Annotated in this window: 48 protein-coding genes and 1 tRNA gene (1 of these 49 running past the window's edge); 13 read left to right on the top strand and 36 right to left on the bottom strand. The window is 63.0% G+C overall.

Annotated elements, in window-relative coordinates; genetic code table 11:
• The 4 genes from C7I85_RS16780 to C7I85_RS16765 form a co-directional block, all read left to right on the top strand.
• Positions 1-1832, top strand: the 3' portion of a protein-coding gene (locus C7I85_RS16780) for a xanthine dehydrogenase family protein molybdopterin-binding subunit (protein ID WP_106725158.1). Its footprint begins 436 nt before the window's first position; the window shows 1832 of its 2268 coding nt (coding positions 437-2268); its start codon lies beyond the left edge, outside the window; the stop codon is at positions 1830-1832.
• A 359-nt stretch (positions 1833-2191) separates the two neighbouring features.
• Positions 2192-3328: an efflux RND transporter periplasmic adaptor subunit gene (locus C7I85_RS16775; protein WP_106725349.1), complete on the top strand. Its 1137-nt coding sequence runs from the start codon at positions 2192-2194 to the stop codon at positions 3326-3328.
• Between the two features lie 39 nt (positions 3329-3367).
• Entirely contained in the window at positions 3368-6529 is a 3162-nt protein-coding gene (locus tag C7I85_RS16770; protein ID WP_106725157.1) for an efflux RND transporter permease subunit, read from the top strand.
• Positions 6530-6692: 163 nt separating this feature from the next.
• Positions 6693-6851 (top strand): DUF3309 family protein, encoded by a 159-nt coding sequence (locus tag C7I85_RS16765; RefSeq protein WP_106725156.1) that lies wholly within the window; start codon positions 6693-6695, stop codon positions 6849-6851.
• 69 nt (positions 6852-6920) lie between these two features.
• Here the strand turns inward: C7I85_RS16765 and C7I85_RS16760 are convergent, their stop codons facing one another.
• Positions 6921-7877: an SDR family oxidoreductase gene (locus C7I85_RS16760; RefSeq protein ID WP_106725155.1), complete on the bottom strand. Its 957-nt coding sequence runs from the start codon at positions 7875-7877 to the stop codon at positions 6921-6923.
• Between the two features lie 97 nt (positions 7878-7974).
• On the opposite strand from C7I85_RS16760, the gene C7I85_RS16755 reads away from it, so the two are divergent.
• Entirely contained in the window at positions 7975-8862 is an 888-nt protein-coding gene (locus tag C7I85_RS16755; RefSeq protein WP_106725154.1) for a LysR family transcriptional regulator, read from the top strand.
• Here the strand turns inward: C7I85_RS16755 and C7I85_RS16750 are convergent.
• The 9 genes from C7I85_RS16750 to C7I85_RS32030 all read right to left on the bottom strand — a co-directional run bounded on the left by C7I85_RS16750 (position 8847) and on the right by C7I85_RS32030 (position 20296).
• Positions 8847-10028 carry an MFS transporter gene (locus tag C7I85_RS16750; protein WP_106725153.1) on the bottom strand — a complete coding sequence of 394 codons (1182 nt, stop codon included), beginning with the start codon at positions 10026-10028 and terminating at the stop codon, positions 8847-8849. The two genes, C7I85_RS16755 and C7I85_RS16750, sit on opposite strands and share 16 nt — an antisense overlap.
• A 221-nt stretch (positions 10029-10249) precedes the next feature.
• Positions 10250-13708, bottom strand: coding sequence for a pyruvate carboxylase (pyc, locus tag C7I85_RS16745; protein ID WP_106725152.1), 3459 nt, complete (start codon positions 13706-13708; stop codon positions 10250-10252).
• Positions 13709-13889: 181 nt separating this feature from the next.
• Positions 13890-15008 carry a branched-chain amino acid ABC transporter substrate-binding protein gene (locus tag C7I85_RS16740; protein WP_106725151.1) on the bottom strand — a complete coding sequence of 373 codons (1119 nt, stop codon included), beginning with the start codon at positions 15006-15008 and terminating at the stop codon, positions 13890-13892.
• 137 nt (positions 15009-15145) lie between these two features.
• On the bottom strand, positions 15146-15493 hold the full coding sequence (locus tag C7I85_RS16735) for a DUF6867 family protein (RefSeq protein ID WP_106725150.1): 348 nt from the start codon (positions 15491-15493) through the stop codon (positions 15146-15148).
• 88 nt (positions 15494-15581) lie between these two features.
• The gene (locus C7I85_RS16730; RefSeq protein ID WP_106725149.1) at positions 15582-16310 is read right to left on the bottom strand and encodes an ABC transporter ATP-binding protein; all 729 of its coding nucleotides are present in this window, start codon (positions 16308-16310) and stop codon (positions 15582-15584) included.
• Entirely contained in the window at positions 16310-17425 is a 1116-nt protein-coding gene (locus tag C7I85_RS16725; RefSeq protein ID WP_106725148.1) for an ABC transporter ATP-binding protein, read from the bottom strand. Before C7I85_RS16725 ends, C7I85_RS16730 begins: the two co-directional genes overlap by 1 nt.
• On the bottom strand, positions 17425-18819 hold the full coding sequence (gene livM / locus C7I85_RS16720; protein ID WP_106725147.1) for a high-affinity branched-chain amino acid ABC transporter permease LivM: 1395 nt from the start codon (positions 18817-18819) through the stop codon (positions 17425-17427). Before livM ends, C7I85_RS16725 begins: the two co-directional genes overlap by 1 nt.
• Positions 18820-18823: 4 nt before the next feature.
• Positions 18824-19726, bottom strand: coding sequence for a branched-chain amino acid ABC transporter permease (locus C7I85_RS16715; protein WP_106725146.1), 903 nt, complete (start codon positions 19724-19726; stop codon positions 18824-18826).
• Positions 19727-20173: 447 nt separating this feature from the next.
• The gene (locus C7I85_RS32030; protein ID WP_280954383.1) at positions 20174-20296 is read right to left on the bottom strand and encodes a hypothetical protein; all 123 of its coding nucleotides are present in this window, start codon (positions 20294-20296) and stop codon (positions 20174-20176) included.
• 324 nt (positions 20297-20620) lie between these two features.
• On the opposite strand from C7I85_RS32030, the gene C7I85_RS16705 reads away from it, so the two are divergent.
• A complete protein-coding gene (locus tag C7I85_RS16705) occupies positions 20621-21292 on the top strand; it encodes a GntR family transcriptional regulator (RefSeq protein ID WP_106725348.1) in 672 nt (223 codons plus the stop codon).
• A 99-nt stretch (positions 21293-21391) separates the two neighbouring features.
• On the opposite strand, the gene C7I85_RS16700 is transcribed toward C7I85_RS16705, so the two are convergent.
• Entirely contained in the window at positions 21392-22888 is a 1497-nt protein-coding gene (locus C7I85_RS16700) for a CoA-acylating methylmalonate-semialdehyde dehydrogenase (RefSeq protein ID WP_106725144.1), read from the bottom strand.
• Between the two features lie 142 nt (positions 22889-23030).
• Between C7I85_RS16700 and C7I85_RS16695 the strand changes: the two genes are divergently transcribed.
• Positions 23031-23912 (top strand): LysR family transcriptional regulator, encoded by an 882-nt coding sequence (locus tag C7I85_RS16695; RefSeq protein ID WP_106725143.1) that lies wholly within the window; start codon positions 23031-23033, stop codon positions 23910-23912.
• Between the two features lie 74 nt (positions 23913-23986).
• Here the strand turns inward: C7I85_RS16695 and C7I85_RS16690 are convergent, their stop codons facing one another.
• The 13 genes from C7I85_RS16690 to obgE all read right to left on the bottom strand — a co-directional run bounded on the left by C7I85_RS16690 (position 23987) and on the right by obgE (position 38165).
• A complete protein-coding gene (locus C7I85_RS16690) occupies positions 23987-25240 on the bottom strand; it encodes a D-amino acid dehydrogenase (protein WP_106725142.1) in 1254 nt (417 codons plus the stop codon).
• 45 nt (positions 25241-25285) lie between these two features.
• Complete coding sequence (gene alr, locus C7I85_RS16685; protein WP_106725141.1) at positions 25286-26419, bottom strand: alanine racemase; 1134 nt, start codon at positions 26417-26419, stop codon at positions 25286-25288.
• 427 nt (positions 26420-26846) lie between these two features.
• Complete coding sequence (locus C7I85_RS16680) at positions 26847-27362, bottom strand: RNA pyrophosphohydrolase (protein ID WP_106725140.1); 516 nt, start codon at positions 27360-27362, stop codon at positions 26847-26849.
• 9 nt (positions 27363-27371) lie between these two features.
• Positions 27372-28547, bottom strand: coding sequence for a divergent polysaccharide deacetylase family protein (locus C7I85_RS16675; RefSeq protein ID WP_106725139.1), 1176 nt, complete (start codon positions 28545-28547; stop codon positions 27372-27374).
• 111 nt (positions 28548-28658) lie between these two features.
• On the bottom strand, positions 28659-29987 hold the full coding sequence (locus C7I85_RS16670) for a S41 family peptidase (protein WP_106725138.1): 1329 nt from the start codon (positions 29985-29987) through the stop codon (positions 28659-28661).
• Positions 29977-31335 carry a murein hydrolase activator EnvC family protein gene (locus C7I85_RS16665; RefSeq protein WP_106725137.1) on the bottom strand — a complete coding sequence of 453 codons (1359 nt, stop codon included), beginning with the start codon at positions 31333-31335 and terminating at the stop codon, positions 29977-29979. The genes C7I85_RS16670 and C7I85_RS16665 overlap by 11 nt, the downstream gene beginning before the upstream one ends.
• 123 nt (positions 31336-31458) lie before the next feature.
• Positions 31459-31941 (bottom strand): 23S rRNA (pseudouridine(1915)-N(3))-methyltransferase RlmH, encoded by a 483-nt coding sequence (gene rlmH / locus C7I85_RS16660; protein WP_106725136.1) that lies wholly within the window; start codon positions 31939-31941, stop codon positions 31459-31461.
• A 27-nt stretch (positions 31942-31968) separates the two neighbouring features.
• Positions 31969-32346 (bottom strand): ribosome silencing factor, encoded by a 378-nt coding sequence (gene rsfS, locus C7I85_RS16655; protein WP_106725135.1) that lies wholly within the window; start codon positions 32344-32346, stop codon positions 31969-31971.
• A 245-nt stretch (positions 32347-32591) separates the two neighbouring features.
• Complete coding sequence (locus tag C7I85_RS16650) at positions 32592-33881, bottom strand: MFS transporter (protein WP_106725134.1); 1290 nt, start codon at positions 33879-33881, stop codon at positions 32592-32594.
• Positions 33882-33987: 106 nt separating this feature from the next.
• Positions 33988-34578, bottom strand: a complete 591-nt coding sequence (locus C7I85_RS16645) for a nicotinate-nucleotide adenylyltransferase (RefSeq protein WP_106725347.1) — start codon at positions 34576-34578, stop codon at positions 33988-33990.
• A gap of 110 nt (positions 34579-34688) precedes the next feature.
• Positions 34689-35975: a glutamate-5-semialdehyde dehydrogenase gene (locus C7I85_RS16640; protein ID WP_106725133.1), complete on the bottom strand. Its 1287-nt coding sequence runs from the start codon at positions 35973-35975 to the stop codon at positions 34689-34691.
• A gap of 3 nt (positions 35976-35978) precedes the next feature.
• Entirely contained in the window at positions 35979-37115 is a 1137-nt protein-coding gene (gene proB / locus C7I85_RS16635; protein ID WP_106725346.1) for a glutamate 5-kinase, read from the bottom strand.
• A gap of 15 nt (positions 37116-37130) precedes the next feature.
• A complete protein-coding gene (gene obgE, locus C7I85_RS16630) occupies positions 37131-38165 on the bottom strand; it encodes a GTPase ObgE (RefSeq protein WP_106725132.1) in 1035 nt (344 codons plus the stop codon).
• Between the two features lie 116 nt (positions 38166-38281).
• Between obgE and C7I85_RS16625 the strand changes: the two genes are divergently transcribed.
• On the top strand, positions 38282-39142 hold the full coding sequence (locus C7I85_RS16625; RefSeq protein WP_106725131.1) for an endonuclease/exonuclease/phosphatase family protein: 861 nt from the start codon (positions 38282-38284) through the stop codon (positions 39140-39142).
• Positions 39143-39223: 81 nt separating this feature from the next.
• Here the strand turns inward: C7I85_RS16625 and C7I85_RS16620 are convergent, their stop codons facing one another.
• The 3 genes from C7I85_RS16620 to rplU form a co-directional block, all read right to left on the bottom strand.
• The gene (locus tag C7I85_RS16620) at positions 39224-39814 is read right to left on the bottom strand and encodes a GNAT family N-acetyltransferase (protein ID WP_106725130.1); all 591 of its coding nucleotides are present in this window, start codon (positions 39812-39814) and stop codon (positions 39224-39226) included.
• Positions 39815-39937: 123 nt separating this feature from the next.
• The gene (gene rpmA, locus C7I85_RS16615; RefSeq protein WP_106725129.1) at positions 39938-40207 is read right to left on the bottom strand and encodes a 50S ribosomal protein L27; all 270 of its coding nucleotides are present in this window, start codon (positions 40205-40207) and stop codon (positions 39938-39940) included.
• 25 nt (positions 40208-40232) lie between these two features.
• Positions 40233-40646 (bottom strand): 50S ribosomal protein L21, encoded by a 414-nt coding sequence (gene rplU / locus C7I85_RS16610; RefSeq protein WP_106725128.1) that lies wholly within the window; start codon positions 40644-40646, stop codon positions 40233-40235.
• Between the two features lie 245 nt (positions 40647-40891).
• Between rplU and C7I85_RS16605 the strand changes: the two genes are divergently transcribed.
• Positions 40892-40981: transfer RNA gene (locus tag C7I85_RS16605), tRNA-Ser, on the top strand.
• Between the two features lie 92 nt (positions 40982-41073).
• On the opposite strand, the gene C7I85_RS16600 is transcribed toward C7I85_RS16605, so the two are convergent.
• From C7I85_RS16600 to C7I85_RS16575, 5 genes are all read right to left on the bottom strand, one after another.
• Positions 41074-41457 (bottom strand): HEPN domain-containing protein, encoded by a 384-nt coding sequence (locus C7I85_RS16600; RefSeq protein ID WP_106725127.1) that lies wholly within the window; start codon positions 41455-41457, stop codon positions 41074-41076.
• Between the two features lie 672 nt (positions 41458-42129).
• Complete coding sequence (locus tag C7I85_RS16590) at positions 42130-42702, bottom strand: recombinase family protein (protein ID WP_106725125.1); 573 nt, start codon at positions 42700-42702, stop codon at positions 42130-42132.
• A 30-nt stretch (positions 42703-42732) separates the two neighbouring features.
• Positions 42733-42954 (bottom strand): hypothetical protein, encoded by a 222-nt coding sequence (locus tag C7I85_RS16585; protein WP_106725124.1) that lies wholly within the window; start codon positions 42952-42954, stop codon positions 42733-42735.
• Positions 42955-42956: 2 nt separating this feature from the next.
• Complete coding sequence (locus tag C7I85_RS16580; RefSeq protein ID WP_106725123.1) at positions 42957-43355, bottom strand: hypothetical protein; 399 nt, start codon at positions 43353-43355, stop codon at positions 42957-42959.
• 185 nt (positions 43356-43540) lie between these two features.
• The gene (locus C7I85_RS16575) at positions 43541-44413 is read right to left on the bottom strand and encodes a hypothetical protein (RefSeq protein ID WP_106725122.1); all 873 of its coding nucleotides are present in this window, start codon (positions 44411-44413) and stop codon (positions 43541-43543) included.
• 459 nt (positions 44414-44872) lie between these two features.
• On the opposite strand from C7I85_RS16575, the gene C7I85_RS16570 reads away from it, so the two are divergent.
• Positions 44873-45229, top strand: coding sequence for a hypothetical protein (locus C7I85_RS16570; protein ID WP_106725121.1), 357 nt, complete (start codon positions 44873-44875; stop codon positions 45227-45229).
• 11 nt (positions 45230-45240) lie between these two features.
• Complete coding sequence (locus C7I85_RS16565; protein WP_146148891.1) at positions 45241-45813, top strand: DUF6680 family protein; 573 nt, start codon at positions 45241-45243, stop codon at positions 45811-45813.
• An 857-nt stretch (positions 45814-46670) separates the two neighbouring features.
• On the opposite strand, the gene C7I85_RS16555 is transcribed toward C7I85_RS16565, so the two are convergent.
• From C7I85_RS16555 to C7I85_RS16540, 4 genes are all read right to left on the bottom strand, one after another.
• Positions 46671-50447 (bottom strand): hypothetical protein, encoded by a 3777-nt coding sequence (locus tag C7I85_RS16555; protein ID WP_106725118.1) that lies wholly within the window; start codon positions 50445-50447, stop codon positions 46671-46673.
• Positions 50448-50449: 2 nt separating this feature from the next.
• On the bottom strand, positions 50450-51133 hold the full coding sequence (locus C7I85_RS16550) for a hypothetical protein (RefSeq protein WP_106725117.1): 684 nt from the start codon (positions 51131-51133) through the stop codon (positions 50450-50452).
• 212 nt (positions 51134-51345) lie between these two features.
• Positions 51346-52668: a DUF6538 domain-containing protein gene (locus C7I85_RS16545; RefSeq protein ID WP_106725116.1), complete on the bottom strand. Its 1323-nt coding sequence runs from the start codon at positions 52666-52668 to the stop codon at positions 51346-51348.
• Positions 52669-52926: 258 nt separating this feature from the next.
• Positions 52927-53766 (bottom strand): Crp/Fnr family transcriptional regulator, encoded by an 840-nt coding sequence (locus tag C7I85_RS16540; protein ID WP_245444976.1) that lies wholly within the window; start codon positions 53764-53766, stop codon positions 52927-52929.
• A gap of 299 nt (positions 53767-54065) precedes the next feature.
• Here C7I85_RS16540 and C7I85_RS16535 point away from each other — a divergent pair, with 299 nt between their 5' ends.
• On the top strand, positions 54066-56216 hold the full coding sequence (locus C7I85_RS16535; protein ID WP_181257205.1) for a putative bifunctional diguanylate cyclase/phosphodiesterase: 2151 nt from the start codon (positions 54066-54068) through the stop codon (positions 56214-56216).
• Between the two features lie 185 nt (positions 56217-56401).
• The coding region (locus tag C7I85_RS16530) for a HAMP domain-containing protein (RefSeq protein ID WP_146148889.1) at positions 56402-57671 on the top strand (1270 nt) is incomplete at its 3' end.

Below are 57671 nucleotides of genomic sequence, written 5' to 3'. Positions count from 1 at the left end.
CGACCACGGTCGACGCCTTCGACAAGATGCGCCATGCCGGCGCCGCCGCCCGCGAGATGCTGAAGGCCGCCGCGGCCAAGGAATTCGGCGTTGCGGCTGCGACCTTGACCACGCGGGACGGCAAGGTCACCGATCCTGCCTCGGGCAGGAGCCTGACCTATGGCGAGCTCGCTGCCGCCGCAGCAAAGCTTGCTCCGCCCACCGAGATCGCGCTCCGCGAACGGTCCGAGTGGCGCGTGCTCGGCAAGCCGCAGATGCGCACCGACATGCACGCCAAAGTCACCGGCCAGCCGATCTTCGGCATCGATGTCGACTTGCCCGACATGGTCTTCGGCACCGTGCGCATGAACCCGCATCTCGGCGGCGCTGTGGTCTCGCTCGACGCCTCGGAAGCCGAGAAGATGCCCGGCGTCATCAAGATCGTGCCAATAAGCACACATCTCGGCAACGGTTATGGCGTGCTCGCCAAATCCACCTGGCATGCATTCCAGGCGGCCGATGCGGTGAAGGTCGAATGGGGCACGGCCCCGTACCCAGCCGACAGCGCCGGCATGTGGCAGGTGCTGGCGGATGCCGCGGCCCAAAACGGCTCGGTGATGCGCAACGAAGGCGATGTCGAGGTCCAATTCGCCGACGCGCCGCGCGAGCGGCTGATCGAGGCTGAATACCGCGTGCCTTTCCTGGCCCATGCCGCGATGGAGCCGATGAATGCCACCGCTTGGCTCAAGGACGGCGTGCTCGACATCTGGGCGCCCAACCAAGCGCCGTCGCTCCTTCGAACGCTCTGTGCTCGCGAGGCCGGTGTAGGCGAAGCCCAGTGCAACGTCCACGTCACCTATCTCGGCGGCGGCTTCGGGCGGCGGCTGGAGGCGGATTACGCGCTCTATGCCACCAAGCTCGCGCAAGCGGCAGATGGGCGGCCGGTGAAGGTGACCTGGACGCGCGAGGAAGACATCACGCACGATACCTATAGGCCCGCCGCCCTCGGCCGCTTCCGCGCCCGGCTCGACGAGACCGGCATGCCGCTGGCGGTCGACCTCAAGGTGATCGCGCCGTCGATCATGGCAAGCGTGCTGCCGCGCTTCTATCCGATGCTCTCGGCGCTTGGCCCCGACAAGACGCTGACCGACGGCCTGTTCAACCAGCCATACACGATCGCGAACTACCGCGTCGCTGGCGTGAAAGCCGAGTTGGCCGTGCCCGTCGGCTTCTGGCGCTCGGTCGGCAATTCGGTCAACGGCTTCCTCCACGAGGCCTTCATGGACGAAATCGCGACTGCCGGCGGCATCGATCCGGTCGAGCTGCGCAAGCGGCTGATGGCGAACTACCCCACGGCCGTTAAGGTGGTCGAGAAGGTCGCCGCCATGTCGAACTGGGGCGAGAAGCTACCGGCTGGAAAGGCCAAGGGCTTTGCCTTCACGCTGAGCTTCGGCAGCTGGGTCGCGGAGGTTGTGCAGGTCGCCGAGACACCAAAAGGCATACGCATCGAAAAGGTCTGGATCGCCGCCGATGTCGGCACCGCGCTCGACCCCGGCATCATCGAGGCGCAGCTGACCTCCGGCGCCATCTTTGGGCTTTCCGCCGCCATGGGCCAGGAGATCACCTTCGCCGACGGTATGGTCGAACAGACGAACTTTCATGATTTCGACGCAATGCGCATGTCTCAATGCCCCGCATTCGAGGTCGCGGTTCTGGAGAACGCGCCGAAGATGGGAGGGGTAGGGGAAATCGGCACGCCGCCATCGCTTCCTGCGCTTGCCAATGCAGTCTTCGCGCTCACCGGCAAACGTATTCGAGCATTGCCCTTGAATAAGGAAGTGACGTTCGCCTGACCTCATCATCGAATTCCTGGAGGGGTCACATGATGCAAGGTTTACGTAACATTCGCATGCGAAGAGCTCGGCCGAGCTCTTCAGCCGGAAAATATTCGGCCGACATGTCGGCAATGCCGAAGGATAAGCGTCTTTAAACGACTCTTGTGTGAAGCATGCTTCCTGACAACCCATTGTCAGGATTTGTCGACGGATGAATTTTTCTGACTGTTTCGGGGTTCGACTTTGATGTAGATACCGCCGCTCGTTGGTTATCGTGGGATATAACCGATTGAATCCGGCCGGGGACGCACCCATATCGAGCGGCACGCCTGCAAATGACCGTGGTCTCGCCGGGGACCCAAGTATTGGAATTGATCATGGCCAAGGTTAGGTTTCACAAGCTTGCCGCTATAGGTGTGCTTATTGGTTTCGCCGCCTGGATGGGCACGGGCGAATTCTCTTCCGTCGGCAGCGCGGCCGCCGAGGCTGAAAAGAAGCCGACCGCAGCCGAACAGCCCAAGGCGCCGACCCGCACGGTCGCGGTGATCACGCCGCCGCGCGTCCAGCACGCCCGCGCCATCCGCATGTCGGGCCAGACCGAGGCCGACAAGCGCGCCGTGCTCGCCACGCGCGTGGGCGGCATCATCGCCAAGCTGCCGGTCAAGCAGGGCCAGCACGTCAAGGCGGGCGACCTGGTGCTGATGCTCGATGCGGAGGAGAAGACCGCCGCCGTCGAGACCGCGCGCCAGCTGGTTGCACAGCGCCAGGCCGAGGCCGACGCCCAGGAACGCCTGGTCAAGTCGGGCAACTCGCCCAAGCTGCAATCCGACATCGTCCGCTCCGCACTTGCCGCTGCCAGGTCGCAGCTCGAGGCCGCGCAGGCGGAACTTGCCCGCACCGAGGTGAAGGCGCCGTTCGACGGCGTCATCGATCGCGTCCCGGTCGAACTCGGCAGCTCGATCATGGCGGGTGGCGAAGTGGCCACCATCCTCAGCCTCGATCCGATCGTGGGCAAGGGCGAGATCAGCGAACGCGACCTGAGTTACGTCAAGATCGGCGACGATGCCGAGGTCAAGCTGGTCAACGGCGACACGGCCAAGGGCACGGTGCGCTACATCAGCCGCGACGCCTCGACATCTACCCGCACGTTCCGCATCGAAATCGCGGTCCCCAATCCCGAAGGCTCGATACCGGCCGGCATGACGGCTGAGATCACGGTGAGCGCCCAGCCGGCCGAAGCGGTCATCCTGCCGCGTTCGGTGGTGACGCTGAGCAGCAACGGCGACCTCGGGATCCGCGCCGTCGACAAGGACCAGAAGGTCTCCTTCCACCCGATCGACCTCGTCGACGACACCCCGTCCGGGCTGGTGCTCGGCGGCATTCCGTCGGATGCGCGCATCATCGTGGCCGGTCAGGACCTGGTCTCCGAGGGAGACACGGTGGATGCAGTCGATGCCGACGCCGAAATGATCAAGAAGCTTGCCGGCGCCCCTAGCGGCGGCCTCCCGCAATAAAGCGCCTCGCGGCGCCTGCCATACGACAAAGGTCGAAAAATGGGTATCGTCGGCTACGCAATCCGCAATGCGCGGCTTACGCTTTCCTTCATGGTGTTTTTCCTGATCGCCGGTGCGCTGGCGTATCAGTCGATCCCCAAGGAAGCCGAACCGGACGTCAAGATTCCGATCATCTATGTGAGTCTTGCCTATAACGGCATCTCGCCGGAGGACTCCGAGCGGCTGCTGCTGCGGCCGGTCGAAACGCGCATGAAGAGCCTCTCCAACGTCAAGGAGATGCGCTCGGCCGCTTATCAGGGCGGCGGCTACGTGCTGATCGAGTACAATGCCGGAGCGAACCTTTCGACGGCACTCGAGGACGTTCGCGCCAAGGTGCAGGACGCCAAGCGCGACCTGCCGCAAGGCGCCGAGGAACCGACCGTCAACGAGGTCAACCTCTCCGAATTCCCGGTGCTGGTGGTGACGCTGGCCGGCAACGTGCCCGAAAGGGCGCTGACCGCCGCCGCGCGCGAACTGCGCGACCGCATCGAAGAGGTGCCGGGCGTTCTGCAGGCTGACCTGCGCGGCGCCCGCGACGACCTCGTCGAGGTCATCATCGACCCGGTCAAGCTCACCTCCTACGGCCTGCGCCTCGACCAGCTCATCGTGGGCGTCGGCGCCTCGAACAGCCTGGTTGCCGCCGGCAATATCGAAGGCGCCGAGGGCCGCTATGCCGTCAAGGTGCCCTCGCTGATCGAGTCGCCGGAGGATATCGCGAACCTGCCGATCGTCGCCGGCCAGAATGCCGTTGTTCGCGCGAAGGACATCGCCGCCGTCCGCTCGACCTACAAGGACGCCGAGACCATCACCCGTCTCGACGGCAAGCCCGCCATCGCCATCGAGGTGAAGAAGCGCACCGGCGCGAACCTCGTCGAGACCGTCGACGCGGTGAAGGCGGTGGCCGATGGCTTCGCCAAGAAGCTGCCGGAGGGCAGCGTCGTCTCCTACAGCCAGGACAAGTCGACCTCGATCCGCCAGCTGCTGGGCGACCTGCAGAACCACGTGATGATCGCCGTCATCCTGGTGTTCATCATCATCCTCTACGCGCTGTCCGGCCGGGCTTCGATGCTGATCGGCCTGGCGATCCCGACCTCGTTCCTGCTCGGCATACTGCTCTTGTCGCTGGGCGGCTTCACGGTCAACATCGTGGTGCTGTTCAGCCTGATCCTGGCGGTGGGCATGCTGGTGGACGATGCCATCATCGTCACCGAATTCGCCGAGCGGCGCATGGCCGAGGGCATGGACAAGAAGGAAGCCTATGCAATGGCGGCAAGCCGCATGGCCGGTCCGGTCATCGCCGCCACCATGACGCGTATCGCCGCCTTCTCGCCGCTGCTGTTCTGGCCGGGCATCGTCGGCGAGTTCATGAAGTACATGCCGATCACGCTGATCGTGACGCTGTCGGCCTCAATGCTCTACGCGCTGGTGTTCACGCCGACGCTTGGCGCCATTTTCGGCAAGGCCCATCACGAGCCCGAGCACAAGGACGGGCTCTATATGGGCACCGTCAAGCTTGCCACGCGCCACCCCATCATCACGATGCTCCTGGCGGTTGCCCTGCTGGTCGCGGTGCCGTGGGTCTATGCCCACAAGGGCAAGGGCGTCGAGTTCTTCCCCAGTGTCGAGCCGGAATACGGCCTGCTCTACGTGCATGCCCGCGGCAACCTTTCGCTTGCCGAAATGGACGCGGCGGTCGCGCAGGCCGAAAAGCGCATTCTCGGTTGGCCGGGCGTGAAATCGGTCTACACCCGCGCCGGCAAGACCACCGGCGGCGGCAACGACGTCGACGAGGATGTGGTCGGCGTGATCCAGTACGAGTTCGTCGACTGGCGCCAGCGCAAGCCCGCACATGAGGTGCTGAACGAACTGCGCGAGGCCATGGCCGGTATTCCGGGGGCGCATGTCGAAGTGCGCGTGCCCGAGGCCGGTCCGCCCACCGGCAAGGCCATTCAGGTGCGCCTGTCGGCGGCGGACCCCGCCGGCCTCAACGACAAGGCCAAGGAAGTCGCGGCAATGCTGAAGACGATCCCGGGCGTCATCGACGTTTCCGACGGCCTGCCGCCGCCGGGCATCGACTGGGCGCTCAAGATCGACCGCAGCAAGGCGGCGCAGTATGGCGCAAGCCCGGTCGCGGTGGGCTCTGTGGTGCAGCTCGTCACCAACGGCCTAAAACTCTCCGACTATCGCCCGGCCGGTGCCGACGACGCCGTCGACATCCGCCTGCGCCTGCCGGAGGATCGCCGCACGCTTTCGACGCTCGACCAGTTGCGCGTCGAAACCGCCCACGGGTCGGTGCCGATCTCCAACTTCGTCACCCGCGAACCTCAGCAGAAGGTGGGCATCCTCAACCGCATCGACGGCCAGCGCACCATCGTGGTGCAGGCCAACGTTGCCAGCGGCGTGCAGCCGGCGGCGGCGCAGGCTGCGGTAACCGAGGCGATGAAGAAGATCGACCTGCCCGGCATCCGCTGGAAGCTGGCGGGCCAGGACGAGGAGAGCAAGGCTGCCGGCGAGTTCCTGAGCAAGGCCTTCGGCGCGGCGCTGTTCCTGATCTTCATCGTGCTGCTCGCGCAGTTCAACAAGTTCAGCAGCGTGCTGATGGTGCTGTCCTGCGTGATCATGTCGACCATCGGCGTGTTCCTTGGCCTGCTCATCACCGGCCAGCCCTTCGGCATCGTCATGTCGGGCATCGGCGTCATCGCGCTCGCCGGCGTGGTGGTGAACAACAACATCGTGCTGATCGACACCTACGACCGGCTGCGCCATGAAGGCTGGGACAAGTTGGAAGCGGTGCTGCAGACCTGCCGCGAACGCGCCCGCCCGGTGGTGCTGACCGCACTGTCGGCCATCTTCGGCGTGCTGCCGATCGCGTTTGGCCTCGGGCTGGAAATCTTCCACCACGAGACGACCATCAACGCGCCTTCGACGCAGTGGTGGATCTCGCTGTCGAGCGCCATCGTCTTCGGCCTGTCCTTCGCCACGGTGCTGACGCTGATCGTCACGCCGGCGATGCTGATGGTGTTCACCCGCAGCAAGGACAGCCGCGTCAGCCGCTTCCTCAACCGCCTGTTCCGCCGCAAGCGGAAAGCCGATGCGGCGGCCGAGGAAAAGGAACCTGCCCTCGGCTCCGACAACGTCGCCTACCCCAAGGCGGCCGAATAACGAGACTGCGCCGCACGCCGCCTGAACGGCGTGCGGCGCATCTTTCCGGGCATCCCCGCGTCGCCCGCACATTCCTGGCGAGGAAGAGCCTCTCGGCATGAGAGGAACCACAGTATAGGCCCGGCATTGTCCTCCCGTTGAAACGCTTCAATGGAGGGACACCATGACGCTGAGCACTCTTCTCGTCATCATCCTCATTCTGATTCTGATCGGCGCCGTACCGGCGTGGCCGCATTCGCGCGGCTGGGGCTATGGCCCGTCCGGCATCGTCGGCATCATCCTGATCGTGCTGCTGATCCTGCTGCTGATGGGCCGGATCTGACCGGACTACCACCGACAGGCAAACGCCCGCAGCAAAACCCGCTATGGGCGTCCTAGCTTCTCGCTTCTGTCAGGCTGCCTTTTCGCCAAGGGCGCCCACAATGCCGAGGTCGGCGAGCGCCTGCGCCACGGCCTCATCCAGCGGCGTATGCGGGATCGTGCCGATAATGCCTTCCAGACGCGACGACACCAGCCGGTGCTCTTCGAAGCGCAGATAGGACATCGACAGGATCGCCTTCCACATCGGCACGAACGGGCTGCCCGCGCGCAGCACCCACCAGGGCATCGAGGCAAGCCTCAGCTTGCGCCCCAGGGCCTTCTCGGCCGCTGCCTTTATCTCGAGGTCGGTCACCGCATGGCCGGGAAGGTTCAGGTTCTCAAAGGCTCCGAGCGTGTCGCGCTTGTCGGCGAGGGCGACGAAGGCCGCCGCGAAATCCGGCAGATATGCCCACTCATGCACCAGATGGACCGGCCCCGGCGCCGTGTAGACGCCCTTGGCGAGCTTGGAGGCGACCACGAGGTCGAACCACGAGCCCGTGCCCTTGCCGCCGAAGAAATCTCCGGCCCTGAGAAGTATGGTGCGAACCCGGCCGGCAGCCGCCTCGCGGCGGAACAGTTCTTCCATGGCAACGCGGATGCGGCCCTTTTCGGTGGTCGGGCGCTCCGGAGTTTCCTCGGTGATGACCGCCGGAATGGGCGACCCGAAATTGTAGACCGTGCCCGGAAAGAGATGGAGCGCGTGGTTGGCATGGCAGGCGGCCATCACGTTCTCCGCCATGGGCAGGCAGGTGCTCCAGTCGGAATAGATGGGGTTGAGCCCGTTGAAGACGATGTCCGCGCCTTGCATGGCCCGGATCAGCGACTGCCTGTCGAGCGCGTTGGCGGCGACGGCTTCCGCCCCGGACAATTCCGCCGGCAACTTGCCGTCGCGGGTCACTGCCCGCACCTCGTATCCGGCATCGAGAAAGGCCTTTGCGACGACCTGGCCAAGCCGGCCACGGGCACCCAGAACTACGATCTTGGTCATTTCGGTCACTCCTGTTTGTGTGAGTAACCTTCATATGATTCATGCATGTTCGAAAGGAAATTGACAGAAATCGGCACTTCGTTATTCAATTTCGAATATGACCGAAATCGATTGGAACCTGATCAGAAGTTTCGTGGCAGTGGCCGAAACCGGCAGCCTGTCGGCCGCCGCACGCCAGCTGTCGGCCAGCCAGCCCACGCTTGGCCGCCACATCGCAGAACTCGAGCAGGCGCTTGGCGTGACGCTTTTCCGGCGCGGGCGACAAGGCTATGTGCTGACCGAGGCAGGAAGCCTGTTGTTCGAGCGCGGCCTGGCCGTGCATGAAAAGGCAACCGCCTTTTCGCGGCTGGCGCTGGGCTCGGTGGAGGCCATCGAGGGCACGGTCCGCATAGCCGCAAGCGAAGTCGTTGCCGCCTGCGTGCTGCCCGAGATGCTCGCCCGCCTCGGCGTCGAGGAGCCGGCCATCGAGGTCGAGATCGTCGCCTCCAACCAGGTCGAGAACCTTCTGCGCCGCGACGCCGACATCGCCATCCGCATGGTGCGGCCGGCGCAGAACGAACTGGTGGCACGCAAGGTCACCGCCATTCCGCTCCGCGCCTGCGCGGCGACAAGCTATCTCGACCGGCGCGGCCGGCCCGAAAAACTTGAGGATCTGCGCGGGCACGACCTCATCGGCTTCGACCGCAGCGACGAGATGATCCGTGGCCTTGAGCCTTACTTGCCGGGGTTGACGCGGCATACCTTCCGCCTGCGCAGCGACAATCACATCGTGCTCTGGGAAGCTGTCCGAACCGGCAACGGTATCGGCATTGCGCAGGAACCGCTCGTTCGGCGCGCGCCCGGCGTCGAGATCGTGCTGCCCGACCTGCCCCTGCCCGCGCTCCCGGTATGGCTCGCCATGCACCGCGACGTGCGGGCAAGCGTCCGCATCCGCCGCGTGGCGGATTTCCTGCAGGAAGAGTTGAAGCGTTACTCGGCCGGCTGAGCCGCCGGCGCGAAGTCGGCGTGGCGGGCCATGCCCGACATCAGGAACACGACGATCAGCAGCGCCGACACCGAGATGAAGACCGGCGCAAAGCCCGTGTGCTGGCCGACGAAGCCGATGGCCGAAGGCGCCATCAGGATTCCGGAATAGCCCATGGTGGTGACCACGCTCATGCCCGCGCCAGCCGACAGGCCCGGCTGGTTGCCGGCCGCCGAAAAGACGATCGGCACCATGTTGGCAATGCCTAGCCCGCAGAAGGCAAAGGCCGCAATGGCCACCCAGGGCGTCGGCGCAAAGCCGGCGACAAGCATGCCCGTGGCCGCAATCAGGCTGGAGACGCGAAGCGTGGTTACGGCACCGAAACGGTTGCGCACGGCATCACCCATGAAGCGCACCGTCGCCATCGTGCCGGCAAAGAAGGCAAAGGCGAGGCCGGCGGTGGCGATGTCGGCGCCGAGCTCCTGCTTGAGATAGAGCGCCGCCCAGTCGAGCACCGAGCCTTCGGGAATCATGCACAACAGTGCCATCAGGCCCACGAGATAGATCGCGGGGTTCTTCGGCAGCGAGAATTTTCTGTGCTCGGCAACGATGTGCCGCTCTTCGACGATGAGATGGCGAAGCGACATGGCCAGCAGGACGGCTGCGACGACCGTCACCAGCACGGCGTGGACGAGATGGCCGTAGTTCTGGATGGCAAAGCCGCCGAGGCCGCCGCCGACAAAGCCGCCCAGGCTCCAGAAGCCGTGCGAGGACGACATGATGGCGCGCGAGAGCCGCTTTTCCACGGCCACCGCATTGGCGTTCATGGCCACGTCCATGCCGCCGGTGACGCCGCCGAACAGGAACATGGCCACCGCCGCCGTAATCACGTTGGGTGCCAACGCGACGATCAGCAGGCCGAAGGTGGCGGCAGCGCCAAACCAGCGCACCACGCTGCGCGAGCCATGGCGCGCTATCAAATAGCCGCACCACGACATGAAGACCACGGCGCCGGCGCCGAACAGCAGGATGAGCAGGCCGAGCGTGAACTCGCTGATGCCAAGCCGGGTGAGGAACACCGGGATCTGCGGCGCCCAACTGCCGGTCATGAAGCCGTTGACGAAGAACGCCGTGGCAACGGCCCAGCGCCCGCGTTTTGCGGTTTCGATCATGTTCGTGGCGTGCATTATGGCGTTCCGCGTCCAGTGGTTGTGCGAGGCGCGAATTTAAATCGGTTTAACCGACAGTCAACACGTTAAATTCGGCGAAATATTGGACCAGACGGCGGAGGCCGTCCGTCATGGCCGCGAACGTAACTAGCGGAAACCTGCCAAGCTGTCCCCCTGGCAAAGTGTAGCGCCTCTCCGAACCGGCCTCGAAACGGCCGGCCCGGATTTCGATGACATCGCTATGCGAACACCACCAGAAGGTCCTTGGCGTCGATCTGGTCGCCGGCCCTGACCAGCACCTCGGCAATGATGCCGTCGCGCTCGGCGTGCAGCGCCGTCTCCATTTTCATCGCTTCGATGGACAACAGCACGTCGCCGGCCTTCACCGCCTGGCCGGCGGCGACGGCAAGCGTGGAAACCACGCCCGGCATCGGCGCGCCGACATGCGCGTCGTTGCCCGGCTCGGCCTTGCGGCGCGCCTTCGCGGCCGAGGCGCCATGCGCGCGGTCCGGCACCTTGACGCGGCGCGGCTGGCCGTTGAGCTCGAAGAACACGGTCACCATGCCCTTGTCGTCGACATCGCCGACGGCCAGGCAGCGGATCACCAGCGTCTTGCCCTTCTCGATGTCGACGAAAACCTCATCCTCCGGCTCCATGCCGTAGAAGTAAGTCAGCGTCGGCAGCACGCTGACCGGGCCATAGGTTTCCTGCGCGGCGGCAAAGTCCGAAAACACCTTCGGATACATGAGCCAGGAGGCGAATTCGAATTCGCTCAGCGCGCGGCCGAGTTTGTCCTCGATCTCCTTGCGGTTTGCCTTGAGGTCGGCGGGCTTCAAGAGCGAGCCGGGGCGGACGGTGATCGGCTTTTCGCCCTTCAGCGCCTTCTTCTGCAGCGCCGCCGGCCAGCCGCCCGGCGACTGACCGAGATCGCCGCGCAGCATCGACACCACCGAATCGGGGAAGGCGATGTCCTTGTCCGGGTTCTCGACATCGGCGACGGTGAGATCCTGGCTCACCATCATCAGCGCCATGTCGCCGACCACCTTGGACGACGGCGTGACTTTGACGATGTCGCCGAACATCAGGTTCACGTCGTGATAGGCCTGCGCAACTTCATGCCAGCGGGTCTCGAGGCCGAGCGAACGCGCCTGCTCCTTGAGATTGGTGAACTGGCCGCCCGGCATCTCGTGCAGATAGACCTCCGAGGCCGGACCCTTGAGGTCGCTTTCGAAGGCCGCATACTGGTTGCGCACCGCCTCCCAGTAGAACGAGATGCGGCGGATCCATTCCGTGTCGAGGCCCGGGTCGCGCGCATCGCCCTTCAGCGCCTCGACGATGGAACCGAGACAGGGCTGCGAGGTGTTGCCGGAAAACGCGTCCATCGCCGCATCGACCGCGTCGACGCCGCTTTCCACCGCGGCCAGCACGGTGGCGGCCGACAGGCCCGACGTGTCGTGGGTGTGGAAATGGATCGGCAGGTCGGTCGCCTCGCGCAGCGCCTTGAACAGCACGCGCGCCGCACCCGGCTTCAGCAGGCCGGCCATGTCCTTGACCGCGATGATATGCGCGCCGGCCGCCTCCAGTTCCTTGGCGAGACCGACATAGTATTTCAGGTCGTACTTGGCCCGCGCCGGATCGAGGATGTCGCCGGTGTAGCAGATCGCCGCTTCGCAGAGCTTGCCCTCGGCCACCACCGCGTCCATGGCGACGCGCATGTTCTCGACCCAGTTCAGGCAGTCGAAGACGCGGAACAGGTCGATGCCGCCGGCGGCTGCCTGCTTGACGAAATGCTTCACGACATTGTCGGGATAGTTGGTGTAGCCGACGCCATTGGCGCCGCGCAGCAGCATCTGCAGCAGGATGTTGGGCGCGGCCTCCCGCACGCGCGACAGGCGCTCCCACGGATCTTCGGTCAGGAAGCGCATGGCCACGTCAAAGGTCGCCCCGCCCCAGCATTCGAGTGACAGAAGCTGCGGCAAGGCCCGCGCATAGGTGCCGGCGATGCGGGCGATGTCATAGGTGCGCACGCGCGTCGCCAAGAGCGACTGGTGCGCGTCGCGCATCGTGGTGTCGGTGACGAGCACCTCTTTCTGCTCGCGCATCCAGGCGGCGAATTTCTGCGGGCCCAGCGCATCGAAACGCTGCTTGCTGCCATTCGGCACAGGCCCGGTGAACCAAGGAATGACCGGCGCGGCTGCCTCCGGATCGGGCTGCGCGCGGCCGCGCGTTTCGGGATGGCCGTTGACCGTCACGTCGGCGAGATAATTGAGCAGCTTGGTGGCGCGGTCCTGCCGCTTCACCTGGGCAAACAGCTCCGGCGTCGTGTCGATGAACTTCGTCGTGTACGCGTTCGCCTGGAAGGCCGGGTGCGTGATGATGGCTTCGAGGAAGGTGAGATTGGTCGCAACGCCACGAATGCGGAACTCACGCAAGGCGCGGTGCATGCGCGCGATCGCCTCGCCGGGCGTCGGCGCCCAGGCGGTCACCTTCTCGAGCAGCGGATCATAGAAGCGCGTGATCACCGCGCCGGAATAGGCGGTGCCGCCGTCGAGCCGAATGCCGAAGCCGGTCGCGCCGCGATAGGCGGTGATGCGGCCATAGTCGGGGATGAAATTGTGCTCCGGGTCTTCCGTGGTGATGCGGCACTGCAGGGCATGGCCGTTCAGCCGGATGTCGGCCTGTGCCGGCACGCCCGACTCCGGCGTGCCGATGGCAAAGCCGTCGAGGATGTGGATCTGCGCCTTGACGATGTCGATGCCGGTCACCTCCTCGGTGACGGTGTGCTCGACCTGGATGCGCGGATTGACCTCGATGAAGTAGAACTTGCCGGTGTCGGCATCCTGCAGGAACTCGACCGTGCCGGCGCCGATATAGCTGGTCTCCCTGGCGAGCTGCAGCGCATAACCGCACAGTTCCTGGCGCAGCGCGTCGCCGAGATACGGCGCTGGCGCGCGCTCGACCACCTTCTGGTTGCGGCGCTGGATGGAGCAGTCGCGCTCGAACAGGTGCACGGCATTGCCGTGCGTATCACCCAGCACCTGCACCTCGACATGGCGGGCGCGCTCGATCAGCTTTTCGAGATAGACCTCGTCCTTGCCGAAGGCGGCCTTGGCCTCGCGCTTGCCTTCCATCACCTCGCGGGCAAGCTCGGCCTCGGAGCGGATGGCGCGCATGCCGCGTCCGCCGCCGCCCCACGACGCCTTGAGCATGACCGGATAGCCGATCCCTGCCGCCAGCTTCTTGACCTCTTCGATGTCGTCCGGCAGCGGTTCGGTGGCGGGCACCACCGGCACGCCGACCTCGATGGCGAGATTGCGGGCGGCCACCTTGTTGCCCAGCCGCCGCATGGTCTCGGGCTTGGGGCCGATGAAGGTGATGCCGGCCGCGGCGCAGGCTTCGGCGAATTCGGGGCTTTCGGACAACAGCCCGTAGCCCGGATGGATGGCATCGGCGCCCGAGAGCCTGGCAACGCGCAGCACCTCGTCGATCGACAGGTAGCTTTCGATCGGCCCGAGGTCGCGGGTCAGATGCGGGCCGCGGCCGACCTGGTAGGATTCGTCGGCTTTGAACCGATGCAGCGAATATTTGTCCTCCTCGGCCCAGATCGCCACGGTTTTGAGCCCCAGCTCATTGGCGGCGCGAAACACGCGGATAGCGATTTCGGAACGGTTGGCGACGAGGATTTTGCTGATGGGCAAGGACGGTCTCGCTTACGTTAGGAGAGGAAGGTCGCCCGTCGTCATTAACCCTGGAAATGCTGCAGTGCAAACACAAATCGCGACAGTGTTTTATCGGTCCGAGACATCGTTGCCGACAAACAAAAATGCCCGGCGCAAGCGCGCCGGGCATTTCCTTGAGCCAAGAACTTCCGGTCGACCGTTAGTTGATCTGGAAGTAGTTGTACTTGCCGTCGTCGCCCTTCTTCCACTGGTAGACGACATAGTCGGCGTCCGTACGGTCGCCCTTGTCGTTGAAGGACAGCTCGCCCAGAACCGTCTTGAACGGGCCCTTCGCCTTGATCGCCTTGGCGACTTCCTGCGGGTCGTTGGAGCCGGCAGCAGCCGCAGCCTGCGCAATCACCTGCGTGGCAGCGTAGGAGTAGAGCGTGTAGGCTTCCGGCTCGAAGCCAGAGGCACGGAACTTCTCCACCACGTCCTTCGCGTTCGGGTTGTTGCGCGGATCCGGACCGAAGGTGTTGTAGGTGCCGGCAACGGCGTCACCCGCGATCGAGGCGAGTTCGTTCGACACGATGCCATCGCCCGAGAACAGCGGAGCCTTCAGGCCCTGGTCAGCCGACTGGCGGATGATCAGACCGGCTTCGGTGTGCAAGCCGCCCCAGTAGATCATGGTAACGCCGGCTTCCTTCATCTTGGCGATCAGAGCCGAGAAGTCCTTGTCGCCGACATTGATGCCTTCGTACATGACTTCCTTCTTGCCGGCCGCGTTCAGAGCCTTCTTGGTCTCGTCGGCAAGGCCCTGACCATAAGGCGTCTTGTCGTGGATGACGGCGACCTTTGCGTCGGGGAAGTGGTTGGCGATGTAGGCGCCGGCAACCTGGCCCTGCTGGTCGTCGCGGCCGCAGGTGCGGAAGGTGTTCCACAGACCGCGTTCGGTGAAGACCGGGTTGGTCGCAGCCGGCGTCACTTCGAGAATGCCGTTTTCGGCATAGACTTCCGAAGCCGGGATCGAAACGCCCGAGTTGAAGTGGCCGACGACGAACTTGACGCCATCAGCGACGAACTTGTTGGCGACCGAGATGCCCTGCTTCGGGTCGGAGACGTCGTCGCCGACGGAGATCTTGATCTTTTCGCCATTGATGCCGCCAGCAGCGTTGATGTCGGCAGCGGCCTGCTCGGCACCCTTCTGGAGCTGGGCACCAAAAGCGGCGTTCGGACCGGTGATCGGGCCGGCGACACCCATCATAACATCCGCCCACGCGCTGCCGCTAAAGGCCATCATCGCAGTCAGCGCAACTGCGGACAACAGTGATTTTTTCATTGAGACACTCCCATTAGATGGGCAGGCGAGGATGATGCTTTCATGCGATGCCCACCCCTATCGCAGAAAGATAGTTTGCCGATTTTCCGGCTATTGTCACGCCGATTCGAAGTTGAAGCGGCGCTATTCATTTGGGCTTACGCCTTTGGCTTCCAGCTCAACAAGGAAGCTCTTTCGTAGAGCCAGTTGTATTGTGTCACCATCTGGTTGGTGCGCGTGTATCGGAACCCGAGCGACCCCAGAATGACGAGGACGGCGGTGTCGATGACATAGTAGTGCAGCGAGAACATCGTGCCCTCGAAAAGAGCATGATGAATAAAGCGCACGCCTACACCGAGCAGCAGCAAATAGAGCACCAGGCTTGGGTAACTGCGCCAGGTCTGCGCGCAGGCCTTGCCCGTCATCCAGGCCGCCCAGCCGCCGAGCAGGCAGGTCACCAACAAGAACTGCCAGATCGAGGCTTCCTCATACAGAACGCCTTGCATTTCATTTCCTCCGGGCGGGCCTTTGCGACCCTGTTCCTTCCTCTTCGGCCATGTGCCTCGGCACATGGCCCGGCTTGGCGTCGGCAGGTTAGTGCCGGCCGCCTTCGAGATAAGCCGCACGCACTTCCGGATCGGCAAGCAGCTGCTTACCCGATCCGCTCATCGTCACGCTGCCGTTGACCATCACATAGCCGCGGTCGGCGAGACGGAGCGCGCCGAAAGCGTTCTGCTCGACCAGGAAGACCGTCAGCCCTTGCGTCTTGTTGAGCGTGCGGATGGCGTCGAAGATCTGCTTGACGATCAGCGGCGCCAAGCCTAGCGACGGCTCGTCGAGCAACAGGAGCTTGGGCCGCGCCATCAGCGCACGCGCGATCGACAGCATCTGTTGCTCGCCGCCCGACAGCGTGCCGCCGCGCTGGGTGATGCGTTCTTTAAGGCGCGGGAAGAGCTCAAAGACCTTTTCCACGTCCTCGTCGAAATACTTCAGATTGTCGAGGCTGGCGCCCATCTGAAGGTTTTCCAGCACCGTCATGCGCGGGAATATACGCCGCCCTTCCGGCGACTGCGCGATGCGCAGCCGGGCGATCTCATGGGTCGGCAGGTTCGTGATGTCCGTGCCGCCGAAGGTGATCTTGCCGGTGCGGGCGCGCGGATTTCCGAAGATGGTCATCATCAGCGTGGACTTGCCGGCGCCGTTGGCGCCGATGAGGGCGACGATCTCGCCTTCATTGACCGAGACGTTGACGCCCGCCAGCGCGCGGATGTTGCCGTAATAGGTCTCGACGCCTTCGACCTGGAGCAGAGATTTACCCACCATCATTTCCTCCCGCCCTTCGGCTTACCTGCCGGCTTGGCTCGCGCCTTGCCGGCGGCAGGCTTTGCCGCGGGCTTGGCGGTCCGCGTGCTCAAGGCCTGCACTTCGTCATATTCGAGCGCTTTGGAGGCACCGGGAGATACTTTGACGATCTCGTCTTCATCGGCGTGGGCAATCGTATCGCTGATAGGCCCGGCCATCATCGAAGACGATGCCGACGGCCCATGTTCCGGATCCGGCTCGGCATCGAGTTCCTCGATCACCTGTTCGTCTCCGACCGCCGTGAGCACGTCGACCACCTCCTCGTCGTCGACGCCGAGATAGGCGGCGATGACGCGTGGATCGTGCTTGACCAAGTCCGGGCTCCCGTCGGAGATCTTGCGGCCATATTCCAGCACCACAACATGGTCGGAGATCTTCATCACCACCGACATGTCGTGCTCGATCAGCAGGATCGAGGTGCCGGTGTTCTCCTTGATGTCGTTGAGCAGCTGGTTGAGATGCAGCGACTCCTTCGGATTGAGGCCGGCGGCCGGTTCATCGAGGCACAAAAGCTCGGGGTCGGTGCACATGGCCCGCGCGATCTCGAGACGCCGCTGCGCACCATAGGGCAGGTCGCCGGCCGGGTCGTCCGCCCGGTGGATGAGATCGATCTTCTCCAGCCAGTGCTTGGCCAGGTCGATCGACTCCGCGGAGGCCTTGCGGTATCCGCCGATGCCCAGCAGGCCGAGCACGGTGAAGCCGGATGCGTGCATCAGCTTGTTGTGCTGCGCCACCAGCAGGTTCTCGAGCAGGGTCATGCCCGAGAAAAGGCGGATGTTCTGGAAGGTACGCGCCACCTTGGCGTGCGCCGTGATGCGGAAGTCGGGCATGCGCTCGAGCAGGAATTCCTGGCCGCCACGCCCGTTCATTTTGATCATGCCTTCAGACGGCTTGTAGAAGCCGGTAATGCAGTTGAAGACGGTGGTCTTGCCTGCGCCGTTCGGGCCGATGAGCGCGGTGATCTCGCCGCGCCTGGCCTGGAAGGACAGGTCGCCAATGGCGACCAGGCCGCCGAACTTCATCGAAAGATGCTCTACCGAAAGGATCGGCTTGTCCATGTTGGGTCCTGTAAGCATCAGCCGTGCCCTTCCTTGGTGAAGGAGGCCGAGACGGCTTTTCGTTTATGCAGGAATGCGGTGGGTTCTCGACTGCCGACGAAGCCGCGTGGCTTCCACAGCATCACGAGCACCATCGCCAGGCCGAACAGCAGCATGCGGTAGAGCTCAGGCGTGAAATCGGGTCCGAAAATGTATTTCAGGAACTCCATTTCGCGCAGCATCTCGGTGCCGCCGATCATCACCACGGCCGCAACCGCGATGCCAGGGAGCGAGCCCATGCCGCCGAGCACCACGATGGCCAGGATCATAGCCGATTCCAGGAAGACGAAGGATTCGGGGCTGACGAAGCCTTGCCGCGCCGCGAAGAAGGAGCCGGCGAAGCCGCCGAACATGGCGCCCGTGGCAAAGGCGGTGAGCTTGGTGGTGGTGGTGTTGATGCCGAGCGAGCGGCAGGCGATCTCGTCCTCGCGCAGTGCTTCCCACGCGCGACCGAGCGGCATGCGGCGCAGCCGGATGGTGACGAATGCGGTGAGCAGCGCGAGCAGCAGGATCAGGTAGTAGAGGAAGATCTTATAGTAGGCGCCCGACTGAGCGATGTTCAGCACCTTGGCGATGTAGTTCGGGTCGCTGACGTTGAACGATATCAAGCCGAAGAAGCTGACCTTGGGAATGCCGGAGACGCCGGCCGAGCCGTTGGTCACGTCGCGCCAGTTGATCAGCACCAGGCGGATGATCTCACCGAAGGCAAGCGTGACGATCGCCAGATAGTCGCCGCGCAGGCGCAGCACCGGGAAACCGAGGATGACGCCCCAAAAGGCCGACATGATGCCGGCCACCGGCAGCAGGATCCAGAACGACCAGCCGAAATGCGTGCCAAGCAGCGCGTAGGCATAGGCGCCCACCGCGTAGAAGGCGACGTAACCGAGGTCGAGCAGGCCGGCGAGGCCGACGACGATGTTCAACCCCCAGGCCAGCATAACGTAGATCAGGATCTGGATGCCGAAATTGTCGACCCACTTGAGCGAGCCCTGGAAACCGAAGGCCAGGACCATCACCACCGGATAGATGAACAGTAGCGCGATGGCGATGGAATTGAAGTTGCGGCGGACAAAACCCTTCTCGACCTCGACGTGCGCCGTGCGGCTCTTTTCGGCCTTGCGCCGTGCAAGCGCCGGCTGCGCGAAGGCCACGAAAAGGAAGCGGCCGGCCATGGTGATGCCCACCACGATCGCAAGCAGCCCCCAACGCTGGACCAGGATCAGCTCATTGTGAATGTTCTGGTCGGTCCTGAGACCGATCAGCAAGACGAAGAGACCGAAGGACACCAGGCCGGCATAGATGGCCTGACGAATGGCATTCGGGAACGGGCTCTCGATTTTCTCGGCCCGGCTCGCGGAAACAGCTTCAGCCATGATCCTAGACCTTTTCCACTTCAGGCCGGCCCAGGATGCCGGAGGGCAGGAAGATCAGCACGATCGCCAAGATGGAGAACGCGGCAACGTCCTTGTAGTCGATGGAGAAATAGGCCGACCACATCGACTCGATGAAGCCGATCAGCAGGCCGCCGATCACAGCACCCGGGAGCGAGCCGATGCCGCCCAGGACTGCCGCCGTGAACGCCTTGACGCCCGGCACGAAGCCATCGGAGAAGACCACGACGCCGTAATACATCAGGAACAGCGTGCCGGCGACGGCGGCAAGGCTGGCGCCCATGATGAAGGTGATGGAAATGGTGCGGTCGACATCGATGCCGAGCAGCGCGGCCATCTTGCGGTCCTGCTCACAGGCGCGCTGCGCGCGGCCGAGCGAGGTCTTGTTGACCAGATACCAGAAGATGACCAGCAGCGCGCTTGTGACCACCACGATGATGATCTGCTTCAGCGATATGCTGATGCCGTCGATCGTGTAGACCTGGCTGACCATTGGCGGGATCGGCTTGTTGCGCGGGCCCTGGGTGACCTGCACGAAGTTGGACAGCGCAATCGACATGCCGATGGCGGTAATCAACGGGGCAAGCCGGAAGGAGCCGCGCAAGGGCCGATAGGCGACCTTTTCGATGGTCCAGTTGTAGAGGCTGGTGAGCAGCATCGCCACGATCATCATGATCAGCAGGGCGACGACCACCGGCACCGAGTAGAACAGGCCTACCAGGATGAGGAACACTATCAGCGCGGTGAAAGCACCGACCATGAAGATATCGCCATGGGCGAAGTTGATCATGCCGATAATGCCGTAGACCATCGTATAGCCGATAGCAATCAGGCCATAGATCGATCCCAGCGTCAGCCCGTTGATAAGCTGCTGGATGAAATATTCCATGTATAAGCGGCTCCCCTGGAATGTCGCCTTATGGACGCATTCCGTTTGTTGGTATTTCCCCTAGTGGTATCGTCTCGAGTCCGGATTGTAACGTCAATTCTTTTGACCGGACGGGAGACTTCAACCACGCGCCCACGCTGCCATTTCTTCGAACGAGCTCGCTGGACTATCGCGGAAGCTAGCATTGGCCTAACGCAATGTCCTTGCAGAATTTTGAGTCAGTTTTTCATTATATCGCAAAATCGTGCGCAGCAAACTCATTTCGCGACAGCTTATTGCGCAAAATGCGACAGCTCGTTTCCGCAATGCTGCAGCCCCTTCTCCTCCGTTAGGCCACCACGAATCCGTAGGCAGACACCGTCGTTCGTGCCCGGACGCCGATCCGCGGAACGATAGCCGGCTTGGCCGCTCGCCCCCGGTCTCTGCCTTATGCTGGCGAGGATTTGTTCAGCCATGTTTTTGTTCTCCCCAGAAACGCTGCACCGAAGTTGACGAAAGGTCGATCGCCGAAGCCCACCCGATCGTCGGCAGGAGGGCATCGTCGCCGCCCGCAGCATCGAGCTTCGGCACGAACTACCGCGCTTCCTTAGCATCGCCCCGGAGCGTGAAATATTAGGCGGACGTCTAATATCCTAAGCTCGGCCACGCTGCGGACGCACAGGCCGACCCCAGCGGCATGGCGGCAGAACAGTGCGTTGGGAACGAGAGCTAGCGCGTCACCAGGGCAACCTGAAGCGTGGGCTGGACGGGCTCGGTCGCCAGCGGAGCCGTCCTGGCTAAGCAACCCACTAGGCGCGACCTGATATATCACGGATATATCTAGCTGAAATTCCTGCTTTTTATCGGGTACGCCAGTTGATATATCAACCGGCCATCAACCGGAACGCGCATATCTTGAACACTGCTGAGATCGAAACCGACCGCAGGGACACAGCTGAATCGGTCAGCGCGAAGGCCCATCGCGCGCTCGAAAAAATGATCGTCACGCTGGAGCTGGCTCCCGGCAGTGTCACCACCGAGCGCGCGCTGATCGAGAAGCTGCGCCTCGGCCGCACGCCGGTGCGGGAAGCGATCCAGCGGCTGGCCTGGGAAGGGCTAATCCTGGTGCGCGCGCGCACGGGTCTTGAGATCACGCCGCTGCATGCCGCCGACTGGCTGCGCGTGCTCGATGCGCGGCGCGGCGTGGAGGTGATTTTGGCCCGCTCGGCCGCGCGCTTCGTCACGCCCGATCTCGCCCCGCGCTTCCAGGCCACCGCCATCGCCATGCACGATGCGGTGCTGAGCAACGATGTGCTGGGCTATCTGGATGCCGACAAGTCGCTGGACGAAGTGATGGCGCTGGCTGCCGACAACCAGTTCGCCGCACGGCTGGTGGCGCCGCTGCAGACCCACGGCCGCCGCTTCTGGTTCCGCTTCCGGAGCGGCACGGGGCTGGCAGAGGCGGCCGGCAACCATGTCGCCCTCATCCGCGCCATTCTCGCGCGCGACGAGGACGCTGCCGCCACCGAGGCCGACCGGCTGGTGGCACTTTTACGCCTGCATGCGCAGGCGGCGGCGATGCGGTAACCGCGTCGCGCCTTGCCGTCCCTCCTGCCCGTGTCCGAGGCGGAAATGTGAAACGGGCGCCCATTGGGCGCCCGTTTTGTTTCACCGATTGATGTCGGCTCAGTTCATCGTCGGGATGATGAACTCCGCGCCATCCTTGATGCCCGACGGCCAGCGCGAGGTGACCGTCTTGGTCTTGGTGTAGAAGCGGAACGCGTCCGCGCCATGCTGGTTGAGGTCGCCGAAGGACGAAGCCTTCCAGCCGCCGAAGGTGTAGTAAGCGATCGGCACCGGGATCGGCACGTTCACGCCGACCATGCCGACCTGCACGCGGGATGCGAAATCGCGGGCCGCGTCGCCGTCACGGGTGAAGATGGCCGTGCCGTTGCCCATCTCGTGGTCGTTGACGAGCTTGAGCGCGTTCTCATAGGTCGGCGCGCGAACGACGGAGAGGACGGGACCAAAGATCTCTTCCTTGTAGATGCGCATTTCCGGCGTCACATGGTCGAACAGGCAGCCGCCCATGTAGAAGCCGTCTTCGTAGCCCTGCATCTTGAAGCCGCGGCCATCGACGACGAGCTTGGCGCCTTCCTGCACGCCGGTGTCGACATAGCCCTTGATGCGCTCCAGCGCCTCGCGGGTGACGACCGGGCCGAAGTCGGCGGAGGAATCGGTCGAGGGGCCGACCTTCAGGCTCTCGACGCGCGGGATGAGCTTTTCCATCAGACGGTCGGCGGTCTCGTGACCGACCGGAATCGCAACCGAGATCGCCATGCAGCGCTCGCCGGCCGAGCCGTAGCCGGCGCCGATCAGCGCGTCGACGGTCTGGTCCATGTCCGCGTCGGGCATGATGATCATGTGGTTCTTGGCGCCGCCGAAGCACTGCACGCGCTTGCCGTTGGCGCAGCCGCGCGCATAGATGTACTGCGCGATCGGCGTCGAGCCGACGAAGCCCACGGCCTTGATGTCGTGATCGTCGAGGATGGCGTCGACCACATCCTTGTCGCCGTTGACGACGTTGAGCACGCCCGCCGGCAGGCCGGCTTCGATGAACAGCTCGGCGATGCGCAGCGGCACGCCCGGATCGCGCTCCGACGGCTTCAGGATGAAGGCGTTGCCGGCGGCAATCGCCGGGGCGATCTTCCACAGCGGGATCATGGCCGGGAAGTTGAACGGGGTGATGCCGGCGACGACGCCGAGTGGCTGACGCATCGAATAGGTGTCGATGCCGGGGCCGGCATTGTCGGTAAACTCGCCCTTCATCATGTGCGGGGCGCCGATGCAGACCTCGACCACTTCCAGGCCGCGCTGGATGTCGCCCTTGGCGTCGGCGATGGTCTTGCCGTGCTCGCGCGCCAGGATGTCGGCCAGCTCGTCATATTCCTTGTGCACCAGCTCGAGGAACTTCATCAGCACGCGCACGCGGCGCTGCGGGTTGGTGGCGGCCCAGGCCGGCTGCGCGGCCTTGGCGTTTTCCACGGCAAGGCGCAGCTCCGCCGGCGAGGCGAGCGCCACGGTGCCACGCACCGAGCCGTCCATCGGCTGCATCACGTTCTGCTTGCGCCCGCTGGTTCCGGCGACGCGCTTGCCGCCAATGAAATGACCGTATTCGATCATCCTGTTTCTCCCTAGATTTCGGTGAGTACATTGTCCCGCTTTGTGCACCGCTTTGCAACGCGAGCCGGAAAGCAACCGTTGTGCAAAAAATAAAGCACGCTGCGCGCTTGAATATCGTTTTGTGCATAGTACGCTTGCCCGCATGAACTGGGACGACGTGCGCATCTTTCTCGCCGTGGCCCGTGCCGGACAGATCCTCGGCGCGGCGCGCCGGCTCGAGCTGAACCACGCCACCGTCTCGCGCCGCATCGCGGCGCTGGAAGAGGCGCTGAAGACAAAACTGTTCCGGCGGCTCACCACCGGCAGCGAGCTGACGCCGGCCGGCGAACGCTTCCTCAACATCGCCGAGCGCATGGAAGCGGACATGATAGCGGCCCGGGCGGAAATCGCCGGCGATGGCGACGATATTTCGGGCACCGTGCGCATCGGCGCGCCGGATGGCATCGGCGTGAATTTCCTGGCGCCGCGGCTGGGCGAACTCACCGCGCAGCATCGCGAATTGAAGATCCAGCTGGTGCCGGTGCCGCGCTCCTTCTCGCTGTCGCGGCGCGAGGCCGATATCGCGATTACCGTGGAACGGCCGACCGAAGGCCGGCTCGTCGCCAGCAAGCTGGTCGACTACACGCTCGGCCTTTTTGCCTCGCGCGCCTATGTCGCCGAGGCCGGCATGCCGAAGACAATCGCCGAACTCTCCACGCATAGGCTGGTCGGTTACGTGCCCGACCTCGTCGTCAGCCCCTCGCTCGACTATGCCGCCGAATTCAGCCCCAGCTGGGACGCTGCCTTTGCCATCTCCTCCAGCCTGGGCCAGGTGGAGGCGGTGCGGGCCGGCGCCGGCATCGGCATGCTGCACAGCTTCATCGCCCGCTCGGTGCCCGAACTGATTGAAGTTCCGGCGGCAAAGCCGATCCGCCGCGCCTACTGGATGGTCTACCACGAATCCATGCGCCCGCTTCGTCGCATCCAGACCGTCACCAGCTTCATCACGCGTGCGGTCGAACGCGAAAGATCGCTGTTCGTATAGGAAACCTCAAAAGCAAAGAGGCCGCACCCCGAAGGACGCGGCCTCTTTAGAATTGGCGTCGCAGCGACTGCTCGTCAGCCGTAGCGGCTGAGGTTGAGCGGGGCGGCGTCGATCTCGGGCTTGCGGCCGGAGATGAGGTCAGCCAGCACGCGGCCCGAGCCGCAGGACATGGTCCAGCCCAGCGTGCCGTGGCCGGTGTTGAGATAGAGGTTGCTGTAGCGGGTCTTGCCGATGATCGGCGGACCATCCGGCGTCATCGGGCGCAGGCCGCACCAGAAGGTGGCGTCCTTCACCGAACCTGCCTTCGGGAACAGGTTGGAGACGGAATATTCCAGCGTGTCGCGGCGGTTCTGGTGCAGGCGGAGGTCGAAGCCCGAGATCTCGGCCGTGCCGCCGACGCGGATGCGATCGCCGAGGCGGGTGATGGCAACCTTGTAGCTGTCGTCCATGACCGTCGAGACCGGCGCGACATCCGCATTGGTGATCGGCACCGTGATCGAATAGCCCTTGACCGGATAGACCGGCACCGACAGGCCGAGGGGCCGCAGCAGGAAGGGCGAATAGCTGCCCAGCGCCACCACATAGGCATCCGCCTTCAGCACACCGGCGCTGGTCGCAACGCCAGCGATGCGTCCGCCCTCGACCAGGATCTTGTCGATCTTGGTGTCGAAGCGGAATTTCACGCCACGCTCGGTGACATGTGCCGCCAGCTTTTCGGTGAATATCTTGCAGTCGCCGGTCTCGTCGTTCGGCAGACGCAGGCCGCCAGCGAAGGAGCCATCGGCCGTTGCCAGGCCCGGCTCGGCGCGAATGCAGCCCTGGCGATCCAGAACCTCGTAAGGCACGCCGAACTGCTTCAGGACCTCGATGTCGCCACCGACGCCGTCGAGATGCTTCTGCTCGCGGAAGAGCTGCAGCGTGCCCTGGGCGCGGTCGTCATAGGTGATGCCCATGGTCTGGCGCATCTCCTTGAGGAGGTCGCGGCTGTATTCGGCCACCGGCACCATGCGAGCCTTGTTGATGGCGTAGCGCGAGGAGGTGCAGTTGCCCAGCATCTTGAACAGCCACGACCACATATACGGATCGAGCTTGGGGCGCACCACCAGCGGGCCGTGCTTCATCAGCAGCCACTTGATCGCCTTGGTCGGAATGCCGGGGCCGGCCCATGGCGAAGCATAGCCGGGCGACACCTCGCCGGCATTGCCGAAGCTGGTCTCGAGCGCCGGACCGGGCTGACGATCGACCACCTCGACCTCATGGCCGGCCTCGGCCAGGTAGTGGGCGGAGGTGACACCGACCACCCCGCTCCCCAACACCAGAACTTTCATGTCTGCAACTCTCCCCTGGGATAATGTGCGACGGCGGCGAACCGCTCAGCCGCCTTCGTAAATGCGATGGAAACGATGGCCGAGGCCGGTCAGCACCTCGTAGCCGATGGTGCCGGCGTGACCGGCGACATCGTCCACGGTCTGATGACTGCCGATCAGCTCGACCAGGTCGCCGGCCTTGACCGCGCCTTCGGGCAGCGCCGAAATGTCGATGATGATGCTGTCCATCGACACGCGGCCGATGAACGGAAGCCTGACGCCGTTGAAATAAGCGCCGGCTGCGGCGCGGCGGTGCCAGCCATCGGCATAGCCGAGCGAAATGGTGGCGGCGCGCAGCTGCCCGGTGGTGCGGAAAGTGTGGCCGTAGCCGATGCCGATATCCTTATCGAGCGTGCGGGTCTGGATGACCTTGGCCTCGAGGCGGATGACCTCGCGCATCGGATTGGCGTGGCCCGGCGTCGGATTGATGCCGTAGATCGCGGCGCCCGGCCGGGCGAGATCATAGTGATAGTCCGGGCCGAGGAAGATGCCCGACGAATTGGCCAGCGAGGCGGGTGCCGCCGGCAGTTTGGCACGCAGCTGGTCGAAAGCCTGCTTTTGGGCGGCATTGGCCGGATTCTCCGGCTCGTCGGCGCAGGCCAGATGGCTCATCACCAGCACAACGTCCAGGCCGTCGAGCAAGCTGGCATCAGCCGCCAGCGTCTCGACTTCGGACGGCATCATGCCGAGCCGCGACATGCCGCTGTCGACCTGCAGCGCCACCGGCAGCTTGCGCCCCGCAGCGCGGGCCGCCTCACGCCATGCGGCCAGCTGTTCGAGGCTGTTGGCCACCGTCGTCAGCCCGGCGGCTGCCGTCTCGGCTTCGGCGCCGGGCGGGGTACCGTTCAGGATGTAGATCGCCGGGCCCTGGCCGAGCGCGGCGCGCAGCGTCAGCCCCTCGCCCGCATGGGCGACGAAAAAGGTGTCGCAACCTTCCTTGGCCAGCACCTTCGCCACCTGCACGGCGCCGAGCCCGTAGGAATCGGCCTTCACCACGCCGGCGCAACGCGTGCTGCCAAGACGGCTCTGGAGCTGACGGTAATTTTCACGGACGGCGGAAAGGTCGATGCGCAGAACGGCACCCGCCTCGGCGGCGCTCGTCTGCCTGAAATCGCGATTATTTGCGTTACACTGGTCCATTCCGCCGAAAATTCCCTGATGCTGGCGCAAAATCCCGTCAAAACGACGGAAATTTGCTTCAAGCCCACTTCTGAAGCGTGATTATTCCCCAAAATCCGGAAATGTTCGGGGATCATGCCTCAGCGGCACCAATAGTTCGGGAATGATTGCGCTGCAATATGCGAGAAGGAGACAGTTGGCACAGTTGATTGGCTCAGCCGGCGACGAAACGTCGCGGCTCATCGTGCCGATGAGAAGTTTTGCAGGGCAAAGTAGGAGAAAACCGCAGCGCAACCAACGGGTTACCCAAAGCTTCAGGCAAGCGCCCAGCTAGGGTGATGGCTGCCAAGAAGGCATACGCAGCCGACCACCGCGCCGCTGGCGGCCGCGCTATGCCGATATTCGGTCGGAAAAGGCAGCTCACCGAGCCGCCGCGGTAGAAAAAAGACTACGGCGCCAGGTGCCGGAACGCCGCCACCAGCTGCTCGTAGACCTTGCGCTTGAACGGCACGATCAGCTCCGGCATTTCGGCCATGGGCTTCCAGTCCCAGCGGTCGAACTCGGCACTGTGCCCGCCCGGCGGCGGGTTGATGGCGATCTCGCTCTCATCGCCCTCGAAGCGGAAGGCGAACCATTTTTGGGTCTGGCCGCGATACTTGCCCTTGAGCGCGATGCCGATCTTGTCGGCCGGCAGGTCATAGTTGATCCAGCCCGGCGCCTCGGCCAGCAGCGAAACGCTGCGCATGCCGGTCTCCTCATAGAGCTCGCGCAGCGCTGCCGGCAGCGGCTCCTCGCCCTTGTCGATGCCGCCCTGCGGCATCTGCCACAGCCGGTCGGTGCCGGCCATTTCGCTGTCGGGTTCGGCGATGCGGTGGCCGGCCCACACCAGCCCGTCGCGGTTCAGCACCATGATGCCGACGCAAGGCCGGTAGGGAAGCGTCTGCGGGTCGATTTTCTTTGTCATAATTTGTCTTCAGCCTTTTTCGGGGTCGGTGACGACCGCCGAGATCGGAACGATCTCTATACCGCGCCGCTTGGCCTCGCCCACCCATTCGGTAACCGCATCCACAGTGACGCCGAATGCCGAGCCGGTGCCGATGGCAATGCCTTTTGCGCGTGCGATGCTTTCGAGCTGGTCTAGCTTTTTCAGGATTTCCGCGCGGTCGCGCACCGTGTCGATGGTCGAATCCGCGACGGCGAAGGGCACGCGGTCCTTGAGCGCCAGCTCGGGCGCGACGCTGCGGGCCGAGGAGCCGTCGTCGAGATAGAGCAGCCCGCGCTTGCCGAGCTCAGCCATCACCGGCTCCATGGCCGCCTGATCGGCAACGAAGCGCGCGCCCATATAGTTCATGACGCCGGTATAGTTGGTGGTGCGCGACAGCGCCCAGCGCAGGTTCTGCAGGTTTTCCGCCTGCGATGCGGCAACCGTCAGCGTGTTGCGGCCGGGATTGACGTTCGGAAAATCGAACGGCTCCAGCGGCACCTGCATGATGATCTCGTGGCCCTCGCGGCGGCTTTCCTGCATCCAGCGGCTGATGCTGTTGCCGGCTGATGCAAAGGCCAGCGTCACCTCCGAGGGCAGCTTGCCGATGGCTTCCTGCGTGCCGGTCTGTGACAGACCGAGCCCGCCGATGACGATTGCCACCCGCGCCCCACGCGCGCCCGACCATGGCCGCGCATAGACGTCGATCGGTCGCCTTCCATCCGCGGCACGCACCGGCAGCGGGCCGCTGTCGCTCTGTTCGACCAGCGCCTTGTCGGGCAGATGCGCCACACGCAGGTTCTGGCCCATGGCCGAGGGGTCGCGGATGACCACGACATTGTTCGACGCGCCGTCCTCGGGCGGGGTGACATGGATAATCGACGGGCCGCTGTTCGACGGCGCTTGCGGGCTTGGGGTCTGGGTCAGCGGCGCCCTGGCGACGGTCTCGACCTTGGCCGGCTGCGTCACCTCCGGCGTTGATACCACCACGGCCGCCGGCTTTCGAAAGGGTCTTTCACGGAAGGCAATGGCGCTTGAGGCGCCGACGATCGCCACCACGGCGAGAGCAAAGACGACGGAACCGCTGCTAACGGAAAAGCCGCGCTTGCCGCGGCTCGAGACGTCCTGGCCCAGCGGGCGATCGATATCCTTCTGCACGGGCGACAAGCCGCATCCTCATCGGGGTCAAGGCTGTTCGTCCGGCAATTTCCGCCGGAACCTTTCCGGCGGAAGCCCAGGGTGTTGCAGGCAGCCCCCGCGCCTGCCTGCAATCAACCGTTACTGCTGGTTGAGCACGGCCTTTTCCGGATTCGGCGGATAGGACGGATCGGTCTTGACGCCGCGCATCAGGTCGAGCGCATAGTTCAGCTGGATGTCGTCCTTGGCTTCCGGCGGCACATAGGCCGAGGAACCCGAACCCTTGTCGCTTTCGTCGACACCCTTGATGTGACCCTTGAGGTCGGATTCACCACGGGTGACGTCGCGGCCCTTCAGCTCGTCCGGCAGCGGCTGATCGACCTTGATGTCGGGCGTGATGCCCTTGCCCTGGATCGACTTGCCCGACGGCGTGTAATAGAGCGCCGTCGTCAGCCGGAGCGCGCCGTTCTCGGCGAGCGGGATGATCGTCTGCACCGAGCCCTTGCCGAAGGACTGCGTACCCACAACGGTGGCGCGGCGATGATCCTGCAGGGCACCGGCAACGATTTCCGACGCACTGGCCGAACCGCCATTGATCAGCACGATCAGCGGCTTGCCGCCGGTCATGTCGCCCGGGCGGGCGTCAAAGCGGGTCACGTCCTTCGGATCGCGGCCACGGGTCGAAACGATCTCGCCCTTGTCCAGGAAGGTGTCGGACACGCTGACCGCCTGGTCGAGCAGGCCGCCCGGATTGAGGCGCAGGTCAAGGATGAAGCCCTTGAGCTTGTCGTCCGGGATCTGCTTCTTGATCTGCTCGATCGCGTTCTGCAGGTCGTCGAAGGTTTTTTCGGTGAACGAGGTGATCTTGATGTAGCCGACATCGGTCTCGGCGCGGAACTTCACCGCCTTGACCTTGATGACATCGCGCATGATCGTCAGCTCGATCGGCTTGTCCGCGCCCTGGCGCAGGATGGTCAGCTTGATCGGCGTGTTGACGAGGCCGCGCATCTTGTCGACGGCATCGTTCAGCGTCATGCCGCGCACTTCTTCGCCGTCGATCTTGGAAATGTAATCGCCGGCCAGCACGCCGGCCTTGGCGGCGGGCGTGTCGTCGATCGGGGTGATCACCTTGACGAGGTCGTTCTCCATGGTGACCTCGATGCCGAGGCCGCCGAACTCGCCCTTGGTCTGAACGCGCATGTCCTTGGCGGCTTCGGCGTTCATGTAGGAGGAATGCGGGTCAAGCGAGGTGAGCATGCCATTGATGGCGCTCTCGACGAGGGCCTTTTCGTCCGGCGGCGTCACATACTGGGCGCGTACGCGTTCGAAAATATCCCCGAAGATCGCCAGCTGGCGATAGGTCTCGGAGCTCGCCGCATTCGCCGTCGAGCCGGGAACGCCATAGACCAGCGTCATGGCGGAGGCGCCCATGAGCGCACCGGCAAGCAGAAGCGACAACTTACGTACCATTTCCTGTCCTTCCAGAAAGCCGCTCCGCCCACCACGGGGTCGGATCGACGGGTTTTCCATCTTTGCGGAACTCAATATAGAGTTCCGGACCAGTGTTTCCATTCGGAGCCGCAGAGGTGCTAGCCACCCTGGCTTCCCCCATCGCGCCGATCGGTTCGCCTGCAAGGACGGACTGACCCAGCGAGACGCTGATTCTGCTCATGCCCGCCAGGACGACATGATAACCGTCGCCTGCGTTCAGGATCAAGAGTTGTCCATATGACCGAAAGGGCCCCGCATACAAGACACTGCCATCGGCCGGCGCGGTGACGATGGCGCCCGATTGTGTCGCAACCATGTCGCCGAGCATCACGCCGCCACTATCGTCCTTCTCACCGAACTGTCGCGTGATGCGCCCGGTGACCGGCAAGGCGATCTGTCCGCGCAGCGCCGAGAAGGGTGCGGCCGCCATCAACCGGTTGGCTTCCGGCAGTGCGGCCAGTTCGGCAGCGCGCGCACGTTCCTCGTCGCGCCTGGCGGCTTCGTCCTCGCGGCGGCTTTGCTCGGCCTGCTTTTCCAGACCGGCGATCAAGTCCTTGAGGCTGGTCGCGCGGGCGGCCAGATCCTCCGACCGCATCCGTTCCTCGACAAGCGCCGACTCCGCCTCGACCTGCAGCCGCTGCTTTTGTTCCTGTAGCAAAGTGAGGCGCTTCTTTTCGGCGAGCTGCTCGCCGACGGAGGTCACCAGCTTCTGCCGCTCGGCCTCGATGGAAGCGGTGACGCGTGACATCTCCTTCATGTCGGCCATGAGGATTTCGGTCTCGGCGCGCAGTTCGGGCACCACCGCACCGAGCAGGATCGCGCTGCGCACTGAGGACAGGGCGTCCTCCGGCTTCACCAGGATCGCCGGCGGCGGGTTGAGGCCCATGCGCTGCAGCGCGCCCAGCACCTCGGCCAGCACGCCGCGACGCGCAAGAAGCGAGTTGTGGATGCCTTCCTTCTGCTCCTTCAGCCCTTCCAGGCGCCCGGTGATATCTTCGATGTCCTGGCTGAGCTTCTTTTCCGTCATCGCCGACTGGATCAGGGCTGCGGTGATGCTCGCATAATCCTTCTTGACCTTGGCGACATCGGCCGCGAGCGAGTTCATGCGCTCGGCCGAGATGCCGATCTCGTGCGTGACCTGCTCGTATTCGGCCTGGCGCTCGGCGCGGCTGGTCGCAATCGCGGCTGTGGTATCGCTAGCGGAGGAAGGGTCCGCAACCGGGTCTTCGGCCTGGGCAGCGGACAGGGTAAGGGCAAATGCGGTCGCGGCGATCATGCCGCGGCATGCCCAGCTGAACCTTCCCTTGTTGACCGCTATCTTCGACATCCGACGCGCTGCACGTTTCTGGCCGACCTTAGTGGCCGCATCGTTAACGAACAATCAACCATGATGGGGGCGAGCGGGCCGGCAGCCAAAAAAAAATTGTCGGCAAACGGCCGATCGACCTGCTCAGGCCCGATGATAGGGGTGGCCGGAAAGAATGGTAGCGATGCGATAGAGCTGTTCGGCCAGCATGATGCGCACCAGCTGGTGCGGCCAGGTCAGCGCGCCGAAGGACAGCGTCAGCGCAGCACTTTCGCGCAAGGACGCATCATGCCCGTCCGGCCCGCCAATTGCGACCACCAGGTTCTTCTGGCCGCCATCGCGCAGGCTGCCGATCCGGGCCGCCAGATCTTCGGAGGAGATGTTCTTGCCGCGCTCGTCGAGCAGGATTAGCGCCGCGCCCGACGCCAACTGCGCCTGCAGCTTCTGAGCTTCTTCGCGCTTGCGCTCGTTCACGCCCTGCGCGCGGCTCTCCGGCGTCTCGACGACGCCGGCAAATTCAAGCCCGATTGCCGGACCACTCTTGGCGAAACGGTCGAAATAGCGCTCGGCCAATTCCTTGTCGGGGCCGGCCTTCATCCGGCCCACGGCATGTACGGCAATCTTCATCCTGTCCTGACCGAAGAAACGGAGTGGTTAATGTACCGTTTCTTCCTCAAGGTCCGGCGCCAACCACATCTTTTCAAGATTGTAGAAGTCGCGGACTTCGGGGCGGAAGACGTGGACGATGATATCGCCCGAATCGATCAGGACCCAGTCGGCCGATTCCAGCCCTTCAACGCGCGCATTGCCGAGGCCGGCATCCTTGAGCGCCTTGAGCAGGTGGTCGGCCACCGCCGCAACATGACGATGCGAGCGGCCCGAGGCGACGACCATGTGGTCGGCCAGGCTCGACTTGCCATAGAGATCGATGGGGACGATGTTTTCGGCCTTGGAGTCTTCCAGACTGGCAAGGACTGTTTCCAGGGCGCGGGACACGGCTTCAAGTCCGTTCATCCCTGCCGGCGAAGGCATGATGCTTGCCTTCTTCCTCAGTGCTGTTCTCAGTGTCTTTCCTTTCGAAACAAGAACAACCGAACGTCCTGCGTGACGTGCAGAACACCTATTAAATAGGCAGAATCGCGCGACACTTTCAAGACGCGGCCCCGCTGGGAGCCTGAAGTCGTGAATGTGGTCGCTGGGCGCCCGGTTTCAACCCCTTTAAACGGAATTTGTCGGGCTTTGCAGCCGCCAATTGCGTCCCCTGTCAGCCGAACCGGTCAGCGGCCCACAGGCTCGTCGCCATCGGGCGCAAAAGCGAGATCGACAGGCAACGGCGCCTGCGCCGTCATCGGTGCGAAACCGCTCATGCTTTCGGCCTCAACCGGGCGGCTCGTCAAGACGCGCCAGATGACGAACAGGCCGAAAACCACCGCAATGACGATCGCCACATACATGAAGGACTGGGTGCCGTAGACGGCGGTCAGCACCGTGCCGATGCTTGGTATGATGAAGCCCGACACCGACCAGGCAAACAGCATGCTGCTCGACAGCGTCACCAGGTCGTCGCGGCCGGCGCGATCATTGGCATGCGCGCTGGAGATCGAGTAGATGGATTCGCCCGCCCCGCTCCAGGCCACATAGACAACGATCACCAAGGCAAGTGCGGCGCCGTCGACGGCGTGAGCGGCAAGACCGGCGAGCAGCACCAGAAGCGCGGCCGCGATCAGCACATAGCGGCGATCGGTGCGGTCTGAAATCCAGCCGAAGGGAATCTGGAACAGCAGCGTGCCGAGCGGCATGGCGAACATCAGCGTCGCCACCTCCTGCTGGCTGTAACCCTTGGCCGTGGCATGGATCGGCGCGAAGCCGGAGATCATCATCGACAGGCCGCCGACAGCCATCATGCCGGCAATGCCGACCGGCGAAATGCGCCAGGCGCGCCGGAAGGCCACCGATGCCGACTCCGGCGGGGGCGGCGGGCGCAGCCGCGTCATGCCGACCGGCAGGATCGACAGCGCGGTGAACACGATGCCCACCATCGGCGCCTGCGAGGTGTTGATGTCGACAAAGCTCAGCAAATAGGAGCCGACGCCGAGCCCGACCACATAGGCGACATAGAAGATCGCCATCACCCGTCCGCGAATATGGTTGCCGATGGCATCGTTGAGCCAGCTTTGCGAGACGATGAAGAGCGCGCAGATGGCAAAGCCGTAGAGCGCCCGCGCGCCGACCCAGACCAGCGGATAGGGTCCGGCCCCGACCGCGGCGTTCGACAGCACGATCAACGCCGACATCACCATGAAGGCGCGCGCATGGCCCACGCGCCGCACGATGCGGCCGGTGAGCAGGCAGCCGGCGATGCCGCCGGCCGAAAGGCTGGTCACGATAATCGCCGCCCAGGTCGGCGGCAGTCCGGCCACGCCAAGGCGTACCGGGATATAGGCGAACATCAGGCCGTTGCCGATGGCGATCAGGGCCATGGAGATGACGACGCTGGCAATGGCGATCGCCGGCGCGGTGTTTTCGCCCGGCAGTGCGGTCTCGACCATTTCGCCAGTCTGGTTCATGCCCGCAGACTGCCCGTCGCGTGGGCCCGGCGACACGGCAAAAGCGACATCCTTTCGCCGGAGCGACCCTGGACCGGCGTTTGCCTGGCGCTGGCGCAAAGCTGGCCTAAGGCCTCTTTGCCCCATTGCGGATTTCGGTCGAGGACAGCAGCGAGCGTCGGCCATGGATAAAAGTCCAGGCGGGCGCCTGCATGCGCGCCAGGCGTGGCGCAGCGGATTCGTCGACACGCGCATAGGCGAATGCCTTGGCGACCACCGACGACAGGAAGGACAGCGTCGAACCCGGCCGGTCTATGACTGCGATCGGGAAGGTCATGACGATCTGCCGCCAGCGCTGCCAGCGGTGAAAATCGCGCAGATTGTCCGCCCCCATGATCCAGACGAAATCGACGCCCGGATTGCGCGCCTTGATCAGCGCCAGCGTGTCGGCGGTGTAGCGCACATGATAGCTCGCCTCGAAAGCGGTCACTTTCATGCGCGGGTCGCGTGCGATCGCTTCAGAGAGACGGATGCGTTCTGCGAGAGGGGCGAGCTCGTTCGTGCTTTTCAGCGGATTGCCGGGCGTGACCATCCACCAGAGTTGGTCGAGCCGCAGCCGCCGCATGGCGATCTCGGCAACCAGCGCATGGCCAGCGTGCGGCGGATTGAACGAGCCGCCGAACAGGCCGACCTGCATGCCCTTTTCGGCATGCGGCATGCGCAGATATTTCTGGTCGACCCCCAAATGCACGACGTCAGGCATCCCCTTCTTGCGCGTGCCACGCGGAAGGTCGACGGCCGACTATGCGTGCGCCCCTCACGCGAACGTCACGGGCGCACCTGCCCCGTTCCGCGCACGCGGTACTTGAAGGAGGTGAGTTGCTCGACGCCGACCGGCCCGCGCGCATGCATCTTGCCGGTGGCGATGCCGATCTCGGCGCCCATGCCGAACTCGCCGCCGTCGGCGAACTGGGTCGAGGCGTTGTGCAGCAGGATCGCCGAGTCGATCTCGTTGAAGAAGCGCTCCACGGCGGCCGCATCCTCAGCGACGATGGCCTCGGTGTGATGTGACGAATAGGTCTCGATGTGCTCGATGGCGCCGGCAACGCCGTCCACCAGCTTCGCCGAGATGATGGCGTCGAGATATTCCGTCACCCAGTCGGCATCGGTCGCGGGCTTGGCGTCGGCAAAAGCCTTCAGCACTTCCTCGTCGGCGTGGATTTCGCAGCCCGCCTGACGCAGAGCCTCCAGCACCGGCACCAGATGCGTGCCGGCCACGGCCCGATCGACCAGCAGCGTCTCGGCTGCGCCGCAGATGCCGGTACGGCGCATCTTGGCGTTGACGGCGATCTTTACCGCCATGCCCAGGTCGGCCGACTTGTCGATATAGAGATGGCAGATGCCTTCGAGATGGGCGAACACCGGCACGCGCGCCTCGTTTTGCACGCGCTCCACAAGGCTCCTGCCGCCGCGCGGCACGATCACGTCGAGATTGCCCGACAGACCCTTCAGCATCTCGCCAACGGCGGCGCGATCGGTGGTCGGCACCAGCTGGATCGCATCTTCCGGCAAGCCGGCGGCCCGCAGCCCTTCGACCAGGCAGGCATGGATGGCCGCCGAAGAATTCAGCGAGTCCGAGCCGCCGCGCAGGATCACGGGATTGCCTGCCTTGAGGCACAGCGCACCGGCGTCCGCCGTCACATTCGGGCGGCTCTCATAGATGACGCCGATGACGCCGAGCGGCGTTCGCACGCGCTCGATATGGAGGCCGTTCGGGCGGTCCCATTCGGCAATGACTTCGCCGACAGGATCACGAAGCTCGGCAATCGCACGAACGCCTTCGGCCATATCGCGGATGCGCTTCGGGTCGAGTTTCAGCCGGTCCATGAAGGAGCCGCTCAAGCCCGACTGCTCGCCGTTCTTCACGTCGATGGCGTTAGCCGCAAGAATCTTGTCTTCGCCCCGCAGGATGGCATCGGCCATGGCCAGCAGCGCGTCGCGCTTGCGGTCGGCGCTGGCGACGGCAAGTGGTCGGGCGGCGGCGCGTGCCTTGCGGCCGAGCGCTGCCATCAGCGCGACCGTGTCCTGCCCGGATTTGTCACTTGCCATCAGCATGGCTCACCCTTCCGCCTGCGCCGTTTCGGTGTGGCTCACCACCAGGTCGTCACGATGGATCATAGCCGAGCGCGCTTCATAGCCAAGCACATCGGCGATCTCGTTGGTCTTCAACCCCGCGATCCTTACGGCATCCGCCGCGTCATAGGCAACAAGGCCGCGCGCGATCTCGCGGCCCTCGGGGCTGATGATCGCCACCGTGTCGCCGCGCGAGAAATTGCCCTCGACCCGCTTCACGCCGGCCGGAAGCAGCGATTTGCCGGACAACAGCGCGTCGATCGCGCCCACATCCACCATCATCCGGCCTGCCGGCTCGAGCTGGCCGGCGATCCAGGTCTTGTAGCCCTTCACCGGGTTGGCGCTCGGCTTAAAGAAGGTGGCGCGCTCGCCGCGATCGATGGCACCGAGCGGGCTGAGCCGCGTGCCGGCGGTGATGATCATGGCCGTGCCCGCAGCCGTAGCAATCTTGCCGGCGTCGAGTTTGGTCCGCATGCCGCCGCGTGACAGCTCGGACGCGGCCGCCCCAGCCATCGCCTCGATGTCGGGCGTGATCCGCTCGACCTGCGGGATGAATTTTGCCGACGGATCGAGGGCCGGCGGCGCGGTGTAGAGCCCGTCGATGTCGGAGAGCAGGACGAGCAGGTCCGCCCCCATCATGGTTGCGACGCGTGCGGCAAGGCGATCATTGTCGCCATAGCGGATTTCGCTCGTTGCCACCGTGTCGTTCTCGTTGATGACCGGCACGGCCTTCATCTTGAGCAGAGTGGAGATGGTCGCGCGCGCATTGAGATAGCGGCGGCGCTCCTCGGTGTCGCCGAGCGTCACCAGAACCTGCCCGGATTTCAATCCGTTGCGGCCAAGCTCATCCGACCACGCGCCGGCGAGCGCGATCTGCCCGACGGCGGCGGAAGCCTGGCTTTCCTCAAGCTTCAGCGCGCGCTTGCCCAGGCCCAGAATGGTGCGGCCGAGCGCAATCGCGCCCGAGGAAACCACCAGCACCTCGCATCCTGCCTCGGTGAGCACGGCGATGTCGTCGGCAATCGAGGCCAGCCAGTCGCGCTTCAACCCGGTCGAGCGATCGACCAGCAGGGCCGAGCCGATCTTCACGGTAATGCGCTTGTATTTCTTCAGCGGCTGCAGGCTCATGGCGATCCCCTATCTCTGCCACCGCTCGTCGGCCTCGCCCGGCTCGTTTTCAACCCGGGCCGACTGCACCTCTGCCATCAGCGCGCGCAGCACCGCCTCGACGCCTTCGCCGGTTACGGCGGAAATCATCATCGGCGTCGTGCCGGTGGCTCGCTTCAGCGAGGCAAGCTTCTTCTTGCGGCTGTCGGCATCGAGCGTGTCGATCTGGCTCAGCGCCACGATTTCCGGCTTTTCAGCTAGGCCGTTGCCATAGGCTTCCAACTCGCCGCGCACGGTCTTGTAGGCCTTGCCGGGGCTTTCCTCCTGCGCGGAAACGAGGTGCAACAGCACTCGCGTGCGCTCGACATGGCCAAGAAAGCGGTCGCCGATGCCCACGCCTTCATGTGCGCCTTCGATCAGGCCGGGAATGTCGGCGATGACGAATTCGCGCGCGTCGATGCGGGCGACGCCCAGGCCCGGATGCAGCGTGGTGAAGGGATAGTCGGCAATCTTCGGCTTGGCCGCGGTTACCGCTGCCAGGAAAGTCGACTTGCCGGCATTGGGCAGACCGACCAGTCCGGCATCCGCAATCAGCTTCAGCCGCAGCCACACCCATTTTTCCTCGCCGGGAAGGCCGGGATTGGCACGGCGCGGCGCCTGGTTGGTCGAGGTCTTGAAATGCTGGTTGCCGAAGCCGCCATTGCCGCCGGCCGCCAGTCGGAAGCGCTGGCCGACCTGGGTCAGGTCGCAGATCAGCGTCTCGTTGTCTTCTTCATAGACCTGTGTGCCGACCGGCACCTTCAGCGTGATGTCGGCGCCCTTGGCACCGGTCATGTTGCGGCCCATGCCGTGAATGCCGGTCTTGGCCTTGAAGTGCTGCTGGTAGCGATAGTCGATCAGCGTGTTCAGCCCTTCGACGACTTCCAGCCAGACGTCACCGCCACGGCCGCCATCGCCGCCGTCCGGCCCGCCGAACTCGATGAATTTTTCACGGCGGAACGAGACGCTGCCAGCGCCCCCGTCGCCGGATCGGATATAGACTTTTGCCTGGTCGAGGAATTTCATCGGAAACTGGCTTTTCGCTACTGTCGGTTTTGTTGGGACCTGCTCTAGCGCAAAGAATGCACGAGGGCGAGTGCGGGATTTACCGTTCCCATACTCGGAAACAGCGAGGGACGGGCATGAAACTGGTCACCTACAACATCCAGTACGGCATTGGCCGCGACAAGAAATTCGATTTGCCGCGCATCGCGGCAAGCCTCGAAGGCGCCGATATCGTCGCGCTGCAGGAGGTGACGCGTAATTTTCCGCGCAACGGCGGCGCCGATCTCGTGGCCGGCCTCGCAGAACTCCTGCCCGACATGTTCCACGTCTACGGCCCGGCCATGGATGTCGATTTCGGCCTGCGCGACGCAAGCGGCCGGCCGGTCAACAAGCGCCTGCAATTCGGCAATATGGTGCTGTCGCGCTGGCCGATCGCCGCCTCGCGCAACCTGCTTTTGCCGCGCACGCGCCGCTTCAACCGCGGCAATCTCCAGCGTTCGGCACTGGAGGCGCTGATCATGGCTCCGTCCGGCCCGCTGCGCGTCTATTCGGTTCATCTCGATCACATCAATCACGAGGAGCGTTCGGCCCAGATCCGGCATCTGAAGGAGCGCGTCTATGCCTATCCCATGGAGGGCGGCGCCATCACCGGCTCGGCCGAATATGGGTTTCCCGAGCTGCCCTGCCCGGAAGAATTCGTTCTGATGGGCGATTTCAACATGGTCCAGGGATCGCCCGAATATACCCTGATGGCCGGAGAGGCCGATTATGCCGAGGGTCGCCAGATCGTTGCCCACCACCCCGTCGACGTCTTTTCGCTGACCGAAGGTGCGCCGGACGGCGCGATAAGCTGGATCGACGACGAGAAGCCCGAAGACAACCGGCTGATCGATTTCGCCTTCGTCCACGCAAGCCTTTCAGGCCGCGTCAGGCGAAGCTGGATCGACGCATCCGCGACAGGCTCGGACCACCTGCCAATCTGGTTCGAGCTGGAATGAACGGCCGGCGGACCGGCCGCTCATTTTCTTTCCTGCACATGTGCGCCGTTGCCGGCGTCGCGATTTGCGCTGCGACTTCGTTCAAAGCCGGGCCCATGTACGCAGGCTAACCCAGGTCTTGCGGTCGAGGCGGTAGCGTTCGACCGGCACCTTGCCGCCGACGAGCGAGTTCAGCATGCCCTGGCCGGCATACTGGAAGCCGCACTTGTGGATGACCCGCCGCGAGGCCGGATTGATGACCCGGCAGGAGGCGTGCAGCACGTTGATGTTCGTCGCGCGGAAGGCGAGGTCGACCAGCGCGTGTGCAGATTCCGTCGCATAGCCGCGGCGCCAGTAGGGCTCGCCCATCCAGTAGCCGAGCTCGAGCCCGCGATCGGTGGCGTTGAGCCCGGCGCAGCCGACGAATGCGCCGGTTTCGGCCAGCGTCACCGCATAGACGCCACCGGCATGGCGCGACAGCGACGACCGGGTGAGGAAGGAGCGTGCCTCCGCCTCTCCGTACGGGTGAGGCATGCGCGAAAGCATTTCGGCAATGCGCGGATTGTTGGCGAGCGTCACCAGCTCGGCCACGTCGTCTTCATGCGGCGGGCGCAACACCAGCCGCTCGGTGACGAGCACCGGGCAATCTATGACCAGACTCTCGTCTTCGAAGTCCTCCGATTCGGCAACCATTTCTAGGTATCCTCCAGGCAATGAAAAAGGGGAGCTGGGCGACCCATCTCCCCCGATCCTTTTTCTGGATTCTACCAGACACCGGTCCCGAGATGGGGCGCCGGTGTTTTGGTGCGGAACCGGCTACTCCGCGGCTTCTGCAATCGGATTAACCGATACATAGGTTCGGCCGTTGGCTTTCTTGCGGAAAGCAACCGCACCGGCTTCGAGCGCAAAAAGGGTATGGTCAGTGCCCATGCCGACGTTCACGCCGGGATGCCACTTGGTACCGCGTTGACGAATGATGATGTTGCCCGGAACGACAGCTTCGCCGCCGAACTTCTTCACGCCGAGGCGCTTGGATTCCGAGTCGCGACCGTTGCGCGACGAACCGCCAGCTTTCTTATGTGCCATTGGTTTACTCCTTCAGTCCTCGAACTTACTCGTTTTCCGCCGCGGCAGCAGCCTTTTTCGGCGCGGCCTTCTTGGCGGGCTTCTCGGCAGCTTCAGCAGCAGCAGCCTTCTTCGCCGGCTTGGCACCGCCCGTCAGGATTTCGGAAATCTTGATGACGGTTTCGTGCTGGCGATGGCCGCGCTTGCGGCGCGAGTTCTGGCGACGACGCTTCTTGAACGCGATGACGGTTGCGGCGCGGCCCTGCTCGACCACTTCCACCGCCACGGTGGCGCCTTCCACGAAGGGAGCGCCGATCGAGACGTCCGCACCGTTGCCCACTGCGAGCACTTCGGTGATTTCAATCACGTCGCCAGCATTGGCGTCGATCTTGCCGACGGTGATGACGTCGTTGGCGGCAACGCGATACTGCTTGCCACCCGTCTTGATGACTGCGAACATTTTTTGCCTTTCGCTGTTCGGTCCGACCTCTTTGAACGCGGGGAGCGTTCGGGTCGTCTTTTTGTCAGTCTTGGGGTTCAAATCGAATCCGACGCGGGCAAGACCCTCGCCGGAACTGTGCGCGTGTAACCGAAGGGGCGCATCGAGTCAAGGCGACCCACAAATAAGTCGCGAAGGGGCCTTGTGCATCGCATCGCGACTCGTTATCTACTGCGCCGCGCCGGTAACGGCCCGACCACAGTTGCGGAGAAGTGGCAGAGTGGTTGAATGCACCGCACTCGAAATGCGGCATAGGTGCAAGCCTATCGGGGGTTCGAATCCCTCCTTCTCCGCCATCCCCCTCTCTTCAAGCTAAGCGGCTGATTTAATTGGGTTCTTATCGGGAGCCCTTAAGGTCGGTGCCCCACGCTGGTGCCCCAAATTGTCATCAAAAGAAGCCGTTTTGCTCGGCCAGGCTCAGTAGCCGGCCTCTACGAGCAAAATGGAGCGTTAGATCGCATAGTAAATCCAGCGACTCCACAAGCGCAGCCTCCCCTTCGCTCTCCTTGAGGCCCGCGCCATGAACACACTTCGAGCGTAGATCATACAGCTTCTTGGTGCGACTCAATCTCGCTTCCTGGTCTGCACGATCCGTTCCGAGGAGTATGGCGACGAGATATGAAATTCGATGACGCAACTCGTGATCAAGCCCTAGTAGCGCCTCTATGCCGCTCCAGATGCTCGCCATGCGGGCGGGCAAGAACGGCTCTTTGTGGTTTCCGGCCGCCACAATAGCGGCATGCGCAAATCGATCATTGTCAAGTAAGTTCATAAATCCGGCGTGATCTTCCGCGCATTGAGCTAGTTCGTTCTTGGAAAGGGCCTAGGCTCCCAAAAAGCAGCTGGATAGATACGCATGTCTTGAACGGTCAGACGGTCTCCCACGCGGCCAAAGGGGCCGAACAGCGGATGTCTGCCGATGATCGAGAGATGGACAAACACCCATTGCGAATTCCAGGCGTTGATAACAGCCTCCTGTGACGTGTCGCCGTCCACGTCCAACTCGAATGTGACATGCGGGGCTAGCGAGCAAAGGAAGCCGTAAGTTCGCTGGGTGTCGGCCAATCCCTCCAACTGCCGAAAGTCGCAGTCAAGGCGCGTAGGACGAAGGGAAAACTCGCGGGTGATCTGAAATTCAACGTCCAGCGTCAGCCCAATTCCGAGCGTACAGGCTATACCCAAGGTTTTGTCCACCCCTGCCGGAAATATCCATTACCTGAGTCGCAGAATACGAGCTTCTCTGCAAGGCAGCCTCTGGGCCGCAGCATTCTTTCGGGAGCCGCCGCCACTCTTGCGGATCACTCCATGTCTGGCACATCGCCCGCCTGCCGTCTCGATGCGGCGGGCTTTCTTCGTTTCATAGAATACAGCCCCATCTGCGCCGGGGCCAAATGGCTGCTGCGGTTACAGATTAGAACTTGTAGTTTGATGCCAGCCCTGCCCGTTACGTTCGATCTGCCTCGGCCAATATCCGAAAGACACTTGCCCGGCTGATCCCCAATGCCGCCACAATGTCATTCGCGGACTTTCCCTCCGCCCGAAGCTGCATAACCTCCTCCGCCTTTGCGCGGGCCGTGGGCTGCCTGCCTTTGTATTTGCCATCCACCTTAGCCTTCGCGATGCCTTCCCGCTGGCGCTCTAGCATAAGCTCGCGCTCAAACTCCGCGATGGACCCCAGCAAGTTGAGCATGAGCTTGCCGGTAGGGGTGGAGGTGTCGAGGTTCATGGCTAGGATGCGAAGCCCAACGCCTTTCCTCCGAAGTTCCTCCGTGATCGATACAAGGTCTGCCACCGAGCGAGCCAGGCGGTCCAGCTTCGTGACTACGAGCGTGTCGCCCTCTCGCACCCACTCAATGGCAGCCTCAAGCTGGGGGCGCGTGGCGGCCACGGAAGAAAGCTCCTCGCGGAATATCTTAGTGCAGCCCGCTTGTTCCAGGTCTCGAAGCTGGGCCGCGAGCCCTGCCTTTTGGTCGGTGGTGGAGGTGCGGGCGTAGCCAACAAGTGCGCTATTGGTCATCTTGGTTGGTCTCCGATTGGCCAGCGTTGCTCATCGCCATTTGAACTGGCTGGGCGAAAGAGGTTTCGACTCGGGAAAAACCTCAGGGGCGAGCTTGCAAAATGCCTTAATCACCTCGTCGCCGCTCTCCGGTGAAAAGATCGCTTCATGCCAGATGCCGCGCCGGCCCTGATGCAAGCTGGCGATAACGATTGTCCCGAAGCCTTCCCTGCTCGCCTTGAATGCGAATTTGAGCGTTGGCTGGTGTTTCATGGCTATTCGCCTCCTTCGGGCGAAAGTTTAACAAGTATTTCTTCCCCGATTTCCGCAACCAATGGCTCGGATATCTTCAAGGCGTAGGGTTGGCGCGACGATCTGTCAGCCCGCCATGCAGCAAACACTTCGCCAATCTTAGTGCGGGCGTAGTGTGGCGTGACGAGGGCCACTACCGTCCCGCCATATGCCGGCCTGAGGTCCGCTAGGTTAACCGAAAAGCTGCCGTGACCACCCCCTTCTAGATCGCTGAAACGGTGGCGGAGGTCGCCCAGGCCGTGTGGCGTCTCGGGTCCCGGCTCATCCTCCGCAAAGAGGGCAAGAGCATCTGCAGGAATGGGTGTGCTGTGGTCGGCTTCGAAGCTGAAAGGCGTTCTCTTGGGAACAAGGGAAAGATGCATGTCGGCAGTCTCCTCACGTAACCCGGCAAGCGCACAATTGCGCCAACCATGTGAGACTATATTGTGAGACTTAGCGGCAATCTGTCAAGAGACTATTTGTGTGAGACTTAAATGGCCGACCTTAAGGGGACTCACATGGGCTTGCCCTAGTGAGACGGTGTGGCCGTGAATGAGCTTTTCCGGCGCTATTTCAGTGGACCGTCTCCAAGGACCGCGCCTATGCGGTTGCGTAACTTGGACCGGAGTTCCGCTGGGGTTCGCCAGGTGATGTGGTTGAATTGGCGGGTGTCAAAATGGACGTGATTTATGTGATCCTCGCGGCACGTCCAGATTACTGGGATTCCCAAGCCTTGCGCATAGCCTGCTTCGTAGTAGACCCCACCACGGGGAACCGCCGTCTTGTCTTGTCCTTCTCCGACTAGGCCACAGGTGAAATCCGCGACAACAAAGCGGGAGCGCCTAATTTCCGCAATGATTTCGTCGTCAATCTTGTTGTTATGTTCCTTCTGGTCGATCCTGATAGGGCGGTAGCCTGAGTCCACGATGGCCGGGGCTATTGCCTCCTCGTATGCTGCCGCAACTTCCGGCCCAAACCACATTGCAACGAACGCCTGATGCGAGTTCCTGGGCCGTTCGCGCAGCTTCTCCAGATGGGTGTGACCATCGAAGGTGAGTGAGAGGCCGCCCGTGTCATCAACTAGGAGACCCTGCTCCCGAGCAAACTTGATAAGCGCCTTCACCTCTCGAATCTCGATTGACTCGGTGGCCGCCAAAAGCGCGTCATGATTCGCCCAATGTGAGTTGGCGGGCGGCGGGGCACCGGGAGATATGGCGATCACCTGCGCATAGTATCGCATTCCTTTCCCTAGGGTCGGTGTTTGTTCCGACACCATTTTCAGGAGTCTATCGCGGCGTTCCGTCAGGGTTAGAGGGGGGGCCGATTTGGCATTCTCAACCTCTGTCGAAGTTACCAAGGGCCACTCACTACCGGCTTGATGCTGATCCACCAGCCACGAGGTTAGGCGGGCTTTCTGTCGATCATCCAGAAAAGCAAGCATAGCCTTCGCCGACCCCGTGATTTCATAAGCTCCGCCAGCTCGTGGACTGTCAAATTGGAGGCGGTCGCCAGAACGCCCGCTATCGAAAGTGCGAGCCCTCCAAATTGCACATGGATCGGTCAAAGCATCTCTCCCCCTTCAAGTCTGCGTCAGTATGGTGCAGCTTGGTGCAAAGGTCACGCTTCTCTACGGTGCCAATCTCCTGCCTCACAGCGCATGTCGTGTTGCCCTGATGGGACGGCGTGAGGACCAGGCAGCGGGACGCTGGGCCACCGAAATGGCCAACTGAGGGGTGGTACGGGGGGAACGGTCGGCTCAGCCCCCACGTTGAGTATGTCTCGCATGGGTGACCCCAATTTTCATTGGATATCGTTGCTTGCGGGGTTCAGGTCGTGTTGCTGATGCGCGAGATGTGTGTTCTTTTTTTGTTCCGAGGATGAAACCTGTAGAGGGAAAAGCGTGACGAACACTGATTCTATAAACGGGATTTACTTGGCTTTCTTTACGGGCACCTATGGCAACTCAATCGCCATGTTTCTCTTCAAGGACGGGGTGGTTAGTGGTGCGGATGCCGGAGGCGGCACCTACGATGGCACATTTTCGCCGACGCAAGACGGGCTGAATGTTGACGCGATCATCAAGTTTTCACTCTCAATCGGCAACCAATCGATCACGGGGGCATCGGCCATGAGCGAGCCCATTACGATTGACGTACCGCTGCGCTTGCCTGTTCGGTTAGATCGTGAGGACACTTTCAGAATTGACACGCTGATAGGGCCTATCAATGCGAAATTCCAAAAGCTTCGGGAGCTATGATGCGAGAGGACTTGTTCCTGGGACTGCGTTGGGTTGATCTCGTTACTATTGCGGCCATCGTGCTTGGCCCAATTTTGGCTGTTGCAGCGGATAGATTTCAGCGGCAATGGGCAGAGAAGCGACAAAGACGTTTGGAAGTGTTTCGAGACCTTATGCGCACACGTAAGGCCCGACTAGACCCAATGCATGTGGGGGCTCTTAATCTCGTGGACCTTGAATTTTACGGATGTCGCCCCGTTACGGGCGCGTTACGGACCTATATCAACCACCTCTTCTCTCCTATGCCAAATCCAGATGAACACGACCGTTTCAGTGAGCAGCGAAATGACTTGCTGATGGACCTGTTGCACGAGATGGGAAGGGAGCTTGGCTATTCGTATGACCGCCGTGATCTTGAACGCCTATCCTACGGGCCGCGCGGCTGGACTGATGACCAAGACCTCCAGCGGCACAACATGACATTGCTAAATCAGATGTTACAGGGGCGGATAGCGCTTCCCGTGACCCCGATGCAGCCGACTGCACAAAACCCTTTTCCGCCTGCCCCAGCCATCAAAGACACGGCACCTCCAGCCGGCAATTGATAAGGTGACCAAGTTGGCAGGCAATGATTGTATCTCGCGGGGGTGGCCGCCTCATTTCCCATCATGCCTGCCTTACTGGCCACCTTACTAGGTCGGTATCTCCCTTCCCTCCCTCGTAGCCCATGGCCACCTAGTGGATGGGTTGCCAGGTGGGTGGGCATGAAAGTGTGCGCGAGGGGTGCCGCCAAGTGTCCAAGCGGGTGCCTTTGAGGGCAGTAATGCAAGTGACCCCGTTGCCCTCCTTTATGGAGAGTGGAGGTTGGAGGGGTCTATGCAGTATGCAGTAACTCTAAAGCACACCCGGAGGGCCCCCGTCATATAGTATGGGGTAACTTTCATTGATTTCCTTGAGGAATTTCCCTCAGTGGTACTTACGGCGAGAAAACACACAGAGAGAGCCCGAAGGCTCCCTCTGAGTTATGGCTGCTGCGGGCCCAAGCTCTTTTCAAGCTGCTGCCGCGTTATGTGAAGCTTGGCCACGGCACTTGGAGGCAGCACGCGGACGCCTCTACGGCGTTTGAGGAGGAAGGGCTGAAGGGCAACACCCTCTTCGAGCAGCGCCACCACCTGCCCAACTCGCAAGTAGCCGGGGGTCACTGTGGTGCTTCCAACCTGAACGGACCACGTTACGATGTCCCCAACGCTGAGAGCGAAGCCGAAAGAGTCTTTGCCCATCATCGTTTGGTGATCCTCGCTGTCTGCGCTCTGGTATCGCCTTTGCGGCCCGTGGAGCCCAAGAAGCGAAGGGCGCAGAAGGTTTCCCCGCCGCGCCCCCTTTCAAGCTGTTTCATTCCGTCAACGGCGTTATGTCAGGGCCACCTTATCGCCTACGCGAAGCGCATTCCCCATAGCATCCGTCATTGCATCTTTTTCCCGCTGCTTTCCGGTTTCGCTACCGGTCCCATACCGGGATCAAGATTGGCCCCACTGTTGCTCCTCGCCGAAAAGGGCTTAGCCGCCGCTTGAGGTGCCGGCCCCAAGAGTGCCTTAAGGTCCACCCCGAAGCTGTCCCCTATCTTCCCGATGGAGGGCCTCTCTGGCTGGATGGGACGGGCCGCCGCATAGGCAGCTCTCACCCGCATGGTCTCCCTCAGGAACGCCTCTCGGACCACAGGGTCACGCTTCAGGCGTTTGAGGGCGATGCTACGATAGCGTGAGGTGACATCGTGCAGTATCCAGAGCTTGGTGCCCTTGGTTGCCGCATCGCCGTCAGGGGCACGCTTATAGCTCTCCGACTGCACCCGCCTCGCCACCACCCTCTTCAGGGGAAGGACCTTAGGCGACGGCCTACCGGAAAGCTGCTGGTAGGCCTCATAGGCATTCTTGCCGTCCGCCATGGTGACATCCCGGAGGTCAACTCCATCATGCACCGGCTGAGGGCGGACGATTGTGGACCCACCTTCGAGGGCGAGGCGCTGGACTTCACGGTCCACAACGCTGTCCTCATCGGAAGTCCAAAGGCCCTTGCGGGTGAGCATCGGGTCTCCCGCCCAGTCGTACCGCGCGGGCACCTTCTCAGACAGGCCGGGGATCGTGGCCATCACCTTATCGGTAACGTCACGGGCCTCCCTCAAGTACGGGTCGGGGTTGACCTGACGGAGGGCCGCTGAGAACGGGATGAAGTTGGCGACCGTCTGGCCAGCCCAGCGGCTCATATGCCGGTCAGGCTCCATGATAGCGTCAAGTGCGTCCCCCAGGCCGGAAAGATAGGTCTTGCTGGTGAACTGTTTGGCGAGCGCCAGACTGAGACCGCCGATGGCCGAGGCAACACCGGCATCTTCTTCGCCACCTTCGCCCATGTTGTGAATTGCGTCTTGGATGTCCGCGATGATGCCAAAGGGGATCGCTATGGGGTCATACCGGCCATAGGGCACATAGGTTTTGGACCCGTCCGCGTTCTCAAAGACGATGGAATAGGGCTGCCAACCGGTGGCCTTGAGTTCCGCCTGAGCCTTGTAGTCCGAGGGTCCCGCACCAGTTATCGTTCCGTTGGAGACAAGATAGGCGGCATAACCCATGAACAGGGTGCCCGTGGCCATTTGTCCATAAGCCTGGGCCTGCTGCTCCCTGCCCATCCTCCCCAGCCACATATCACGGAACTCCTTCTGGAACGCATTGAGGCCAGGGGTTAGCTTCCAGCCGTAGCGGAGAACATTGGCGGGGGTCTTCACAAACGGAAGGACCAGCCGCAATTCAGGGTGGTTGCCCACGGCCTGATGCACCGTCCTCCCCCATGTGCCCGCCAGTAGCTCTTGCTGGAAGGTGGCAATGTTGGCCTCCCTCAGCGCCCCCGCATCAACGCCCCGGCCCTCAGCGTCAAACGCCTTGTCCAGCTTGTCCCGCACGAAGCTCTGCACGAAGCTCTTCAGACCATCGCCCTCAAGCCCGCTCTCTGCCCCCTGCTTGACCGCCTCCATGTGCGCTCTGGCCATGACCGTGGAGCGATAGACCGTCTGCTTCACCAGCTCGTCCACCGTGCCGAGGGCCCGCGTAGGCATCCCCACCGTGTTGGTGGCAATCTGGAGGGCGTTATGGAGCACGTTGGGCACGCTGTCCCACGGCTTCCAGCTCCGCACGGGGACTGCATTAGGCGCACCTGTCTGCATCCCCCGCCACATTTCGGAGCGGTGGGGAGAGAGCACACTATCGTTGAGCATGAAGGCCTTACGAGCGAGCGTGAAGGCCTCTCCCAAGGACGTGCCCATATAGGCGTACTGCTTGACGCTCTCCTGAAGGATCGCTCGGCTCGGAGCATCGCCCTTGGCCGCCCCAATGACAGACCCAAGGATGCGCTCCAAGGGCCTTGCGCCGACCATATAGCTATTGGTCAGCATGTTGATGAGCTGGGTCTTCGGGCCGGACACCAGGTTGTTGATGAGGAGGAACTGGCCGAAGTCCACCGCTTTGGTCCACATGCTGGGGTTTGCCAGCTTGGCGATGTTACGGGGACTGCCCTGAGTGCTGACGAGAAGCTCCGCCAACTGGTCACCGTCAAGCTCCTTCAGCTTGGCGACATCCTCAGGCTTCAGCTTGAAGTCTCCCCTCATGCGCCGCACGGACCTCGCCGCGTTGGACGTGATGGACCGCGCCGAGCCGTAGACCGAGGCCGCTAGACTGAGCCGCTTCTTAAGTTCATCAACCGCCGCTTCCTTCCCACCGAACTCCGCGAAGTCCCCCATGCGTATCCGATTGGCCAGCGCATAGGTGTCTTGGAACATGCGGGCGGAGAGGAGATAGCCGGCTTCCATTTCGGCAACCATATGGCTGGCGTCTTTGCCGGCCTTCTGGATTTGACCGAGGAGGAGCGCGGGGTCATCGTCAAAGAGTGCCACCCGCTGGTCCACCAGCTTCGTGACACGCTCATCGGACAGCACATCACCACCCTTCATGCTGTCCAGGCGCTCTTCAGCGGCATCCACCACGCGGGCCATGAAGTCGTCCACATCGGCGTCACTGTTGAGCTTGACGTAAGGGATGCCATCACCCTTGCCGAAGGTGTGCCCTGCCTCCACCGCCTGGTACCAGCCACCGTGCTTCGTCATGGCGTCGGCATCAGCTTCCATCCCCGAGAGAACGGCAGCGGTGTCCTCGTCGGAGAACTTGATGCGGGGCTTGGCGCTAGGCAACGGGGTTTCCACACCGGCAGCCTGAGCGGCCTCGGTGGGGTTGGAGACCACTTGAACATCCACCGCCCCTGCTTGACTCAGAGGAGTCGCCTGAGGGGCTTCAGCGGTGGGGGTGGTACTCGTGGACCCCGCACTGTCTGGGTTCGCTGGCGGGGCCACTGCGCCTTGCTCAGCGCTTCGCTCCGCCTCCGTCTCCTTGGCCACGCTGGTCTCAAACTCAGCGGCCAGCCTTTCGGCCGCCGCTGTGTCGCCCTTACGCAGCGCCTTCCATATCTTCGTGCCGGCCATGAAGGTGCCGAGGATTGCAGCATCAAGCCCGATGCTCTCCAAGGCGGCCTTTACGCGGCCCTCGGCGGCACTGTCGCTGGGATCGGCCGCAAGCCACGCATTGAGCGGGTTGGCCAACGGGGTCCCCTGAATAAGGTTCGACAGGCGCTCCTCATGGGGATCGAACGCCACGGCACCCACGGTGGCAGCCTTGGCGCTCTCCAGCGCAACGCGGCCTTTGCGGGTGGCCTCAATGGCTCCGAGCCCCCGGCCAACCCAAGGCAGACCCTTGGCGATCCACCGGGCCTTGCCCAAGCCGATCATGCCCACGGCGAACTGCCCGATGCCGGCCGAGAAGCCATCCACAATGGATTGCTGGCGGCGGAGGTCCACGGTGTCCTCAACGGACTTGCGGAACTCCGAGCGGTCATCAGGCAGCGTATCGCCAAACAGGAAGTCCTTGGTCTCGAAGACGCCCTTCAGCGCACCCCCGGCCACCGCATCAGTGCTTGAAGGATCGGCCAAAGCCGGCTCCTGTGCGGGAGGCTGGGAGTAGCTGGTGCCGTCAGGGCGTAGGCCTTGAGCATCCAACTGGGTGGCGTCGGGCTTAGGTGGCGTGAGGCCCGCTTGTTCGGCCATGGACGCCAACGCCTCGGTGTCGAGCTGGGGCCCGCCTTCGGTAACCGGCGCTGTGGCTGGCTTAACGTTGGCTAGAAGCCGTTCGAACTCTGCTTGGTCCATGGTTAGGCCGCAGCCTGTTCTGCAAGGGCGCGTCGTGGGTCGCTAGGATGGAAGTTGCTCGGCTCCAGTCCTTGGTCCATCCAGCGAAACAAGTCCGCAAGGTTATCGAGATAGGCGGCGACGTCGAAGCCGAGTGGCAATGTGCCTGCTGCCGCCCCTTCGCGTAGTAGCCTTTCGACATGCCGCATAGTCTGCTCTCGGGCATCTTTGATGGCATGACGGTCTGCCTTAATGGCAGCGTTCCATGCGCTGACATCGTTGCGGCGGCCCAGGGCTGTCACCGCCTCACCAGCCATTGCGCCGGCAAATAGTCGCGTTATCGGCGTGTTGTCATGTGGAGCCCCCGGTATTGAGAGCTTGGCATAGACCTGGGGCCGGGGTTCAGTGTGGTTGCTGTTAGTCCGAACTGTGATGCCCACCCTCGTCAATTCCAAGAGGGCACCAAGCTCAATAACGCGGATATGGCAGTGCCAAGGAAGTTTCCTGCCAATCCGAATATACGCCCACTGAGGCACAGTTATCTTCGTGTCTTCCCCTTCGTCTGCCGTCGCAATTAGTTCGGGGAAGGTGACCGTGTGCAGCCATTCCGGCAGGACACTTCGGTCAAAGATTTGCCTCCAATCGCTGAGGAGGCGTTGCGGCGTAATCAACGGCGTCTGTTCGAAAGCTGTACGACTGCTAGGCATCAATATCCTCCTGTAGCTTGTCACGAGCAGCAACCTGGAAGAGGAGCCCCGCGAAGGCGCTCCAAGCTCCTCTGTTCATAGAGTATGGGGTAACTTCTTGGGGGGCCCCTAAGCGGGGCTTTCGACTACCGGATTGCCTGTGCCATTGGTGGCACCAATAGGTGGGGTGGGTGGCTTCGCACGCCGGCCATGCCCCCTTCCCCTCTAGCTGGCTAGGAAGGTAGCTTCACGGCCTCCACAAGCGCCCTCTTCGCTTTCTCTGGGTCCTGACCTGCGTAGCCGTGCTGACTTAGGTCCAAGCTCTTGGCGCGGTCACTATCGGTGTGTCCAACAACCCACGTAATGGTCCACTCATCGAACCCTTGAGCCCCGGCAAGCTTGGCATCACGCGCCTTCCGAATGAACCAGCGGCGGAATGAGTGGAAGTCCACGTTGCTCTTCGCCTTGTCGTTCGGCCTCTCGTCCACTCCGAGGTCGCGCCGGTAGCGAGTGAACCTCTTGGCGGCGGGGTCTGAGCGGGTCTCGCGGGACTTGGGGACAGGCGGCAGGTCGTCAATCAGGAAGGCGTTGCCCTCCTTGCCCTTGGTCCTCCGCTCGATGATTCTCTTGAGGCCGCTATGGATCGGGACAGTACGGCGGGCGCTGTCCGTCTTTCCAGCCCAAATGTTGAAGACCCCGCCTTCGCAATCGGAGACATATAGCTGGCAAATCTCCTCGATCCGCATTCCGCTCAAAGCCGCGATCCGCATGAGGTCGTTGAGCATCGGCCCTCCGTCACCATTGAGGAGCGTCTTGATCTCATCGTCCGTAAAGGGGCGCTTGCCACGGTCGGGCTCTGCATCCCGCCGATGCTTAGGGGAAGCTGGAAGGGTCTGGCCTACCCATGGGTTCTCCCCGCTACGGAGGTGCCCCTTGTCGAGGAGCCATTTCCAGTACTGCCGAATGAAGCCGAGATAGGCGGTCGCCTTGTCAGCACTACGTCCGACCGTGAGGCTCTCCGAAATGAACTTGCCTGCATGTGATCGGGAGACCGCCTCCAGCGCCACCGGCTGGTCGGCATCCCGAAGCCAATTGCCCAGCCACCCCAACGCCCGGCGAAAGTCCCCTTCCGACTTCATTCGGTAGCCCTGGTGCTGCACGAAGGCGTCTGCGTGGTGGTCTAGAGGCGTCACTTGCCCGCTGGCGAGGTCATAGAACGCCTTGGCGCGACCAAGGCCGTGGGTCTCTTCGATTTGCTCGGCCCGCTCTTGGACGGCATCGAGCGTCCACTCCTCGTCCTTGTGGAGCCGCATGTGGAGCGCCTCCGCGTCGAGAAGATCGCTAGTGGAAAGTGCCTTCTCGGCTGCCGCGATGGTGCTTTTGAGCCGCGCCACGACCGCCCACTTACGCTCGTTGGCTTCCTTCAAGTCGGCAGTATGAAGCGGATGAACCAGTTTGCTGCGGCCTATGAGATCGCGGACGCTGGCTGGAACCTTGACGCGCACCCTCCATTGCTGGCCATGCCATTCCAGATATTGCCTAGAGCTGCCCGCCATTTCCCCTCCGGTGCCCCACACTGGTGCCCCACAGGTGGAAACGCAGGCCTTGAAAGTCAAGGGCTAAAGGGGGTCTAGAGGCGCGGGAGAGAGTTTCCCTCCTTCTCCGCCATCCCCCTCCCCTTCAGATAACTGCTCACCGACCCGACCGACGGCACGTCGCCTGCCGCGGCCTTATCCTGCGCGCAATCGGCACGGTCGCTGACAACGGATCGCCCATCCAGCTGCCAGGGAACCGCGCCGTCTGCCTGTCGGGGCCTAATATCCCCGACGACGAAAAATGCCCCGAGAACGCCTGTCAGCGATTCGAGATCTCGCCGGCGTCACCCCATCGCCGCCCTGATCGCCGAGCAGCGATGCGTCCAGCACGCGCCAGTAGCATTCGCAGGTGCGCTCCTCCAACGCTGCGCGATCGCAGATGGTCATCGTGCCGCGATGATAGGTGATGATGCCGGCATCCTGCAGTTCCGAGCAGATCCCGCTGACCGTGGCTCGGCGCAGGCCAAGCACCTGCGACAAGGCTTCCTGCGTCAGAACGAACGTGTCGCCGGGCACGCGGTCGAGGGTCTGCAGCAGCCAGCGCGCCACGCGCTGTTCAGCCGTGTGCAGACTGTTGCAGGCAACCGATTCCATCAGCTGGACGATCAGCGATTTGGAGTAGCGCAGCATGGCTTCGCGAACGCAGATGAAGCGTTCATGCGCGGCATTGAGATCGTCTATCGACAGCCAGGATGCGCTGCCCGCCACTTGCACCAGGCTTCTGCCCACCGCATTGCCGCCACCCATCACAAGCGCGAAGCCGACAAATCCTTCCAGCCCTATCGATGCCTTTTCGACGCTTCGGCCGTCTTCCATTTCGGCCATGTAGGAAATCACGCCCTCGTTCGGAAACACGGCATGAGTAAGCGGTTCGCCGTCATCGAATATGACTTCGCCGACTGATATGGGCCGCGTGACGAGACGTTCCCGCAAGAATAGCTGGGCTTCCGGGCGCAGCGACAGAAGAACCTTGTTGCGAATATCGGGCCTCAACTCAGCCTCTTCATTTGTCTGGCTGACGCTCTCCAGCGTAGAGGAGAAGGTTTTTTGCGTGCTCACGGGCCCTTAAACTCCAGTTAACTTCTGGATGTGTACGGTATAGTTCATTCGCTACCGTACATATGGTGATGTCGCCGATCCGAATGGACAGGAATGCCGAACATAGCCGTGTTCCGGAAAATTCCGCCAGGTAATTTATGTTGTCCTAACGGAAAGGCTCGGCGCGTGGCCGGTAGCGATGGGGGAGGGTCGCACTAGAGGGAGACTGCGGCCGGGAGGGGGAAAGCATGTCATTGGACCAGGAACCTGCGTCTTTAGAAGGCGGAGGGCGGGCGGGGCTGTATCCCGCGACTGCCACAGTGAAAAAAGATTTTCACAGAGCCGGCGACAAGGTCAAGCAGATACAGGCGGAGTTCGGCGCCTATAAAACTGCTCTCGACCGGCATGCCATCGTGGCGATGACCGATCGCAGCGGAACCATCGTCTTCGTGAACGACCTGTTTTGCCGAATCAGCGGTTTTGCGCGCGGCGAACTGCTCGGACAGAAGCACAGCATCGTCAATTCCGGCCTGCACCCGCGACAGTTCTTCGTCGACATGTGGCGCACCATTGCCCAGGGCGGATTGTGGCACGGCGAAATCTGCAACCGCTCCAAGGACGGCAGCCTTTACTGGGTCGACACCACCATCGTGCCGCTGCTGGCCCCATCCGGTGCCGGGCGCGGCTATGTCTCGATCCGCTACGACATCACCAGGCGCAAGGCCGCTGAAGCCGCGCTGAGCGCCGAAAACGAAAAGAGACGCGAAGCCGAGGGGCTGCTGCGCGATATTCTCGAGGCGATACCTGACGCGGTGGCCGCATTCGACAGCAACGACCGCCTGGCTTTGTGCAACGACACCTTCAAGCGCTACTACAAGAACTCGGCGCCGGTCATGGAGCTCGGCGTATCCTTCGAGAGCATCCTCCGCTTCGGCGTCGAGAACGGCCAGTTCAATCTTGCCAAGAACACGCCCGAGGGCCGCGAGGCCTGGATAGCGGCGCGCATGCGCGAGCATCGCAATCCTGGCAAGAAGGTGCTGCAGCAATTGAGCGACGGACGCTGGCTGCAAGTGCGCGAGCGGCTTTCACGCACCGGCTATGTGGTCGGGGTCCGCAGCGACATCACCGACTTGAAGCAAGCCGAACTCGTGATCAAGCGCCAGGCCGAGCACGATCCGCTGACCGGGCTATTCAATCGCACCGTCCTGCTCGAACGACTGGCGGACGCCGTCGCGGCGAGCGAGCGCACAGGACGGCAGGGCGCCCTGATGCTGGTCGACCTGGACGACTTCAAGAGCGTCAACGACACGCTCGGGCATGATGCCGGCGACATGCTTCTGGTGACGGTCGCGCAGCGCATTCGTGGCATATTGCGCAAGTCCGACACCGTTGCGAGGCTTGGCGGGGACGAATTCGCCATCGTCATCTCCAATCTCTCCGGCGTGGATGACGCGATCAGGATTGCCGAGAAGATCCTGGCCTGCGTGCGCCAGCCCATCGACATCGGACATCGCACGGTGAATGCCAATTGCAGTGCCGGCGTCGCCATGTTTCCGGACGATGGCGGCTCCTCCAAGGAACTGCTCAAGCATGCCGACATTGCCCTGTATCACGCCAAGGGGCGCGGGCGCGGCATCTCATGCTTCTTCGACCCGGCGCTCCGCGACAGCGTCGAACGGCGTCAGGCCACTGGCGACGCGCTGAGGACTGCCCTGGCTGCTGACGAGATCGATATTGCCCTCCAGCCCCAGGTGAGTCTGGACCATCGCGGCCATGTCGGCTTCGAGGCCCTCGCTCGCTGGACGGTGAACGGGCGCCAGGTCCCGCCCGGCGATTTCATCCCCGTGGCCGAAGACAGCGGCCTGATCGTGCCGCTCGGCTTTCGCGTGCTCGAAAAATCGATGCAGACGGCCCGGCGCCTGCGCGACCTCGGCTATGATCCGGGCCCGATCGCGGTCAATGTCGCCGCCGCCCAGCTCAAGCAGGGCGGCTTTACCGAAAGTGTCCTGGCGCTGCTGCAAAAATTCCGCCTGGACGCATCCGCGCTCGAGATCGAGCTGACCGAGAACGTGCTGCTCGACCGTTCCAGCGATAGGATATCGGAAGCTCTGTGCGAGTTGCATGCCGCCGGCGTCGCAATCACCCTCGATGATTTCGGCACCGGCTATGCATCGCTGTCGCATCTCAAGCGCTATCCAGTTAGCCGACTCAAGATCGATCAAGCCTTCGTTCGGGAAATCCAGTCGGACATGTGCGACGCGGTGATCGCGCGCACCATAATCAGTCTCGCTCACAATCTGAAGATGACCGTGGTCGCCGAAGGCGTCGAAACCGAACAGCAATTCCGGTTTCTCCAGGCACATGGCTGCGACTATGCGCAGGGCTTCCTCATGAGCAGGCCAATAGAGCGCTTTCGCGTCGAAGACTATTTTCGGGGGAAAGCGCGAATTGATGAAAATCTTACGAAATAAGTTACCCAAATGGACTCTAACCGCGTGCCAAATCGGAGGCCTGATGGGCGTCCCTGCCTGCGATTGGTGTGTGTTTGTTTGATGTTAGGCCGATGACTCGCTGTCACCTTTCATATTCCTGTCCCGTTGAGTGACCTGCCGGGGCAATCCCAATTTTTCTATCCCCAAAGCCAAGGAAATTACCGATGAGCTCAATCCCGTTAGACGCAGCAGCTCCTGCGCCCAAGGCTCGCGCCCCGAGGAAGATGTGGCGCTTCTCCCTCACCAGCTTCGGTATCACTCGGAAGCTGGCCCTGAGCTTCTCGGTGATCATGGTCGTCAGTATCGTGGTGGCGCTGCTCCTCATGCAGGCGCTGGCAACGGTTGAAAGCGCGGGAAAGCACTATGAGACGGCGAGCCGTCTGGTGACTGACATCGGCAAGGGCGAAGCCTTCCATCTCGATCGGGTCAATCTGGCTCGCCTCTATGTGATCGCGCCGAAGAACGACGTCCTGGCGCGCTATCGCGTGTCCACGCAGATGTTCGAGCAGCAGCTTACCAACGCCAAGGACGAAGCGCAGGGCAACGAAAGCCTGCTGGCGGCGATCGACAAGTTCCACGTCGCGGCTCGGCAGTGGCGTCTCGATGTCGGCGATCCTATCGTCAAGCTGGCCGGCGATTCTGACATGCAGCAGCGGGCTCGCGACCTTGTGGCTTCCCAGCACACGTCCGAGACGGAAGGGGCGATCCGTGTCGCGGTCACGAATGTGCAGAACGAGGTTTCCGTTTGGCTGAAGGAAGTAAGCCGGCAAAGAGACGAGGCCGTGCGCAACGCCAGGTATCTTCAGGCGGCCGGCGCTGGCTTGACGATCGTTCTACTCGTCCTGATTGGTTGGTGGCTGTCGCGCCAGATCGCCAAGCCGGTGAGCCAGATGACGGCGGCGATGCGCAACCTCGCCGCTGGTGACCACAACATCGTCATCCCGGCTGTCGGCCGTCGCGACGAGGTCGGGCAGATGGCGACGGCGGTGCAGAGCTTCAAGGACGCGGCGATCGAGAAGATCCGCCTCGAGACCGAGGCCGAGACGGCGCGCCAGCGGGCCGAGGAGGAGCGCGCGGCGCGCGCTGCCGAGAAGGCCGAGGAGGAGCGCCAGAGCCAGATCGCCATTTCGGCGCTTGGCGAAGGGCTCGAGCGGCTGTCGAGCGGCGATCTCACCTTCCGCATCGAGGTGCCGTTCGAGGGCCGGGCGTCGAAGCTGCGCGAGGACTTCAACGCCGCCGTCGAGCGGCTGCAGCAGACGCTGCTGTCGGTGGTCGCTTCCGTCAACGCCATCCACGCCGGCACCGGTGAGATCTCGACCGCCGCCGACGATCTGTCGCGGCGCACCGAGCAGCAGGCGGCAAGCCTCGAGGAGACCGCGGCCGCGCTCGACCAGATCACCGCCACGGTGAAGAAGACCGCCGAGGGCGCCAGCC

Origin of the sequence: Pseudaminobacter soli (ex Li et al. 2025) (genome assembly GCF_003012705.1) — a bacterium.
GTDB lineage: Bacteria > Pseudomonadota > Alphaproteobacteria > Rhizobiales > Rhizobiaceae > Pseudaminobacter > Pseudaminobacter soli.
The sequence above is the reverse complement of the archived record's forward strand: the minus strand, read 5'-3'. Positions and strand labels throughout refer to the sequence as shown.

Coding starts and splice junctions, on each gene's coding strand:
- C7I85_RS16580 (WP_106725123.1), bottom strand. CDS start 43,355: ATGCATCTTTCCCTTGTTCCCAAGAGAACGCCTTTCAGCTTCGAAGCC.
- C7I85_RS16555 (WP_106725118.1), bottom strand. CDS start 50,447: ATGGACCAAGCAGAGTTCGAACGGCTTCTAGCCAACGTTAAGCCAGCC.
- C7I85_RS16695 (WP_106725143.1), top strand. CDS start 23,031: ATGAACTGGGACGACGTGCGCATCTTTCTCGCCGTGGCCCGTGCCGGA.
- rsfS (WP_106725135.1), bottom strand. CDS start 32,346: ATGCCTTCGCCGGCAGGGATGAACGGACTTGAAGCCGTGTCCCGCGCC.
- C7I85_RS16625 (WP_106725131.1), top strand. CDS start 38,282: ATGAAACTGGTCACCTACAACATCCAGTACGGCATTGGCCGCGACAAG.
- rlmH (WP_106725136.1), bottom strand. CDS start 31,941: ATGAAGATTGCCGTACATGCCGTGGGCCGGATGAAGGCCGGCCCCGAC.
- C7I85_RS16545 (WP_106725116.1), bottom strand. CDS start 52,668: ATGGCGGGCAGCTCTAGGCAATATCTGGAATGGCATGGCCAGCAATGG.
- C7I85_RS16700 (WP_106725144.1), bottom strand. CDS start 22,888: ATGATCGAATACGGTCATTTCATTGGCGGCAAGCGCGTCGCCGGAACC.
- obgE (WP_106725132.1), bottom strand. CDS start 38,165: ATGAAATTCCTCGACCAGGCAAAAGTCTATATCCGATCCGGCGACGGG.
- C7I85_RS16590 (WP_106725125.1), bottom strand. CDS start 42,702: ATGACCAATAGCGCACTTGTTGGCTACGCCCGCACCTCCACCACCGAC.
- rplU (WP_106725128.1), bottom strand. CDS start 40,646: ATGTTCGCAGTCATCAAGACGGGTGGCAAGCAGTATCGCGTTGCCGCC.
- C7I85_RS16645 (WP_106725347.1), bottom strand. CDS start 34,578: ATGCCGCATGCCGAAAAGGGCATGCAGGTCGGCCTGTTCGGCGGCTCG.
- C7I85_RS16600 (WP_106725127.1), bottom strand. CDS start 41,457: ATGAACTTACTTGACAATGATCGATTTGCGCATGCCGCTATTGTGGCG.
- C7I85_RS16680 (WP_106725140.1), bottom strand. CDS start 27,362: ATGACAAAGAAAATCGACCCGCAGACGCTTCCCTACCGGCCTTGCGTC.
- C7I85_RS16640 (WP_106725133.1), bottom strand. CDS start 35,975: ATGCTGATGGCAAGTGACAAATCCGGGCAGGACACGGTCGCGCTGATG.
- C7I85_RS16775 (WP_106725349.1), top strand. CDS start 2,192: ATGGCCAAGGTTAGGTTTCACAAGCTTGCCGCTATAGGTGTGCTTATT.
- rpmA (WP_106725129.1), bottom strand. CDS start 40,207: ATGGCACATAAGAAAGCTGGCGGTTCGTCGCGCAACGGTCGCGACTCG.
- C7I85_RS16735 (WP_106725150.1), bottom strand. CDS start 15,493: ATGCAAGGCGTTCTGTATGAGGAAGCCTCGATCTGGCAGTTCTTGTTG.
- C7I85_RS16575 (WP_106725122.1), bottom strand. CDS start 44,413: ATGCTTGCTTTTCTGGATGATCGACAGAAAGCCCGCCTAACCTCGTGG.
- alr (WP_106725141.1), bottom strand. CDS start 26,419: ATGGACCAGTGTAACGCAAATAATCGCGATTTCAGGCAGACGAGCGCC.
- C7I85_RS16730 (WP_106725149.1), bottom strand. CDS start 16,310: ATGGTGGGTAAATCTCTGCTCCAGGTCGAAGGCGTCGAGACCTATTAC.
- C7I85_RS16725 (WP_106725148.1), bottom strand. CDS start 17,425: ATGCTTACAGGACCCAACATGGACAAGCCGATCCTTTCGGTAGAGCAT.
- C7I85_RS16690 (WP_106725142.1), bottom strand. CDS start 25,240: ATGAAAGTTCTGGTGTTGGGGAGCGGGGTGGTCGGTGTCACCTCCGCC.
- C7I85_RS16550 (WP_106725117.1), bottom strand. CDS start 51,133: ATGCCTAGCAGTCGTACAGCTTTCGAACAGACGCCGTTGATTACGCCG.
- C7I85_RS16750 (WP_106725153.1), bottom strand. CDS start 10,028: ATGCACGCCACGAACATGATCGAAACCGCAAAACGCGGGCGCTGGGCC.
- C7I85_RS16765 (WP_106725156.1), top strand. CDS start 6,693: ATGACGCTGAGCACTCTTCTCGTCATCATCCTCATTCTGATTCTGATC.
- C7I85_RS16620 (WP_106725130.1), bottom strand. CDS start 39,814: ATGGTTGCCGAATCGGAGGACTTCGAAGACGAGAGTCTGGTCATAGAT.
- C7I85_RS16740 (WP_106725151.1), bottom strand. CDS start 15,008: ATGAAAAAATCACTGTTGTCCGCAGTTGCGCTGACTGCGATGATGGCC.
- C7I85_RS16755 (WP_106725154.1), top strand. CDS start 7,975: ATGACCGAAATCGATTGGAACCTGATCAGAAGTTTCGTGGCAGTGGCC.
- C7I85_RS16770 (WP_106725157.1), top strand. CDS start 3,368: ATGGGTATCGTCGGCTACGCAATCCGCAATGCGCGGCTTACGCTTTCC.
- C7I85_RS16670 (WP_106725138.1), bottom strand. CDS start 29,987: ATGGTACGTAAGTTGTCGCTTCTGCTTGCCGGTGCGCTCATGGGCGCC.
- C7I85_RS16585 (WP_106725124.1), bottom strand. CDS start 42,954: ATGAAACACCAGCCAACGCTCAAATTCGCATTCAAGGCGAGCAGGGAA.
- livM (WP_106725147.1), bottom strand. CDS start 18,819: ATGGCTGAAGCTGTTTCCGCGAGCCGGGCCGAGAAAATCGAGAGCCCG.
- C7I85_RS16665 (WP_106725137.1), bottom strand. CDS start 31,335: ATGTCGAAGATAGCGGTCAACAAGGGAAGGTTCAGCTGGGCATGCCGC.
- C7I85_RS16760 (WP_106725155.1), bottom strand. CDS start 7,877: ATGACCAAGATCGTAGTTCTGGGTGCCCGTGGCCGGCTTGGCCAGGTC.
- C7I85_RS16715 (WP_106725146.1), bottom strand. CDS start 19,726: ATGGAATATTTCATCCAGCAGCTTATCAACGGGCTGACGCTGGGATCG.
- C7I85_RS16650 (WP_106725134.1), bottom strand. CDS start 33,881: ATGAACCAGACTGGCGAAATGGTCGAGACCGCACTGCCGGGCGAAAAC.